Raw genomic sequence first — 57,671 nt, 5'->3', positions numbered from 1 at the left:
GCTGGCGCTGTTGCCCCTGGGCGTGGCGCAGGCGGCCGAGGCGCAGCAGCAGAGCACGCTGTTCAACTTTGCCCTGGCCGCCAAGCCGCTGCCCCAGGCCTTGAGCGACTTCACCCGGGTGACCGGCATCAGCGTGGTCTACACCGACGAAGCGCCGTACGCCATCAAGGCCCCGGCCATCACCGGGCAGATGAGTGCGGCCCAGGCCATGCAACGCCTGCTGGGTAATTCCGGCTTCACCTTCCGCCAGATCGACGCCCGCACCCTGGCCCTGGAACCGCTGCCCACCGACGGCGCGCTGAACCTCGGCGCCACCACCATCAACGGTGCCGCCCTGGCCTCGGATACCACCAGCTATCAACCGCCGCCTACAAGTTCGGTGATGCGTTCCCACGGCCTGCTGCTGGAAACCCCACAGACTGTCAACGTTGTACCGGCCCAGGTGATGCGCGATCAACAGCCGCGCAACCTCGACGATGCCCTGACCAACATCAGTGGCATCACCCAGGCCAACACCTTGGGCAGCACCCAGGACGCGGTGATGCTGCGGGGTTTTGGTGACAACCGAAACGGTTCGATCATGCAGGACGGCATGCCGCTGGTGCAGGGCCGCGCGCTGAATTCCACCGCCGAGCGCGTCGAAGTGCTCAAGGGCCCGTCGTCGTTGCTGTATGGCATCCAGGATCCGGGCGGCGTGGTCAATATCGTCAGCAAGAAACCCGAGCTGATCCAATCCACCTCGCTGACCGTGCGCGGCTCGACCTTTGGCGACGGCAAGAACGGCAGCGGCGGCAACCTCGACACCACAGGGCCCATCGGTGACAGCGGGTTGGCGTACCGCTTGATCGTCGATCACGAAGACGAAGATTACTGGCGCAACTACGGCACTCACCGCGAGAGCCTGATCGCACCGTCGCTGGCCTGGTACGGCGACAACACCAAGCTGTTGTTTGCCTATGAGCACCGGGAGTTTCTCTCGCCGTTCGACCGGGGCACCGCCATCGACCCCAAGACCAACCACCCGCTCAACATCCCGTCGACTCGCCGCCTGGACGAGCCCTTCAACAACATGGAAGGCCGCTCCGACCTGTACCGCTTCGAGGCCGACCACGATTTGAATGACGACTGGAAAGCCCACTTCGGCTACAGCTGGAACCGCGAGACCTACGACGCCAGCCAGGTGCGTGTGGTCAAGGTCAACGCCAATGGCACCCTGACCCGCAGCATGGACGGCACCCAGGGCGCACTGACCACCGACCGCTTCGCCACCGCCAGCCTTGAAGGCAAGGTCAACGTCGCGGGCATGCAGCACGACCTGACCTTCGGCCTGGATGACGAGTACCGCAAGATCTACCGGGCCGACCTGATCCGCCAGGCGCCCCGTGGCACGTTCAACTACAACGATCCGGTCTATGGCAATGAAGTGGCGGGCACCACCGTCAGCGCGCCGGACAGCAACCAGATGGACCTGCTGCGCAGCGACTCGCTGTTCCTGCAGGATGCGATCCACCTCACTGACCAGTGGATCCTGGTGGGTGGCGCGCGTTATCAGATGTACGACCAATACGCCGGCAAGGGTGTCCCGTTCACCGCCAACACCGACGGCAATGGCCAGAAGTGGGTGCCACGCGCGGGCCTGGTGTACCGCTACACTGACGAGCTGTCGTTCTATGGCAGCTACACCGAGTCGTTCAAGCCCAACTCCACCATCGCACCGCTGGCGAACAAAAGTGTGCTGGATGGCAGCCTTGAGCCGGAGCAGTCGAAGTCCTGGGAGTTGGGGACCAAGCTCGATATACCGGGGCGCATCACCGCCAGCGCCGCCCTGTTCAACATCGAAAAACGCAACGTGCTGGTGCAGGTCGGCGATGGCCTGACCTCGGTCTACAGCGTCGCCGGCAAAGTGCGCTCCCGAGGCCTGGAACTGGATGCCAGCGGCCAACTGACGGATAAGTGGAGCGTGATCGGCAGCTATGCCTACACCGATGCCGAAGTCACCGAAGACCCCGAATACAAAGGTAATCGCCTGCAAAACGTGGCGAAGAACACTGGCTCGCTGTCGGCGGTGTATGACTTCGGCAGCATTCTCGGTGGCGACCAACTTCGGGTCGGCGCCGGGGCACGTTATGTCGGCGAGCGAGCAGGGGACGCGGCCAACAGCTTCGAACTGCCGGGCTACACCGTGGCCGATGCGTTCGCCACCTATGACACTAAAATCGAGGGGCAGAAGGTCAAGTTCCAGCTCAACGTGAAGAACCTGTTTGACCGCACCTATTACACCTCGGCCGTGAACACCCAGTTCGTGTCCATCGGCGATGCGCGGCAGGTGTCGGTGTCCAGCACCCTGACGTTCTAAATTCGGCTACACCGTATGGCGCGGTAGCCGGCTGCCTCGCCATACGGTTGTCGAGCTGCTAGCGTGGCCGCCATTAATGACTTTGCGGGAACACGATAGCGATGCAGTTGGGACGATGGATACACACCGGCGGGCTGCTGCTGGGCTTGAGCTTGTTGCTGGGCGGTTGCGCCACGGCGCCGAAAACTTCCACCAGCGCCAGCCTCGACCAGTTGCTGGCCGACCCGGCACTGCACGGTGCCAGCGTGTCGCTGATGGTGCGCGATGCCCGCAGTGGCAACACGCTCTATCAGCACAACCCGCGTACGCGGCTGAGCCCGGCTTCGAGCCTCAAGCTGTTGACCACTGCGGCGGCGATGGATGTGCTGGGGCCGCAGTATCGGTTTTCCACGCAACTGTTGAGCGACGGCATCCGCCAGGGCGCGGTGCTTGACGGCAACCTCTACCTGCGCGGCCTGGGCGACCCGACGATCCAGTGGGCGGATTACCAGGCGCTGGCGGCCAACCTGGCGCAGCAGGGCATCCGGCAGGTGCGGGGCGACCTGGTGTTCGACGACACGTTCTTCGACGCCGAGCGCCTGGGCACCGACTGGTCCCAGGACGATGAAAGCACCTACTACGGCGCGCAGATTTCGGCGCTGACGGTGTCGCCCAATGACGACTTTGATGCGGGCTCGCTGCTGGTCACGGCCAGGGCGCCGGTCGTGGCAGGGCGCCCGGTGACGGTGGAGATCAGCCCGGCTACCGATTACGTGCAGCTCAGCAACCGTGCGGTCAGCGGCGCAGGCAACAGCTATGGAATCAATCGCCAGCACGGCACCAACCTGTTGCGCCTCAGTGGCGCGTTGGCGCCGGGCAGGCAGAGCCCGCAACTGGTCAGTGTGTGGGAGCCGACGCAACTGGTGGCCAACCTGTTTGAACAGGCCTTGGCGCAGCAGGGGATTGTCGTGCAGGGGCGTCGGATGATCGGGGGTGTGACGCCGACCACGGCGACGGTGCTCGCGCTGCATGAGTCGGCGCCGTTGCAGGAACTGATCACGCCGTTGCTCAAGCTTTCCAATAACAACATGTCTGAAGCCTTGCTCAAGAGCATGGGGCGCAAGACCGTGAATGCCGGTACGGCGCCTGCCGGTGTGGCGGCGGTGGCCGGGTTCCTGAAGCGTCAGGGGATTGATACGGCGACGTTGAACCAGGTGGACGGTTCAGGGTTGTCCCGGCGTAACCTGGTGTCGTCGCAGAACCTCACGGATGTGCTGCTGGCCGCCAGCAAACAGCCCTGGTTCAACGCCTGGTACAACGCGTTGCCGGTTGCCGGTAATCCGCAGCGACTGGTGGGCGGCAGCCTGCGTTACCGCCTGCGGGGCACCGCTGCGGAAAACAACCTGCACGGCAAGACCGGCTCCATGAGTGGCGTGTCGTCGTTGACTGGGTATGTCACCGATGCCAATGGGCGCAAGCTGGTGTTTTCGATGGTGACCAACAATTACGTGGTCGCAGGCGCGCGGGTTAAGGCGCTGGAAAACCGCCTGGCCACGGCACTGGCCAACAGCACGGACTATTGAGCACCGAAGATCAAAGGTGGGAGCGGGCTTGCTCGCGAATGCGGTGTGACAGTCAACACATGTACTGATTGATCCAGCGCTTTCGCGAGCAAGCCCGCTCCCACATTGGACCTGTGCCGTCAGGCAGATTGCATTTCAAGGCAGGAACGCCTGCCGGTATTCACCAGGGGTTGCGCCCATCGCCTGGCGGAACCGGTTGGTAAAGTGGCTCGCGCTGGAAAATCCGCACGCCAGGGCAATCTCGCCCAGCGGCAACGACCCACCCCGCAACAACTCCCGGGCGCGGGCCAGGCGCCGCGCCAGCAGATATTGATGGGGCGGCAGTCCAAAACTCTCGCGAAACATCCGCGCAAAGTGGTACTCCGACAACGCACACAAGCCTGCCAACTGCCCCAGGCTGATCGGCTCCGCCAGTTGCTGGTCGATGTGCTCCACCAGTTGCCGGCGCTGGTGGGCGGCCAGCCCGCCTTTCAAACGCAAACCCTCGCGCATCCCCACCTGGCTGAGCAAGGTATGGCTGAGCATTTCATGGGCCAGGCTGCTGGTCAGCAGGCGTTCGCCGGGCTCTTTCCAGTTCAGGCCGATCAACTGGTGAAAACGCCGGGCCTGCCGCGCATCGTCGAGGAAGGTGCTCTCGCGCAGTTGCAACTCGCGGGGTTCGCGGTCCAGCAAGGTGACGCAGCCCAGGGCGAATTGCTCGGGGCTGAAATACACGTGGGCCAGGCGGATTTCGCCGTTGATCACCCAGGCCGACTGATGCTCGGCCGGCAGGATGCACAACTTGTCCGGGCCTCCCTTGGTGCCGGGCTGGTCGCGGCGAAAGGTGCCGGTGCCGCCGCCGATGTAGCAGGACAAGGTGTGGTGGTCGGGGGCTTCGTAATCCTGGGCGTCGTGATGGTTGCTCCACAAGGCTGCAGACAAGCCGTCACCGAGCTCGGCGCACAGCTCGAGGCGAGCGTTGGGCGAGCGGTTGAGGGATTGAAAGACTTGCAGGGTTTCCAGTGGCGGCATATTCGTACTCTCTGACGGCTTGCATCCTACTCCCCGCGGCGGCGGCTGTGATCCCGGCAGCCGACAAAAGCGCAAGAATGTGCAAGAGACCTGGTGCCGCCAGGGGCGAAACTGTGGCTCAACCCTCGGAGCCCGCCATGAACCTTTTCCTGTATTTACTCACCGTATTGATCTGGGGCACCACCTGGATTGCCCTCAAGTGGCAACTGGGCGTGGTGGCGATTCCGGTGTCCATCGTCTATCGCTTTGGCCTCGCGGCGCTGGTGCTGTTCGTGATGCTGCTGCTCAGCCGCAAGCTGCAGGTGATGAACCGGCGCGGGCATCTGATCTGCCTGGCCCAGGGCCTGTGCCTGTTTTGCGTCAACTTCATGTGCTTCCTGACCGCCAGCCAGTGGATTCCCAGCGGCCTGGTGGCGGTGGTGTTCTCGACGGCCACCTTGTGGAACGCGCTGAACGCCCGGGTGTTCTTCGGGCAGAAGGTCGCACGCAATGTGTTGATGGGCGGCGGCCTTGGCTTGCTGGGCCTGGGGCTGTTGTTCTGGCCGGAACTGGTGGGGCACACCGCCAGCCCGCAAACCTTGCTCGGCCTGGGTTTGGCATTGCTCGGCACCATGTGTTTCTCGGCGGGCAATATGCTGTCGAGCCTGCAGCAGAAGGCCGGCCTCAAGCCACTGACCACCAATGCCTGGGGCATGGCCTATGGTGCGTCGATGCTGGCGATGTACTGCGCGGTGCAGGGCATTCCGTTCGACATGGAATGGAACAGCCGCTACATCGGTTCGCTGCTGTACCTGGTGATCCCGGGTTCGGTGATTGGCTTTACCGCCTACCTGACCCTGGTTGGGCGCATGGGGCCGGAGCGGGCGGCGTATTGCACCGTGCTGTTCCCGGTGGTGGCGTTGAACGTCTCGGCGTTTGCCGAGGGCTATCAGTGGACGGCGCCGGCGTTGGCGGGGTTGGTGCTGGTGATGCTGGGGAATGTGTTGGTGTTTCGCAAGCCCAAGGCTGGCGCGCCGATCAATCCAATCTACAAGGCGAAGCAGGTTTAGTGTGGGGGCTCGACAGCTCCCACATTTGATCTCCTTTACCTGAGAATCACCGTTCATTACTTCAGGCCCAGGCGCTTGGCCATCCGCCCCAGGTTGGCCCGGTCCAGGCCCAGCTCACGGGCGGCACTGGCCCAGTTGTGCTGGTGGCGTTCCAGGCAGGCGCTGATGACCTGGCGCTGGTAGTTCTCGGTGGCCAGGCGCAGGTCGCCGGTGACGTCCGGCACGGGGTCGGGCTGCGCTTCGAGCGGTGGCGCGGTGGCGTTCGGCAAGTCCAGATCCGCCGCGCTGAGGCTGAGAATCTTCGGGCGCTCCCGGCAGTTACCCAGGGCTTTCAAGGCGCTGCGGCCGATCAAGTGTTCCAGTTCGCGCACATTCCCCGGCCAGGTATAAGCCAGCAGTGCCGCTTGGGCATCGCTGGTCAGGCGCAGGCTGCCCAGTCCCATGCGTGAGCGGTTCTGTTCAAGGAAAAAGCCCGCCAGCAACAGCACATCGCGACCGCGCTCACGCAGGGCTGGCACTTGCAGGGGATACACGCTTAAACGGTGATAGAAGTCGGCACGATAGCGGCCGCTGCGTACTTCTTCGGCCAGGTCCCGGTTGGTAGCGGCGATCAGGCGCACATCCACCTGGTGCTCCTTGTCAGACCCCAGGCGCTGCAACTGGCCACTTTGCAGCACCCGCAGCAGCTTGGCCTGCACGGTGAGGGACAACTCGCCCACTTCATCAAGAAACAGCGTGCCGCCATTCGCCAGCTCGAACTTGCCCCGGCGTTCGTTGAGCGCGCCGGTAAACGCCCCGCGCACGTGGCCGAACAGTTCGCTTTCCACCAGGGTTTCCGGCAGGGCGGCGCAGTTGAGGCTGATCAGCGGTTTCTCGGCGCGGTTTGATGCAGCATGGATCGCCTGGGCCACCAGCTCCTTGCCCACGCCGGTCTCGCCGGTGATCAATACCGTCAGGTCACTGCCACCCACCAGGTTGATTTCTTCCACCAGGCGTTTGTGGCTCTTGCTCTGGCCGATCATTTCCTTGTGCTGCTGGCCGCTGGCCTGGCGGTAGATTTCGGCGCGCTGGTGTTCGTCTTCGGCACGCAGGGCCAGGCGTTCAATGCGTTCAGCGACATTGACGGTGGCGGCGGCGAGGCTGGCGAAGGCTTGCAGGGCGTCCAGTTCCACTCGTTCGAAACGCTCGGTGTCGAGGGCGTCGAGGGTCAGCAGGCCCCAGGGCTGGTCGTCGACAAACAGCGGGCAGCCCATGCAGTCGTGGACTTCCAGGTGCCCGTGCAGGCCATCCACCAGGCCGTCATAGGGGTCGGGCAGTTCGCTGTCGCTGTCAAAGCGGGTAGGGCCGGGGCTGCTGAGCAGCACGGCGAAACGCGGATGTTCGCTGACCTTGAAGCGCCGGCCGAGGGTGTCGGTACTCAAGCCATCCACCGCCAGCGGCACCAGCCATTCGCCGTCGAGGCGCAGCAGGGCGGCCGCGTCGCAGGGCAGCAGGGCGCGCATGGCCTGGAGCAGGCGCCGGTAACGCTCGCCTTCGGGCAACTCGCGGGACAGGTCGGCGACCAGGGGCAGCAGGGTGGTGAGCAGCGGCTTCGCAGTCATAATGACTCCTTGTAGTCATAGTGACTATATAGTGTGGGGAGTCATACTGACTACATTATTGTTAAGTATATGATTTATAGGGTTTTATTCGTTGGCATGAATACTGAGTAGTAAAGGGTATTCAGTAAGAAGACTCAGGAGTCTGCCATGCTTAGTGCCCAAGACCGTGCCATCGTCAAATCCACCGTGCCCCTGCTGGAAAGTGGCGGCGAAGCCCTGATCACCCATTTCTACCGGATGATGCTGTCCGAATACCCAGAAGTACGCCCGCTCTTCAACCAGGCCCACCAGGCCAGCGGCGACCAGCCCCGGGCCTTGGCCAACGGCGTGCTGATGTACGCCCGGCATATCGACCAACTCGACCAGTTGGGCGATCTGGTGGCAAAGATCATCAACAAGCACGTGGCCCTGCAGATCCTGCCGGAGCATTACCCGATTGTCGGTACCTGCCTGCTGCGGGCAATTTCCGAAGTGCTGGGCAGCGAAATCGCCACCCCTGAAGTGATGAGTGCCTGGGGCGCCGCCTATGGCCAATTGGCCGACATCCTGATCGGTGCCGAGGCGGCTATCTATAAAGAGAAGGAACAAGCACCGGGCGGCTGGCGTGGCGCGCGGCCGTTCACCTTGGTCAAGCGTGTGGAGGAGAGCGCGGAAATTATCTCGTTTTACTTCGCGCCTGTGGATAACGGCCCGATCCTGGCCGCCGAGCCTGGGCAGTACATCGGCATGAAGCTGGTACTGGAGGGCGAGGAAGTGCGCCGCAACTATTCCCTGTCGGCGCGTGGCGATTCGGGTCAGTACCGCATCAGCGTCAAGCGCGAAGCCGGTGGGCGGGTGTCGAACTACCTGCATGACCAGTTCCATGTGGGTGCGACCATCGATCTGTTCCCGCCTTCGGGGGAGTTCACCCTGGCGGCCAGCGACAAGCCATTGGTGCTGATCAGCGGCGGCGTGGGCATCACGCCAACATTGCCGATGCTCGAAGCGGCGCTGGCCACCGAGCGTCCGGTTCACTTTATCCACTGCGCGCGTAATGGCGGCGTGCATGCGTTCCGCGAATGGGTGGACGGCCTGGCGGCGCAGCATCCGCAGCTCAAGCGCTTCTATTGCTACGCCGAGGATGATGGCGTGAGCCCGGCGGCGGACAAGGTCGGGATGCTGAGCCAGGAGCAACTGGCGGCGTGGCTGCCGCAGGAGCGCGATGTGGATGCGTACTTCCTGGGGCCTAAAGGCTTCATGGCGGCGATCAAGCGTCACTTGAAGGCCCTGGGTGTGCCGGAAGCGCAGAGCCGGTATGAGTTCTTTGGGCCGGCGTCGGCTCTGGAATAACTTACTCGGTCAAAAATGTGGGAGCGGCGGTGCGACGATTCGACTTGCTCGCGAAGGCGGTGTATCAGGCACACATTCAGTGACTGAGACTCCGCCTTCGCGAGCAAGCCCGCTCCCACATTTTGATCTCCATTTTCCCTGATTAATCTCCTGTTAATGCCTCCTGTTTAAACCTCCACACGCCAACTGCTCAACTTTGACCGTCCGCGTGTAAACTTGCGGCCATTGGCACAACCATCATTGGCTAAAGGGAAACGGGGATGATCGACGAATTGCGTTTGGGCAGGGAGCGACGCTTTCTGGTACTGCTGGGCATCATCTGCCTGGCGCTGATCGGCGGGGCGCTGTACATGCAGGTGGTGCTGGGCGAGGCCCCTTGCCCGCTGTGCATCCTGCAACGTTATGCCTTGCTGCTGATCGCGATCTTCGCCTTCATCGGTGCCGCCATGCGCACCACCCGCAGTGTCACGGTGTTTGAAGCACTGGTGACCCTCAGCGCCCTGGGGGGCGTCGCCGCTGCCGGCTATCACGTGTACATCCAGTTCTTTCCGAAGGTCAGCTGCGGCATCGACGTGCTGCAACCGATTGTCGATGGCTTGCCGCTGGCCTCGGTGTTTCCCCTGGGGTTCCAGGTCGACGGCTTCTGTGAGACGCCGTACCCGCCCGTGCTCGGCCTGTCTCTGGCCCAGTGGGCGCTGGTGGCCTTTGTGCTGACGGTGATCCTGGTGCCACTGGGCATTTACCGTAATCGCCAGGGCAAAGCCTAAGCGGTTACAACTCAACGCCCCGGCCTTCCTCTAAAGAAGGCTGGGGCGTTTTTGTTTGTAGGCATTTGTGAAGAGGCCGTGACGCGGGGCAAGTTTGGGTGTGCGCAGCGTGCGACATGTTGTCACACGGAAGCTGTCGCAGGACGTTTCTGACGCTCGTAAACGCGCCATAAATTTGCATGAAGCGGCGTTTTATGGCTGTCAGTTCGTCGTCTGGCCGACGCCGCGAGTGGCGTGCGGTCGGCGACATTGCCCGATGTCCGAATGCCTTGTTTTTAGGGGACTTGGATCCGTTTTCGATGCCCTTACAGGCTGTAAGGGATGTGGCAGATTGCCCAATAACACGGCATTTTTTGTGGTTTTTGTCGAGAATCAAACGCGATACGATCGCGGACCTTTGCAATAATGGTGAAGGATTATTGCTGGAAACGATAAAAATTATTTCTGGATAAGACATGGTTTATACATCGCTAGCTAACTACAATCGCCCGCACTGAATGTCCGGTGCTGCTCACCCCTGAGCAAACTAGGGCGGTCGAGAAGCGGATGTAACGTTTCATGCGACCCCAGGTGCCGGCAGCCTTTCAACTATCCGCACCAAATGGAATTGGTCTGTAACAAGGCCTTTGACCAACGAATTCGAATAAGAACTCACCGCTAGCCCGGGACGTGTCGATTCGCGCAAGGTGCGACGGGCAGACCCTTATTCAATCGAAGAGAAATGCCAACCCTTGGCAGGGTGAAGTGTTGGCGATCAAAACCCAACTGCATTGCGCAAGCTGCTTTAGAGGTCGTGAGATGAGTAAAAACAGGTACCCCCGATTACTAGGCTTTTTGCCGCTGCTTGGCATGATGTTAATGCTGGGAGGCTGCAAGTGGACCTTGCTCGACCCTAAAGGTCAGGTCGGTCTGGATCAACGCAACCTGATCATCACCGCCACCCTGCTGATGCTGTTGGTCGTGGTGCCCGTGATCATCATGACGTTCGCGTTCGCCTGGAAATACCGCGCGTCGAACACCAGCGCCACCTACGCGCCGAAGTGGTCGCACTCCACCAAGATTGAAATCGCGGTGTGGCTGGTGCCGATCCTCATCATCATCGCCCTGGGTTACATCACCTATAAGTCGACCCATGAGCTGGACCCGTACCGTCCGCTGGACTCCGACGTCAAGCCGATCAACATCGAAGTGGTCGCGCTGGACTGGAAGTGGCTGTTCATCTACCCGGACCTGGGTATCGCCACTGTGAACCAGATCCGGTTCCCGGAGAACACCCCGCTTAATTTCCGGATCACCTCCGACGCCGTGATGAACTCGTTCTTCATCCCTGCACTGGGTGGCCAGATCTACGCGATGGCAGGCATGCAGACCCGTCTGCACCTGATCGCGAACGAGAAAGCTGAAATGGAAGGCATCTCCGCCAACTACAGCGGTGCTGGCTTCACCGGCATGAAATTCAAAGCGATCTCGACGAGCCAGGAAGATTTCAACGCCTGGGTAGCCGAAGTCAAGGCCGCACCTAAACAGCTTGATCAAGCTGAATACGACGCCCTTGCCAAACCAAGCCAGAACAACCCAGTCGCCCTGTACTCCACGTACGAGCCGGACCTGTTTCAGAAAATCGTCGACAAGTACGAAGGTATGAAGCCAGGCAAGCCGATCGAGCACGAGAAGAAAGAAGTGGCCGCGGTTGAAGGTTCTGACACGGGCTCGCATTCAACTGCTGGGGCAGAGGAGTAAACGATGTTTGGTAAATTAAGTTGGGATGCGGTCCCGTTCCACGAGCCGATCGTGATGGTGACCATCGCCATGATCGCGCTGGGTGGTCTGGCACTGTTTGCAGGTATCACTTACTTCAAGAAGTGGACCTACCTGTGGACCGAGTGGCTGACTTCGGTCGACCACAAGAAAATCGGCGTCATGTACGTCATCGTTGCCATGGTCATGCTGCTGCGTGGTTTTGCCGACGCCATCATGATGCGTACCCAGTTGGCCATGGCCACCGAGGGTTCGCCTGGCTACCTGCCTCCTGAACACTATGACCAGATCTTCACCGCCCACGGTGTGATCATGATCATCTTCATGGCGATGCCTTTCTTCACCGGCCTGATGAACCTTGCCTTGCCGCTGCAGATCGGTGCGCGTGACGTTGCGTTCCCGTTCCTGAACTCCCTGAGCTTCTGGCTGCTGGTATCCGGCGTAGTGCTGATCAACCTGTCCCTGGGCGTCGGCGAATTCGCCAAGACCGGTTGGGTTGCGTATCCGCCATTGTCGGGCCTGGCCTACAGTCCGGGCGTGGGTGTGGATTACTACATCTGGGCGCTACAGTTATCAGGACTCGGGACGACACTGACGGGGGTCAACTTCCTGGCCACCGTCTTGAAAATGCGCGCCCCTGGCATGAAGCTGATGGACATGCCGATCTTCACCTGGACCTGCACCTGGGCCAACGTACTGATCGTTGCATCGTTCCCGATCCTGGCTGCAACCATGGCGTTGCTGTCGCTTGACCGTTACCTGGATTTCCACATTTTCACCAATGAACTTGGTGGCAATCCAATGATGTACGTGAACCTGTTCTGGGCATGGGGTCACCCTGAGGTGTACATCCTGATCCTGCCAGCGTTCGGTATCTTCTCCGAAGTGATCTCGACCTTCTCGGGCAAGCGCCTGTTCGGTCACCACTCGATGATCTACGCCTCGGGCGCGATCTCGGTACTGGGCTTCATGGTTTGGCTGCACCACTTCTTCACCATGGGTTCGGGGGCCAGCGTCAACGCGTTCTTCGGACTGGCGACGATGCTGATTTCCATCCCGACGGGGGTGAAGCTATTTAACTGGCTATTCACCATCTATCACGGTCGTCTGCGTATCACCAGCCAGGTTCTGTGGACCCTGGGCTTCATGGTGACCTTCGCGATCGGCGGCATGACCGGCGTACTGCTGGCCATCCCGGGTGCTGACTTCGTACTGCACAACAGCCTGTTCGTAATTGCTCACTTCCATAACGTGATCATCGGCGGCGCAGTATTCGGCTACATCGCAGGTTTCAGCTTCTACTTCCCGAAAGCGTTCGGCTTCAAGCTGCACGAAGGCTGGGGCAAGGCTGCATTCTGGTTCTGGATCTCGGGCTTCTTCGTCGCGTTCATGCCGCTCTACGCTCTGGGCTTCATGGGCATGACCCGTCGTCTGAACGCCACGACCAACCCTGAGTGGGTACCGTACCTGTACGTTGCCATGGTGGGTGCACTGATGATCGCTGTGGGTATCGCCTGCCAGCTGATCCAGCTGTATGTCAGCGTGCGTGATCGCAAGCAGAACATGTGCGAATCCGGCGACCCATGGAATGCACACACCCTGGAATGGTCGACTTCGTCGCCACCGCCGTTCTACAACTTTGCCGTACTGCCGAAGGCTGACAGCATCGATCCGTTCACCGAAGCCAAGGAAGACGGTACTGCGTACCAGAAGCCTGCGCGTTACGAACCGATCCACATGCCTAACAACACCGCTACCGGCGTTGTGATGGGCGCGCTGTTGACCGTGTTCGGTTTCGCGATGATCTGGCACATCTGGTGGCTGGCCATCGTGAGCCTGGTGGGCACCATCGGCTACTTCATCGTTCACGCTGCCCGTGATGACCAAGGCTACATGGTGCCGGTCGACGTGATCGAACGCATCGAAGCCGAGCAACACGCTCGCCTGGTTGCCGAGAAGAAGATCCCGGCCAACCGTGTTGAAACCTCGTTGGAACAGGCTTAAACCATGTCGAACTTAGTGACCAATGCTGGACACGCCCATGTCGATGACCATGGGCACGATGACCATCACCACGACTCGGGGCCAATGACCGTATTCGGTTTCTGGCTCTACCTGATGACCGACTGCATCTTGTTTGCGTCGATCTTCGCGGTGTACGCGGTACTGGTAAACAACGTAGCGGGTGGCCCGTCGGGCCACGACATCTTCGAACTGCCTTACGTGCTCGGCGAAACCGCCTTGCTGTTGTTCAGCTCGATCACCTACGGCTTCGCCATGCTGGCCTTCTACAAGGGCAGCAAGAAAGGCGTCCTGAGCTGGTTGGCACTGACCTTCCTGTTCGGCCTGGGCTTCATCGGCATGGAGGTCAACGAGTTCCACCTGCTGATCTCCGAAGGTTACGGCCCGCACCGTAGCGGCTTCCTGTCGGCGTTCTTCACGCTGGTAGGCACCCACGGTCTGCACGTGACTGCCGGTCTGATCTGGATGGCGACCATGATGTATCAGGTCAACAAACATGGCCTGACCAACACCAACAAGACTCGCCTGAGCTGCCTGAGCCTGTTCTGGCACTTCCTGGACGTGGTCTGGATCTGCGTCTTCACCGTTGTCTACCTGATGGGGACTCTGTAATGGCTAATGCACATTCCCATGACAGCCATGATGACAGCCACGGCAGCGTCAAGTCGTACGCCATTGGCTTCATCCTGTCGGTCATCCTGACGCTGATCCCGTTCGGCCTGGTGATGTACCCAACCTTGCCGAAGTCGATCACCTTGATGATCGTCCTGGCGTTCGCGGTGATCCAGGTCCTGGTTCACCTGGTGTACTTCCTGCACCTGGACCGCTCGAAGGCTCAGCGCGATAACGTGATTGCGTTCGTGTTCGCAGGTTTGGTGATCCTCCTGCTGGTTGGCCTGTCGGTATGGATCATGTTCAGCATCCATACGTTCATGATGGCGAAGTGAGGTAAGACCCGATGTCGCTTAAGCACTTTATCCAAATCACCAAACCGGGGATCATTTTCGGTAACGTGCTTTCTGTGGCAGGCGGTTTCTTCCTGGCCTCCAAGGGGCATGTCGATCTGGCCATTTTCCTGGCTGCGATGATCGGCACGTCCCTGGTGGTAGCTTCCGGTTGTGTATTCAACAACTGCATCGACCGCGATATCGACATCAAGATGGAACGCACCAAGAATCGTGTGCTGGTCCAGGGCCTTATCTCCCTGAAACTGGCACTGATCTTCGCGACCATCCTGGGTATCGCCGGCGTGGTGTTGCTGTACAAGGTGGCCAACCCGCTGGCGGCGCTGTTTGCCGTGATCGGCTTCGTCATCTACGTCGGCTTCTACAGCCTGTACCTCAAGCGCAAGTCGGTTCACGGCACGCTGGTGGGCAGTCTGTCGGGGGCGATGCCGCCGGTGATTGGTTATGTGGCTGTGACCAATAGCTTCGACATGGCCGCGTTGGTGCTACTGGTGATGTTCAGCCTGTGGCAGATGCCGCACTCCTATGCCATCGCGATCTTCCGCTTCAACGACTACCTGGCTGCCTCGATTCCGGTTCTTCCGGTCAAGCGTGGCATCAAGGTCGCCAAGAAACACATCCTGCTCTACATCCTGGCCTTCCTCGTGGCGACCTTGATGTTGACCTTCAGTGGCTACGCCGGCATGAGCTACCTCGCCGTTGCCGCCGCCATGGGCATGTACTGGTTGTACATGGCCTGGACCGGCTACAAGGCGGTGGATGACACCGTCTGGGCACGCAAGCTGTTCGTCTTCTCGATCTTCACCATCACCGCCTTGAGCGTGATGATGTCCCTGGATTTCCAGGTGCCGAAAGAGTTGCTGCTGACGTACGCTCACTGAGTGATCGAGCAGTAAAAAACCCCGCCTTCGAAAGAAGCGCGGGGTTTTTTATTGAGGGGCCTTTAAACTATGCCAAATCTTACAAATGCAGGAAGCAGCGTGATGAGTAAAAAAGCCGTTATCGTATTCAGTGGTGGGCAGGATTCGACCACCTGCCTGATCCAGGCACTGGCGCTGTATGACGAGGTGCACTGCATTACCTTCGATTATGGCCAGCGCCATGTGGCGGAAATCGAAGTCGCACAGAAACTCGCCAAACAGCTGGGCGCCACCGTTCACAAAGTGATGGACGTGTCGCTGTTGAACGAGCTGGCCATCAGCAGCCTGACCCGCGACAACATTCCGGTACCCACGGTGAACAGCTCGGGCGAGAGTTTGCCGAGCACATTCGTGCCTGGCAGGAACATTCTGTTTTTGACCCTCGCGGCGATCTACGCCTACCAGGTCAAGGCGGAAACGGTGATCACCGGGGTGTGTGAAACCGACTTCTCCGGCTATCCCGATTGCCGGGACGAGTTCGTCAAGGCGCTGAACAAAGCGCTGCAACTGGGCATGGAATACGACGTACGCCTGGAAACGCCGTTGATGTGGCTGAACAAGGCCGAGACCTGGGCCCTGGCGGACGATCACCAGCAGCTGGACCTGATCCGCAACCAGACCCTGACCTGCTACAACGGCATTATCGGCACGGGTTGTGGCAACTGCGACGCGTGCAACCTTCGCGCACGTGGCCTGAACGACTACCTCGAAAACAAGGCAGCCGTCATGCAGAGCCTGAAAAGCAAACTGGCGTGATGTCGATCGTTCCCACGCTCCGCGTGGGAACGCATCCCATGACGCTCCGCGTCACAAAGGCGGACGCGGAGCGTCCAACGCGGCATTCCCACGCAGAGCGTGGGAACGATCATCAGCTGGCGTGTGGTTGGGCCTGGGTATCGCCCGTGATGTAGCGCTTGAACAGCGAGCGGGCGCCATAGGCCGGCAGGATGTTGAAGAAGGCAAAGCAAACCTTGATCGCGATCTGCACGTAGATCATGTTCAGGATGTCGCTGGTCTGCATGGCGCCGTAGAACGCGATGAAGCAGAACAGGAAACTGTCGATGATCACCGCGAAGAACGTACTCAGGAAAATCCGCAGGAACAGGTACCTGGAATTGGTCAGCTCCTTGATCTTGCACAGCAGGTACGAGTTGATGTTCTCCGACACCAGGAACGAAACCGAAGAGGCGATGAGCACCGACGACACCTGGATGATCACGTCGTTGTAAGGCCCGTCGAGCTTCCAGCCTGGCAAGCCGGGGAGGAAGGTCGAGCCGTAGAGCAGGATGATGATCATCGCGTTACTGGCAAACGCAAACAGGATGGCCCGTCTCGCCAGCCGCAGGCCGAATTGTTCGTTGAGCAAGTCCACGATCAGAAACGTCAGCGGGTAAAGGAACGTGCCGGGCGTGACGATAATGCCCAGAGACTCCAGGTAGATAGGTTTGGTCGCGGCGATGCTGGTGAAGATATAGAACGTAAAGAGCAGCAGGTTCAGGATGATGTAAATCATCCATGAGTTCTCGTTGCGGTCGTTGAGGTCGTACGCGGTCAGCGCTCCTCCCTGTGAGTAGAACTTCTTGTACATGTTCTTGACTTCCATTTTATTTAAATTGTCCATGATTTCGCTGTTCAGCACTTCGCTCAGCTTTATCCGAATGATCTTGCCCGTGGCGATCACCATGATCACCGCCAGGCTCTTGTCATTCTCGAACCCCAGCAACTTGTATTTGCTGTTTTCGACTTCGTGCTCATACGTTGTCATTGAAGCGCTCCTCGATGATATCTCCCACCACACAGATACGATCCGAGCTGACACACGCTTGATCCGTGATAAATAGTTTTTTGCTGAGCCTGTCGTACACCAACTTTTCCTTGTCGTCGCTCGACGTCCCTTTCTGCACGATCAACAAATCGCCCGGCTCGTTGACGCCGGCAATCGCATGTTCCAGCAGCACGGCTATCAAGTTGTAGGAAGTGCCGAAGTAGTAGGTCAGCGGGTACAGCGTGGCGAGTTCGCCAATGCGCTTGTCCATGCTCGCCATGACCTGGCTTTGCTTGATGATCGGCACGGCAGCAGGGTTCATGTTGCCCTGGGGGGAAATACTGCTGTCGATGATCTCTTTTTCTTCGAAGTCGAGGGTCTCGATTTCTTCATAGGAAACGCCGAAGAAATCCGAGATCTTGCGGATGGTGGACTGCTGTACGTTGACGACCTTGCCTTCCAGAATGTTGTAGATCGTGGTTCTGGTCAGGCCGGCCGCATTGCACAACGACAGCTGCGTCTCTCCGCGGCTCTTGATCAGGTATTTGATATTGCTCTTCAAATACTCGGTGCGTTCTTTTCTGTGAATCAAATGCCCACCACTTCCTTATGTTCTACACAGAGCGTCCATGTTGCGCTGGGGTGCGTGCTTCGCCGCGGCGCGAAGTGTTGCATGCGCCTGCCACAAGAATAAAGACCGTGATCAGTTTTTTGGCGATTGGCCAGCATTCAGCCAGGAAAAACCGCGTCTTGTCCCCCTATGCTCAGCCAAAAAGAATCATTTAATTTGGAAAATGTTCATTTTTCTGCTTAATTGCCCTGCGCCCAACGGAAAGGCGCACGGGATTTTCAGGGAAGGAACACAGGACAATGGCAGTCGACACGCAACCACTTACCCACCAGGCCGACCTGCTGCAACGAGGGCTGGCGGATCTACGGGCAGAAGACGCGGAGCTGGCAGGGTTGCTGGATGCGGAAGTCACGCGCCAACACCAGACGCTGTCGCTGGCCGCTTCGTCCTGCGCAGTGAGGCCGAATATCCTGGCGGCGTCCGCCTCGCTGCTGGTCAACGTGACCGCCGAGGGCACGCCCGGCTGGCGTCATCACGCCGGCTGCGAGAATGCCGACCGGGTCGAAGCCCTGGCTGTGCGCCGAGCGCGTGAGCTGTTCGGTGCGCAATACGCCGGCGTGCAATCACACTCGGGGTCGACTGCCAACTATCAGGTACTGGCGGCCTTGCTGGAGCCGGGAGACACCGTGCTCGGCATGGCCCCCGATCACGGCGGGCATCTGAGCCACGCCAGCCCCGTCGCGTTCACTGGCGCGAACTACAAGGCGCTCAGGTACGGCACTACCTCCAAGGGTGTTATCGACTACGACCAGGTGCGCACACTGGCGCTGGCCCATCGCCCGCGCGTGATCATCTGCGGGGCGACGGCCTACTCGCACACCATTGATTTCGCGCGCTTGCGTGGGATTGCCGACGAAGCCGGGTCGATCCTGCTGGCGGACATTTCGACCATCGCCGGCCTGGTCGCCACCGGGCGCCATCCGAGCCCGATCGACGCAGCCCACGTCACTACGCTGTGCACCCATAAACAACTGGGCGGCCCGCGTGGCGGCCTGATCCTTTCCGGTCGCGACGCCGAAACCAAGGTGCCGGGCCTTAAGACCAGCTTCAGCCGGCTCCTCGATCAAGCCGTGTTCCCACGAATGCAGGGCGCACCGGCCTTCAACATGATCGCGGCAAAGGCGGCGGCGTTCGGCTACGCCATGTCCGCGGATTTCGACGCCTGGATGGCGCGTATTCGCACCACGGCCGACGAACTGGCCAACGCGTTCCAGGCCTGTGACTACGAGGTGGTGGGCGGGCGCAGTGAAAACCACTCGGTGCTGATTCGCTTGCGTGGCGGCATCACCGGCGCCATCGCCCAGGCGGCGCTGGAGCAGTGCGGCATCATCGTGGACAAGCATCGCGCACCGGGAGAGACGCGACCATCATTCGTCGCTGGCGGGTTGTGTATCGGCACCGGCTCCCTGGCGCAACGCCAGCTCGACGCCGATGGATGTCGGCAGGTCGTCGAACTGGTGTGCCGGGTACTCGATGCGGTCACGCCCCTCAACGAGCACAAGTTCACCCTGGATCCGAATGCACAGGAATCACTGCGCTTGCAGGCTCAAGCCTTGTGCGCGAAGTATCCCCTCGCGGATTACCTGCACAACTGAGCAAACATCCAAATGGATGTTTCATGTTATTGCAGGATAAATTGCTGTACGGTGTTTAAGCGGCTGTTATAGACGGTCGCGTTGTTGCTCATTCTCATCATTAACAAGCTGCACGACAGCTTGGCGTTCTCCTGGCAGTTATAAAAAGGGCTCTTAAAGTCCGTTCAACCTCCGTGAACGAAGTACTCAGCCTTTTGCAGTGAAGTCGAACTAGGCCCGTGCGCCGATAGTTGTTCGACTCATGAGGAGATATCCCGTGATAACCCGAAGAAAACTCCTGTATTCAGGCGCAGCCTTGACCGGTGCTGGCCTGTTTGCCCCGCTGTGGGCAGGTGCCGCGCTGGCGCAGGAAGTCAGCAGCGCCGCCAGCGACGACATTGAATCCTTCCGCCAACTGTCGATGTTCCTCCTCGAACGCTCGAACCTGGATGCCGCCTTGTCCTTGCGCATCCTGGCTCAGTGCACCCGGAACGACCCTGCATTCCCCGAGAAGATCAAAGCCTTGTGGAGCAAGGTTGGCCAGCATCACTTGCGCAACGTCGGCCAGTTGTCCGGCAGCCCGTTCTACGCCGACCCGGTGATCAAGGACACGACGCAGAAAATCGTCTCCGCCTGGTACCTGGGCTACACCGGCACGCCGGTGTCCCTGCGCGCCACCGACGGCACGCGCCTGGTCACCTTCACCGGCGCCCTGGCCTATGCGCCGACCGCGGACGCCACGGTGATCCCGACGTACTCCCGGGGAAAAACCAATTACTGGGTCAATCCTCCGGCCACGCTGGCCAACGACTAAGACAAGGCACTTTTATGAATCAGGATTTTGACGCCGATGTCATTGTGGTTGGCTCCGGCGCATTAGGCAGTAACGCAGCATTTGAATTGGCCAGGCACGGCAAGTCAGTGATTATTCTGGAAGCCGGTGAACATATTCCCCGCTGGAAGATAGTCGAGAACTTCCGTAATTCGTCGAACAAGGGCAATTACAACTCACCCTATCCGAATGAACCGTGGGCCCATCATTCTTATGATGAGCAATACATCGAGAACACCGGTTCTTTCGAGTTCCGCCCCGGCATGTTGAAACTGGTGGGCGGTACCACCTGGCACTGGGCGGCAGCGTGCTGGCGTTACTTGCCCAACGATATGAAACTCAAGACGCTCTACGGCGTAGGTCGCGACTGGCCGCTGGAATACAGCGAGCTGGAACCCTATTACGTGCGTGCGGAAATTGCCCTGGGCGTATGCGGCAGTGACACCCAGGACCAGAGCGGGCAGGGCGGCGGCGCGTTCCCGCCGCGCTCCAGCCCGTACCCGATGGCGCCGGAAGGTGATACCTACCTGTTCCAGCGCCTGCGCGAACGCATGGCACCGGCGGGGTATCACTTTATCCATGAGCCCAATGGCCGTGCCACTGAACCCTACGACGGGCGCCCGGCGTGCAGCGGCAACAACAACTGCATGCCGGTCTGCCCCATCGGCGCGATGTACAGCGGCGACGTGCACGCCCGCCATGCGGAACAGGCCGGCGCCAAGCTGATCACCGACGCCACCGCCTACAAGCTGGAAAAAGGCGCGGACGACAAGATCGTCGCCATCCATTACCGCAGCTCCACCGGCGCCGATGTGCGGCTCACTGCCAAGTACTTCATCGTTGCCGCCCACGGCCTGGAAACCCCCAAGCTGCTGCTGATTTCCGAGGTGGCCAACTCCTCCGACCAGGTCGGTCGCAACCTGATGGACCACACCGGCCAGGGCCTGCAATTTATCGCCGACGAGCCGTTGTGGCCGGGACGCGGCGCGGTGCAGCAGGGCGGGATTTTCAACCGCCGCGACGGCGAGTTCCGCAAGGAACGGGCCTCGGTCAAACACTCGATCTCCAACAACGTGCCGAACATTGCCGTGGCCAAGCGGCTGATCGCCCAGGGGGTGTACGGCAAGGAGCTGGACGAACGCATCCGCCACGATGCGGCGCGTTGGGTCGACGTCTCTACCGTGTATGAAACCCTGCCATTGCAGACCAACACCGTGCGCCCGAGCCGCACCCGCAAGGACGCCCTGGGCATTCCGATGCTGGTGGTCAACTACGAGGTGGGCGACTACGTGAAGGCGGCCAAGGCCGGCGTCACTGAAGACTATGCGCACTTCGTGCAACTGATGGGCGGCACGGTGGTGGAAGACAACACCGGCTACCAGAACCGCGACCACCTGATGGGCACCGTGATCATGGGCGCCAACCCCAAGGATTCGGTGGTCAACCACGAGTGCCGCACCCACGACCACGCCAACCTGTTTCTCGCCACCACCGGGGTGATACCGGCCTCCGGCACCATCAACCCGACCCTGGCCGGCGTGGCGCTGAGTATCCGTATGGCCGACATCATTGCGCGGGAGGTCTAGGTCATGGGATTGCTTAAATTTCCATTGCTGGCCTTGCTGCTCACCGCGTTGCCGGTGTTTGCCGCTGAAGACACTGCCGCGCTGATCCAGAAAGGTGCGTATGTCGCCCGTGCCGGCGACTGCGAAGCCTGCCACCGTACCGCCGAGAATGGCGGCGCGCCGCTGGCCGGCGGGTATGTGATCGACTCGCCCATGGGCAAGATTATCTCCAGCAACATCACCCCGTCCAAGGCCTACGGCATCGGCGACTACACCGAGCAACAACTGGCGGACGCCTTGCGCAAAGGCATCAACGCCAAGGGCCAGCACCTGTACCCGGCGATGCCCTACACCTCTTACCAGGGCATGAGCGATGACGACATCCACGCCTTGTATGTGTACCTGCAACAGGGCGTCAAAGCCGTGGACCAGCCGGTGCCGGAAACGCACCTGGCGTTCCCGTTCAACATCCGCCAACTGATGTTCGGCTGGAACCTGGTGTTCCTCGACAGCCAGGGTTTCGTGCCCAAGCCCGGCGCCACCGAACAGACCAGCCGTGGCCAGTACCTGGTGGACAACCTCGCCCACTGCGGCGCCTGCCACACCCCACGTAACGCCTTGATGGCCGAGGACAACAGCCAGTACCTGGCCGGTGCGAAACTGGGTGGCTGGGTCGCGCCCAACATCACCTCCGACAAGGTCAGCGGGCTGGGGGACTGGAGCGAGGACGACCTGGTCAACTTCCTGAAAAACGGTCACCTCGCCGACAAGGCCCAAGCCGCGGGCGGCATGGCCGAAGCCGTGGAAAACAGCTTCCGCTACCTCAGCGACAGCGACCTGCATGCCATGGCCGCCTACCTGCACAGCGTGCCGCCGATCCGCGATCCCGGGCAAACCGAGCGGGTGGTGCGTGACGTCAAGCCGGTGGACATGAGCACCCTGGAAACCGGCCAGGGCGATCAAGCCTCACTGGCCGACGCCACCGGACTGGATGGCGCACGCCTCTACAACTCGGCCTGCTCCAGCTGCCACGGTCGCGATGGCCAGGGCTCGGCTGACAAGTTCTACCCGTCCCTGAGCCTCAACACCGCGCTCAACGGCAACCAGGCCAACAACCTGGTGATGGCGATCATCGCGGGCATCGACCGCAAAGGTGCCGACGGCGCCGTGAGCATGCCGGCCCTGGGCGGTGACCTGAACGACGCGCAAATCGCCGCCATCGCCAACTACAGCCTGCACACCTTCGGCAACCCGGCGCTGAGCGTCAGTTCCGAAGAAGTCACCAGCCTGCGTCGCGGTGGGGATGCGCCGTTGTTGATCACGGCCATGCCGTACCTGCTGTGGGGCGGTGGCCTGGTGGTGCTGGTGCTGATCATCGTGCTGTTGCTGTGGCGCCGTCACCACCAACACCTGCGGGCAGTGGAGGCCAAGCGGATCGCGTTGAACCGGCGTTTTCATTCCAACTAGCCGGAAACGCAAAAGCCCCGCCTTCGGTATGAAGTGCGGGGCTTATTGTTGGTTGGGTAAATCACCGGCTGTTTTCCTCGTCATACCCAATTGCAGGAACGGGGGCGAATCCCGCACCTGAAGCTGCGAGCCGACAAGGAGAGGTCTTCATGGTCAACGTGAGTCGTCGTTCCCTGATCGCACTGGGCGCGGCCTTGCCGTTGCTGGGTCGCCTGGACTGGGCTGAGGCAAGCCCCGCCGTGGCGGCGCCCGAGGTGCTGCTCAACTACAACGAAAGCCCCTACGGGCCCTCGCCGGCTGCGCGGCAGGCCATGCAGCGCGGCATCGCCACCTCGGGGCGCTACCCGTACCCGGACATGTACGCGCTGGTTGAACAATTTGCCCAGCAGCAGGGCATTCTGGAGGAACAGGTGGCGGTGTTCGCCGGCTCCATGGCTGCGTTGCGCTACGCGGTGCTGGCGTTTACCAGCGAAACCCGCAGCCTGGTGATGGCCACGCCTTCCTACGAAGTACCGCGCCAGGCTGCCGAATCGCGAAAGGCCAGGGTGCACGAAGTCGATCTCACCGCCGATCACGCCCATGACCTTCCCGCCATGCTCACCGTGGACCGCCAGCCCGGCCTGATCTACCTCTGCAACCCGAACAATCCCACCGGCACCCTCACACCCGCCAAGGCCATCGAACAGGCACTGGCGCGCAAACCCCAGGGCAGCATTTTGCTGGTGGACGAGGCCTACATCGACTTCAGTGACGCACCCAGTTGTGTGGCGTGGGTCAAGGACCATGATGACTTGCTGGTGCTGCGCACGTTCTCGAAAATCTATGGCCTGGCCGGCGCACGCCTGGGGCTTGCGATCGGTCATCCGCAGCTGCTGGAACAACTGGCGGTGTTTGGCGGGGACAACGTGCCGGCGGCCGCCAGCCTGCTGGCCGCCCGCGCCAGCCTTGCGGATACGCAACTGGTGCCGGCGCGCAAGGCGCTCAATACCCGGTTGCGGGATGAGACGGTGGCCTGGCTAAAAAGCCGCGGATTCACCTGCACGGCGTCTCACAGCAACTGCTTCATGATTGATGTGCGCCGTCCGGCGGAACAGGTCATCGAGCGGCTGGGCGAGCAGGGCGTGAAGATTGGGCGCGTGTGGCAAAACTGGCCGCAGTGGGTGCGGGTCACCGTGGGCAACGCTGATGAGATGAAGCGGTTTCGCGAGGTGTTTGCGGCTCAAGTCGTAGGCTGAATTCGCTGCGACGCAGGTCAAATGTGGGAGCGGGCTTGCTCGCGAAAGCGGAGTGTCAGTCAATGCATACGTGACTGACCCACCGTCTTCGCGAGCAAGCCCGCTCCCACATTTAGATCGAGTTACTGCTGGGCGATGCTGTAGCCCTCAAACGCCGTCTGCTGCTGCAGCGCGGTGATGATGCTTTTACGCGTCAGTGGCTGCTCGGCGCCCGAGTTATCCACAAAGGTTTCAACTTCCAGTTCCGCCTCGTCACCTTCACCGACAAAGGTAAAGCCGAGGAATTCAAACGCCTCACGGTCGACGTTCGGCTTGGAGCGCGGCGAACGCAGCGGCAGGGTGACGCTGATGCCGTCCTTGCTGATGGCGAACACTTCCACTTCCTTCTTCGGGCGGGAAGCCTTGCCTTTGCCGGCGCTCGGGTTGCTGATGGCCTGGTGGGTCTGGTTCAGCACCTTGAGGGCCAGGCCGTAGACCAGCTCCTGGAACTCCGGGTCGTCCTTGAAGCTGGACAGGATGCGGCTGATGGAGAACTTGCTGTTCAGGTCTTCGAGGGCGGCGTTGTCGGCGGCTTCGGCGTCCTTGAGCTGCTTGAGCTCGCCCATCAGGTCGTAGGCCTTGTCGTCGTCGAAAGCGTCGTGGGCCTGGCGGATGGCCACGCGCAGCTCGCGGATCTGGTCGCTTTCCTTGGAGGTGTGGAACGCGTCCAGCACCATTTCACTGATGGTCTTGGCCGCCGGCACGTGCTGTGAAAGATTGATGGCGTTTTCGTATTCAGCTTTGGATTGCAAGGCGACTACGGATTCTTCGGTGCGGGAATCAGACATTGAAATTTCACTACTTCAGTAAACGGGGAGACGGGAAAAGCGTCGCGCATTTTCAGCGGGGAGGGGGATCAGGTCAAGGCAGCACAATGCCCTCATCCCGGTTGAATGATGCCAACGCCCGCTGCAGCTTGATCGCCCGCCCGCAAAACAGCCCAACGGTAAAACCCGAAGCCCCGCCCGCCAGGGCCAGCATTGGCGCGGTGCTCGACAGCAACGGGTGCACGGCGTGCTGGTAACCGAGGTAATACTTCACGGCGAAGAACAGTTGGGAGATCAGCAGGATTTTCCAGGTGCCGGGCAGCACCAGCGTGTGGCCATCGAGGCTTGCACCCTTGGCGGTGAACATCGCCATCGCCACCAGGCAACCCACGGCGGCACCGCCCAGCCAGCAACCGATCGACAGCGTTGAATGCTCAATGGACAACAGCGACCAGATCACCAGCACCACCGGCAGGATAACCAGTGACCGGTGGTTTTCGCGGCTGCCGCGGGTGGCTTTGATCCCGTACCAGCAGATCCACAGATAAACGGCGTACACCCAAAGGGGCGTGCCCTGAAGAATGTCGAGCATGGTCAGCGTCCGTGCCTGATGAAGTTGGGCGTCGATATTCGCCGGGCCGCGCGTGGCTTGTCCATCGATTTAACCGAGGCGCTTGCCCATTTCGAAGGCGCGTTTTTCGTAGCCCAATTCCTCGTACAGCCGCTGCGCCGGTTCGTTGAAGGCCCAGACGGTCAGGCGCAAATCCCGGGCGCCCTGGCGGATGGCCCAGCGTTCGGCGAGCGCCATCAGTTCACGGCCAATGCCCTGGCCGCGGTGTGCCTCCAGCACGCAGATCGAGCCGATCCTGGCAACACGCAGCGGCTGCAACAACGGGCTGGCGGTCTCGATGATTTGCGCGGTGATAAATCCAACACCAACGCCGTGCTGCTCGGCAAGAAACACCGCCTGAACCCGGCTGGTCAGGCAGGGCCGCCAATGGGACTGGTCGCGCTCCACCTGGTCGGTGGCGTCACGGTAGATATCGGGCCGTTCCTGGTGGTGCAGGCGGTTCAGCGGCTGGCCCAGCACGCACAGGGTGTGCAGGTCATCCAGGTGCGCCTGGCGATAGGTCAATCCTTGAGACATGGCAGTCCTTCGAACGGGGCAAAGGGCGTTTTATGCCCGTTATCGGCGATCACGTAAAGGCGCGGCGTCGGCCCCAAGCCCTTCGACGAAGCCGGCAATGCGCTGGCAAGCCTCCCTGAGGGTGTCATCGGCGACGGTAAACGAAACCCGCACAAACCCTTCGGCGCTGGGGCCAAACGCCTGGGCGTCAAGCACCGATACGCCGGTCTGGCGATACAGTTGCCAGGCGAATTCCCGGCCGCTGAGCCCGGTGCGGCGTACGTCCACCAGCATGAACATGCCCGCCTGGGGGACTCGGCAGTCCAGCTCGCTGATCGCACTCAACGCGTTCACCACCAGGTCACGCCGGCGCCGATACACCGCACGGGCATCGCTGACCAAGGCCTCATCCAGTTCCAGTGCCTTGAGCGCCGCCGCCTGGATAAACCCTGGCAGGCCGTAAATCATGCACAGCAGCAAGTTCTCCAGATGGCTGATCAACGTGGGCGGGCCTGCCACCCAGCCTACCCGCCAGCCAGTCATGGCGTGGCTTTTCGACAGGCTGTTGAGCACCACCGTACGCTCGGCCATGCCGGGTAATGCGCTGATGCTCAGGTGTTGATCGTCATAGATGAGCTGCCCATACACTTCATCGCAAATCACCCACAGGTCGTGGGCGCGTGCCACTTCGGCGACAGCTTCCAGCTCTTCGCGGCAGTAGACGTTGCCGGTGGGGTTGCACGGTGTAGCGAGGGCGATGCCCCGGGTCTTGTCGGTAATCGCGGCTTGCAGCGCGGTGCGGGTCAGGCGAAAGCCGTTGGCGGCCGGTTGTTCGACGGTTTTAATGCGTGCCCCCGAGGCTTGGACACAGGCCTCGTAGGTCAGGTACATCGGCTCCGGCACCAGCACTTCATCGCCGTGGCTGAACAGGCACAAGCAGGCCGCGAACAGGCCATTCTGCGCGCCGGCGACCAGGGCGATATTGTCGGCGTGCACCGCAATCCCTTGCAGCAGGCTCTGCCGGGCCGCGATGGCTTCCCGCAGTTTCGGGCGGCCGAGCACAGGGGTGTAGTGGGTGTCGCCGGCGCGCAGGGCGTCCACGGCGGTTTCACAGATCGCGCTGTGTGTGGCGAAATCCGGGTCGCCGACACTGAGCACAATCACGTCTTCGCCCCGCAGTTGGGCTTCGGCGGCGGCGTAGTGAATATCCCAGGCACTGACGGATTCGCCGCCAATGCGCCCCACAAAGGGTGAATAACGCATCCTTGCTCTCCTCGCCGACATCGATGCCCGCGTCAATTAGTCAATTTCAGTTCCACTGTAGAACATGCCGCCTGATCCACATCAAGGGCCGCGCGCAAAAAATCCGCTACAACGAAGCTGGGGCTGGCCATGCCCCGGTTATCTGCCTGATGACCCAATAAAAACGATTGCAGACCTGCGCCGAGGGGACCGCCCCAGGCCGGGTTATTAAAGGAATAGTGCGATGATTTTTCCCCTGTCACGTCTGGGCCTTGTGGGGGTGGTGCTGTGCCTTTCCCTTCCCCTGCACGCCAACGAAGCCGACCCCACGCTGATCGAACAGGGCAAATACGTTGCCCAACTGGGCGACTGCATCGCCTGCCACACCGCCAGGCAAGGCGCGCAAATGGCCGGCGGGCTTGAACTGAGCACGCCAATGGGCACGATCTACTCGAGCAACATCACCCCGGACCGTGACACCGGCATCGGCCAGTACACCTTCGAGCAGTTCGACCGGGTGATGCGTGAAGGCGTGACGCCGGCCGGGCAGAACCTGTACCCGGCGATGCCTTACCCGTCCTACGCGAAGATGAGTGAAGGCGACATGCGCGCCTTGTTCGCCTACCTGATGCAGGGCGTGGAGGCGGTGAACAAACCCAACCTGGACGCCGAGATGGGCTTCCCGTTCAACCAGCGCTGGGGCCTGGCGTTGTGGAATTTGGCGTTTCTCGACAAGCAACCATTCGTGCCGGACCCGGCGAAGGATGACGTGCTTAACCGTGGCGCCTACCTCGTCCAGGGCCTGGGCCACTGCGGCTCGTGCCACACCCCGCGCGGCATCGCCTTCCAGGAAAAAGCCCTGAGCGACGCGGGCCGCAGTGGCCGGCATTACCTGGCCGGTGAGACTGTCGAGCACTGGCGCGCCTTGAGCCTGCGCAACCTGTGGACGGTGGACGACACCGTGCAATTGCTCAAGACCGGGCAGAACCGCTTTGCCACGGTCGCGGGCAACATGGCGGATGTGATTCATCACAGTACCCAACACTTCACCGATGCCGATTTGACCGCCATCGCGACGTATCTCAAATCCCTGCCGCCGGGCAAGGACGACCTGCCGATGCCCGCCGTGGCCCACGAACCCGCCGCACCGCCCAAGGACTTGTTCACCAGCCGTGGTGGCCTGGGTTACATGCAGTTTTGCAGTGACTGCCACCGCAGCGATGGCGGCGGGGTGAAAGGGCTGTTCCCGCCGTTGGCCGGCAACCCGAGCGTTGCCTCGAACAACCCGACGTCACTGCTGCACATCACCCTCACCGGTTGGGAAACCGCCGAGACCGCAGCCCATCCACGGGTCTACACCATGCCTGGGTTTGCGCGGTTGGCGGATCAGGAAATCGCTGAAATCCTCAGCTTCGTGCGCAGCAGTTGGGGCAACGAAGGCACGCCTGTCACGGCTGCCCAAGTGAAGAAAATGCGCGGCCAGCTCAACCCGGTCACCACCGATTCGTCAGCGTTTGAAACCCCACGCCTGGCCGAATTGTTGGCGGCGCCGAATGCCGATCAGGTGGTACGCGGCATGCGCCTGCACCTGCAGACCAAGGAACTGCTGCCCAATAACGTGGGCAACTCGCTGAACTGCACCAGCTGCCATCTCAACGCCGGCACTGTGGCGGATGGTTCGCCGTTTGTGGGCGTCTCGGCATTTTTCCCGAGCTATGCGCCGCGTGCGGGCAAGGTGGTGAGCCTGGAAGAGCGGATCAACGGCTGCTTCCGTCGCTCGATGAATGGCAAGCCGTTGCCAGCGGAATCGGCGGATATGCAGGCGATGGTGGCGTACTTCGACTGGATGAAAAACAACACCAGGCCCGAAGACAAAGTCGCCGGGCGCGGGGTGGGCAAGGTCGACCCGGCGATCAAGCCGGATATGCAGAATGGCAGGCAGGTGTACGCCCGGCAATGCGCGGTGTGCCATGGCGACAATGGCCAAGGGTTGACGCGGGCGGATGGCGAGTTGGTGTACCCGCCGTTGTGGGGCGAGCAGTCGTTCAATATCGGGGCGGGGATGGCGCGGCTGTACACGGCGGCGGCGTTCGTCAAACGCAACATGCCGATCGGTTTTCACGAGAAATTCCCGTTGGGGCAGGGCGGGTTGTCGGATCAGGAGGCGGTGGATGTGGCAGCGTACTTCTCCCAACAACCTCGTCCGGATTTCCCGGACAAGGTGAAGGACTGGCCGAAGGGGGGTAAGCCCGTGGATGCGCGGTACTAACCCCACCACCTATTCGAAGTGGGCACAGTCAATGTGGGAGCGGGCTTGCTCGCGAAGACGGTGAGTCAGTCACCCATGTATTGACTGACACTGCGCTTTCGCGAGCAAGCCCGCTCCCACAGTTTTAACCGAGTGCAGTCAGTTAGAAGGTGGTACGCAGACCGACCTGCACACTTCGACCCGGCGCCGGGGCGATGTCCCGCAGGATCGAACTGGCGTAGCGCACGGTCTGGTTCGTCAGGTTCTCGCCGTTGACGAACGCCAGCCACTGGCTGCCGCCGACATTGAAGCGGTAGCCGGCGCTGGCGCCCAAGGTGGTGTAGCCGTCGGTGCCGCTTTCGTTATCCGGCACCCGGCCCTGGCCCGCCGCGTGTTCAACGTCAATCCGCGCCTGCCAGCGATCCAGTTCCCACAAGAGGCCGCTGTTCAAACGCAACGGCGCAATGCGGGGCAACGCTTCACCCGTGTCCAGGTTGGTTGCACGGGTGTAGTCGCCCGACAGTTCCAGCGCGAACTTGCCGTACGCACCTTCCCCCAGCTTGATGTGATCCTGGGCTTCAAAGCCTGCGAAACGCGCACGCACACCGGAATATTTGTACTCAGGGATGCCGCCGGCGTCTTCCTCGCCTTCGTCATTCAAGGTGCGACCGCTGCCCAGCAGGCCGATGTAATTGGAGAAGTGGCTGTAGAACACGCCGAAGCTGCCCTTGTGGGTGCCGTTGTCGAAGCGCAGCGCCAGGTCGCTGGACACGGCTTTTTCTTTCGACAGGTTGGCGTCGCCCAGTTCATAGGTGCCGGTGGCGACGTGAGCGCCGTTGGCATACAGCTCGTAGAAGGTCGGGGCACGTTCGGTGTAGCCGAGGGTGGCGGCCAGGGACCAGATCGGCGTGAGGGTGTACACCGCGCCGGACGACAGGCTGCCGGCGGTGAAGTCGGCGGATTTGTCGGCATTGGCGAAGCGTGCGTTGCCTTTGCCGTCCGGGTCGACGTTGGTGTGTTCCAGGCGCCCGCCGAGGCTCAGCTTGAGGCGCTCGGTGGCCTGCATTTCTTCGAGGATAAACAGCGCGCCGGCGTTGGTATCGGTCTGCGGCACGAAGGCTTCTTCACCCAGGGCCGAGAATTCATTGCGACTGACTTGGGCACCCACCACGCCGTTGAACGGCCCGATCGGCAAGTGTCGCGCTTCCACCCGGGCTTCATAGCCCTTGTTCTTGAAGGTGGTGCCGGTCTCGCCGCCTTCGATTTCCATGTGCTTGTAGTCGGTATAGCCGGCGTCGAGTTTGACCGAGGTGAACGGGCCTTGCAGGTTGCGGATTTCGGACGCAAAGGCGTAGTGATCCTGCTTCATGCGGATGCGCACGTCCTGCTCGGCCGGGGAGCCGTAGTTGCTGTCGTAGTTGCTGTAGGACAGCCCGGCGTAACCGTCGTCCCAAGTGTAGGAACCGCCGACTGCACCACCGTCCTGGCGTCCGTCGCTGTTGCCGAGGCGACCGTTCTTGCCTTCACCGTCGTCGCTTGGCGGTGCATGGCGGCTGCGGGCAAAGCCGGGGATTTTCAGGTCGTTGAATTCCCGCGCGCTGGCGTCCAGGTGCAAGGCGAAGGTGCCGTTGCCGGCTTCCAGTTTGCCAGCGCTGCTGCGGGTGGTGTCGGCGCCGCCGTAGCGCAATTCACCGGCCCCGTGAATGCCTTCGATGGCTTCGGTGGGGATGCGGTTGTCGAAGGTATTGACCACGCCGCCGATGGCGCTGCCGCCATAGAGCAGGGCGGCCGGGCCGCGCACGATTTCGATGCGGTCGACGTTGACCGGGTCCAGCGGCACGGCGTGGTCATAGGACAACGACGAGGCATCCAGCGCGCCCACGCCGTTGCGCAGGAGGCGAATGCGGTCACCATCCTGGCCACGAATGATCGGCCGGCTGGCCCCCGGGCCGAAGTACGACGACGACACACCGGGCTGCTTGTTCAGGGTTTCACCCAGGCTGCCTTTTTGTTGCAGGGTCAGGTCATCGCCTTCCAGCACGGTGGTGGGCGAGGCGAGGGTTTCGCTGCCCAGCGGGTTGCCGGTGATGACTTGAGGTTGCAGTTCCAGGGCGTTGGCCTGGGAGGTGATCAACAGGGCGGCTGCCAGCGGGGTGAGGCGCCAGAGAGAAGAGAGGGACATCGGTCGTTCCTTGGCAAACGGCAAAAAGAGAAGGCTGAAAACGGTAAGGGATTCGATACCCTTTGATAGTTATCGTTACAATATAACATCACTTTTTTCCCTGCCAAGGGGAACTTTCCCAAACCCCGCTCGATCACTCCCACGCTGATCGTTCCCACGCTCTGCGTGGAAATGCATGCCGTGACGCTCTGCGTCACCATTGCGCAGGGTTAAAACTTGCGTCGACCGAGGGACGCAGAGCGTCCAATTCGGCATTCCCACGCAGAGCGTGGGAACGATCGAACAGTGGCCTATAGTGAAGGCAACGCTTCCACCCGCACGGCCCGTCCGCTAAGGTGCGCGGCTTCGTTTTCTTCTTTTCTGCACAAAAGGCCCGGCATGACCGCGACAAACAAAGACCCACTGCACGGCGTCACCCTGGAACAGGTCCTCACCGCGCTGGTGGCGCATTACCAATGGGAAGGCCTGGCCGAGCGCATCAACATCCGCTGTTTTTCCAGTGACCCGAGCATCAAGTCGAGCCTGTCGTTCCTGCGCAAGACCCCGTGGGCGCGTGAGAAGGTCGAAGGTTTGTACGTGAAGTTGATGCGCACCAAGCGACCGGTCGAGGACTGAGGTGAAACGTCACCTTATCGGCCTCGCAGCCCTCGGCGGTTGGGCCGGCCTGGCGCTGCAGCAGTACATCATTTTCTACTTCCGCTGGGTCGATGGCGCCAGCCTGTTGCCGGGCCTGGTGAATTTCTTCAGCTTCTTCACCGTGCTCACCAACACCCTGGTGGCGGTGGTGTTGACCCATGCGTGGGTGCAACGGCCAACCGCGGCGAGCCGGTTCTTCCTCGGGCCCGTAGTCAGCAGCGGGATTGCCGTGAGCATTGTCGTGGTCAGCCTCGCCTACAGACTGTTGTTGCGCCACATGTGGCAGCCTGCGGGGGTGCAGTTTGTGGCGGACGAGCTGCTGCACGACGTGATGCCGTTGGTGTTTGTCGCGTATTGGTGGTGGTGCGTGCCCAAGGGCAGTCTGCGCCTCAAACACATCGGGCTGTGGGTGATTTACCCGGTGGTGTACTTCGCCTATGCGTTGTTGCGCGGGTATGTGTGGGGGCTGTATCAGTATCCGTTCATTAACGTGGACACCCTGGGTTATCCACAGGTGTTCATCAATGCCGGGGGGATTCTGGTGGGGTTTGTGCTGATTGCTCTGGGGGTGGTGGGGCTGGATAAAATCTGTAGGAGCGAGCTTGCTCGCGAAGAACGTTAACGATAACGCAGTGTGTCTGGTTTAACGCGGCGCTCTCAGGTTCTTCGCGAGCAAGCTCGCTCCTACAGGGATCACTGTTGCCAGTAACCCACGGCCTTGAGGAATGCCTCATTGACGTTGTGCGTATCCAGCAGCACCCGCCGTACCTGGCGCGAGAGCTTGCTCTCGGTGGCGACAAAGCTGTACAGCGAACCGCCCGGCAGCGTCAGGTTCTGCACCGTCTCGAGCAGGTCATCCTGGCCGCGCACCACCCAGATCACTTCCACTTCGGCAGCGCTGGCCAGCGGCTGCTGTTCCGCCGCATTGGCGATCTCTATCACCGCCAATACCTTGCGCCCCGCCGGCAATTCGTCCAGGCGCCGGGCAATCGCCGGAATCGCGGTTTCATCGCCGATCAACAGGTAGCTGTCGAAGATATCCGGCACGATCATCGAGCCACGCGGCCCGCCGATGTGCAGGTGCTGACCGACCTTGGCCTGCTCGGCCCAGGTGGAGGCAGGGCCATCGCCATGCAGCACGAAGTCGATGTCCAGCTCGCCGATGTCCAGGTCGTACCGGCGTGGGGTGTAGTCGCGCATGGCGGGTTGCGGGCCGTCGCCGCGCAGGTTGAAGTCGGGGCTGTCCAGCGCCGCTTGTTCGGCGGCGTTCTGTGGGAACAGCAGCTTGATGTGATCGTCACTGCCCAGGCTGATAAAGCCCGCCAGTTCCGGCCCGCCCAGGGTGATGCGGCGCATGCGCGGGGTGATGTCGACCACCCGCAGGACTTCGAGGCGGCGGCGTTTGATTTCGTGGGTCACGCGGTGGATGGCTTGGGTATTCATTGAGCTTTCCCGTCGGCAATGGCTTGGGCGGTGCTGTTGAGCAGCGCCGCGACACGAACGATTTCTTCCGGGCTCCAGCGCCCGTGGTGCGAATGCAAGGCGTGGCGCAGGTTATGCACCGCCTCGTGGATTTCCGGCGGACGGTCCTGGCCCCGCAGCGAACGTTTGCTCACATCCATGCGCATGCGAATGCCTTCGAGGGCAACCGCCTGTTCGCTTAAGAAGAGACGACCGGCGTCGGTGATTGTGTAGCGTTTTTTTCCGTCTTCGGCGTCGCCGGTAATCAATTCGCTTTCTTCGAGAAAGGTCAGCGTGGGGTAGATCACGCCGGGGCTGGGGCTGTAGGCGCCGTCGAACAGGGTCTCGATCCGGCGAATCAGGTCGTAGCCATGGCACGGCTGTTCGGCGATCAGCGCCGGCAGCAGCAGTTTCAGGTCGCCGGGGGCGAAGACCCGTGGGCCACGGCCGCCGCGCTCGCGGCCTGGACGTTTGTCGAAGCCGTCGCGGCTGTCACCGGGGTCGCGGTGTGAATGATGGTCTCTCATTTCGGGTGCTCTCGTTTGGTTTAGATACAACGTAAGATATATCTTATTACCGCCGCAACCTCGGCAGACGAACGGTCATCTCGCGTCTTGTGAGACGGGACTCGAAACGGGCCGATCAGCGCACTGACCCTTTCGACATATTCGCCAACTTGTTAGTTGGCGTGCCCCAGTAATTACTGTTGTTTTTTATAATATGTAATCCTATTCTTACGGACTTGTTCTGCACTAAATCATTCTCGTTAAGTTGATGTAGTCCGTTTCTTACGGTTGATTCAAAAGTTTTGGCAAAGTGCCATAATTTTCCTATGTGTCTTGGTGTGACAAGGCTACGTGAATAAGCGAATCGACCGGCTTTCATATTCAAAATCGAAATGGATAATTGCCCGGCCTCGAACGAACTCCTGAATTGCAATACAAGTAATTGGAAAGCATCCAATTTCCATTGCTTCGGGAAATTGTTCTGGCGCTGGGTTAATTAAGTCCTGTGCGCAACTAAGCCAGGATTTCGTTTTGATTTTTAATACATGTGAGCTCTGCAAATGAAGACTAAAGTAAAAGCTGCGCTGTTGACTGTCGGCCTGTTGGCGGGTTCGATCTCTGTTGCTAATGCGGCGGACGGGACGATTACATTTACCGGTTCGGTCCATTCGGGTGCTTGCTCTATCAAGCCTGAGTCTGTGGATCAGTCAGTTGCACTTGGCGCTATTGCAAAGCATCAGTTGCAATCCGGCGGCAAGTCCACCGCCCGCCCCGTGGCGATCGAGCTTGAAGGGTGCGACCTGTCTGGCCTCACCGATAACACCGTGACCACTACCTTCACCGGTGCACCGTCCAGCGTTGTGCCTGGCGGCATCGGCACGGTCGGCAGCGCGGGCGGCATCGGCATCATGATGACCCACGGCGGCAAAGCGATTGAGCTGGGCGTGCCAACCACTCCGCAGGCCATTGTTGCCGGTAATAACACCCTGCAGTTCGGCGCCTACGTACAAGGCCAGGCGACAGGCGACATCGTTCCTGGTGATTTCAGCGCGGTCACCAACTTCACCTTGGCTTATCAGTAAGTGTTTCCCCCGCCACCACTGGTGGCGGGGGAAAACTGGCGGGAGATCAAGGTGAAAACATTCATAAGTCTCGCTATTGCCTCTTCATTGACGTTGTTCATCAGCCCTTGTGATGCCGCGCAGACGCGTGTGCAAGGCGATGGGCTCGTCACGCTGGGAGGCGAGATCATCGACTCGGCCTGCGGGCTGGAAGCGGTCACTGCCGATCAGACCATCGACATGCCTCCCGAACCCATCGGCCGCCTGTTGCGAGAGGGCGCGGGGCAAATGCAGCCGTTCCAGCTACGGCTGGTCAACTGCACCGTGACGCGTCCCGACCCGCTGCGCCCCGGCGAAACGCTGCCGGACTGGGAGCATCTTCGCGTGACGTTCGACGGGCCCAGCGATATGGGCGGGCGCACCTTTGCGGCCTTTGGGGCCTCGCAGGGGGTTGCTTTCCATATTGAGGACGCCGCTGGCCAGGTGAGTGTGCCGGGAGTGCCGATGGCGCTGCTGCCGGTGGTTGATGGCGACATGACACTTCATTACAGGCTCCGCCTGGTGGGCAACGGAGTGCCGCTGTTGGCAGGGGCTCACCGCGCGGCAGTGCGGTTCAAGTTGGAATACTTTTGAAGATTGAGTTGCGTGTATGTTGAATACGTCGAAAGTCATGAATACGCTGCGCCCCAGCCTCTTTGGCGGGTTGATATCACTGGCTGGAACTGCAATGGGCGCCGGGGATATTGAGTTTAATACCGACGTTCTTGATCTGATTGATCGCTCCAATATTGACCTGTCTCAGTTTGCACGCAGTGGGTTTATCTTGCCTGGCACCTACTCGATGGTGGTCCAGCTCAATACCCAACCTATATCTGAACAATCGGTGGCGTTCTTTGCCCCCGATGATGATCCCAAAGGCAGTGTGCCCTGTTTATCGCGCGAGCTTGTCGAGCAACTGGGCCTCAAGGCGTCCGGTGCTGACCAGCTGAAGTGGTGGAAGGGCGGGCAGTGCCTGGATGTCACGGGCTTGCCCGGCATGGAGGTCAGTGCCGACCTGGGCACGTCCACCCTGGACATCAACCTTCCCCAGGCCTACCTGGAATACAGCGCCATTAACTGGGACCCGCCGTCACGTTGGGACGAGGGGGTGCCGGGGCTGCTGGTCGACTACAACATGACGGCGCAGTCCAGCTACCGCAAAGGTGACGGTACGCGCAATGACCTCAGCGGTAACGGCACACTCGGGGCCAATGCCGGGGCCTGGCGCCTGCGGGCGGATTGGCAAGGGCGTGTCGAGAAAGACCGCGAGGCGCAGGCCAGCCGGCAAAAACTGGAGTGGAGTCGCTATTACGCATATCGCGCCATTCCTGCGCTGAAGGCACGCCTGGTGTTGGGCGAGGACTACCTGTATTCGGACCTGTTCGACAGCTTCCGCTTTACCGGTGCCGGGCTCAAGTCAGACGAAAGCCAGCTGCCGCCCAACCTGCGGGGCTACGCACCGGAAGTGGTCGGGGTGGCCAAGACCAATGCAAAGGTTGTCATCAGCCAGCAGGGGCGTGTGCTCTATGAAACGCTGGTGGCGGCAGGCCCTTTTCGGATCCAGGACCTTAACGACGCCGTTTCCGGCACGCTGGATGTGCGGGTCGAGGAGCAGGACGGTTCGGTACAGAAATTCCAGCTCGATACGGCAGGCGTTCCCTACCTGACGCGTCCCGGGCAGGTTCGTTACAAGCTGTCTGCCGGGCGACCGTCCAACCTGCAGTACCACTCCCACGGTGACTTTTTCGGCACCGGCGAGTTTTCCTGGGGGATCAGCAATGGTTGGTCACTGCTGGGCGGTGCGATAACGGATAACAACTACCGTGCGCTGTCGGTGGGCGCGGGGCGGGATTTGCTGGCGTTCGGGGCCGTTTCCCTGGACGTCACCCAGTCTCGCGCCAGCCTGTGGAACCAGACACTTTCGGGCAAATCCTACCGCCTTCAATATTCCAAGAACTTTGAAGAGTACGACAGCCAGGTCACCTTCGCCGGTTACCGGTTCTCCGAGAAGAACTACTTGAGCATGAGCCAATACCTGGACGCTCGGCACTACGGGTTGAATGGTGAGCTGGGCGGACGCGGCGTATTCGATGAAGACGGTAACTTCATTGAACACTGGAAACCCATTGGCGGTAACAAGGCGCTGTATACGGTCACGGTGAACAAACAGTTCCGCGATCTGAACACCACGGTGTATGCCAGCTACAACAAACAAACCTATTGGAACCGGCCAGACACCCAGCGCTGGAATTTCTCGGCGTCTCGTTACTTCAACGTGGGCTCTGTCAGGAACATGAGCCTGTCGCTGAATTTATATCGCACCCATGAATACCAATATAAGGACAACGGAGCAGCGCTGACGGTCAGCCTGCCATTGGGACCCACCGGCACCCTGTCGATGGATGCCAACAGGGCCGGCGGCAAAAACAGCTTTACCACACGCTACGCCGATCGCCTGGATGAACGTAACAGCTACCAGGTCAGTGCCAGCGACACCTCGGCCAGCGGCTACCTGAGCCATATTGGTGACCAGGCCGACATCGACCTCAGCGCCACGACGCAACAAGGCAATAACCGCACCCTCAGTGCATCCGTGCGTGGCGGCGGCACGCTCACCCCTTACGGTGGGGCGCTGCATCGAACCACCAGTACCGGCGGAACCCGGCTGCTGGTCGATACCGCCGGTGTGCCCGATGTGCCCGTGCGGGGTTACGGCACGCCGACCCGCAGCAACGCGTTCGGCAAGGCGGTCATCTCCGACATCACCAGCTACCAGCGTACGGCGGCCAGTGTTGACCTGGAGAAATTGCCCAGCGATGTCGAGGCCACTCAATCCGTGACGCAACTGACCCTCACCGAAGGGGCCATTGGCTACCGATCCCTGGAAGTGATTTCCGGCCAGAAGGCCATGGCGGTTCTTCGCCTGCCGGATGGCAGCGCACCGCCCTTCGGCGCCACGGTGAAAAACCGCAAGCAGCAGGACACCGGGGTGGTGAATGACGGCGGGGATGTCTACCTGAGCGGCATTCAGGCCGGCGAGCAGATGATCGTCAGTTGGGGCGGCACCGAGCGCTGCGTCCTGACGCTGCCCGTCGAGTTGCCAACGGATGCGTTCACCGATGCCCTGCAACTGCGCTGCCAGAGGGTAGCCGTCGATCAAGCCTCACCCGAGCCAGCCACCCTGACCGGCCAGCGAAACACTATGGAGAACCCATCCTCATGAAACACCACATACGTTTTACCTACGCACTGCTGCTGGCGGTCTTGAGCCAGAGCGCCAACGCCGCTGTCGGCCTGGACCGTACCCGCGTGATTTTCGACGGTGGCAAAGACGCAACCAGCGTCAACATCACCAACAACAACCCCCAGTTGCCGTACCTGGCCCAGGGCTGGATCGAGGATGAAGAGGGCAACAAGATCACCTCGCCGTTGATCGTGCTGCCACCGGTCCAACGCCTGGAGCCCGGCAAGCAAAGCCAGGTAAAAGTCCAGGCGTTGCCGGCCGCCAAATCGCTGCCCCAGGATCGGGAGACGGTCTACTACTTCAACCTGCGGGAAATTCCGCCGCGCAGCGACAAGCCCAACACCCTGCAAATCGCCCTGCAAACCCGGATCAAATTGTTTTACCGGCCGCAGGCAATTACCCCCACCCAGCAGGACCTGTCCAACCCATGGCAGGAAAAGCTGACCCTTACCCGGCAAGGCGATCACTACCAGGTGAATAACCCCACGCCTTACTACGTGACCCTGGTGGATGCGCGCAGCAGCAAGGACGGCAAGACCATACCGGGCTTCGAGCCGGTGATGGTCCCGCCCAAAGGCACGCAGGCCCTGGGGCCGACTGCCAAGGAGCTCGGCACCACCCCCTATTTGTCCTACGTGAATGATTACGGTGGCCGTCCGCTGCTGGCGTTCACCTGCAGTGGCGAGACATGCAAGGTGAACACGCAACTGTCTGTGGCCAATCAGTAGTGCCTGCTGCCGGAGAACGTCATGAAGTTGCACACAGTGAAGGTCTTGGGCGGTCTGTTGCTGGCCCTGATGGGGCCGGCGCACGCCGCGGATGACGAGGATGTGGAGGGCATGGTCGGGATGCTCAACATTCTCGGGTCCATGCATGAAACCCCCTGCAGCCTGGAGATGGCATCCCTGCACCAGACGATCGACCTGGGCCCGGTGTCGGCCAGCCAGTTGCAACGGCCGGGTGACCAGGCGACCTCCGTGGCCTTTCAACTGCTGTTCGAGGATTGCCGGCGCACCGCCGGCCGCATCGCCAGTGAGCGCACGGGGAACCTGACATGGAGTGCTTATCAACCGGTGCTCTCGGTGGCGTTCATCGCACCAGCCGATGCCGACGATTCACGGCTGGTCAAGGTGCAAGGCATCACCGGGATGGGCCTGCGCCTGACCGATTCCCAGGGGCGCGATGTACAGCTGGGTTCAAGGGGGGAGCCATTGTTCTTGCCCTTGGGCCGCAACACGCAGACCTGGAACGTCCAGCCCACGCGCACCCCGGCACCCCTGACCAGCGGTGCATTCCGGGCCGTGGTGGATTTCAGGCTCAATTATGAGTAAGGGCAGAACAATGACCAGGTTAACCGGCCCGTGGGCCATTTTTATCGGTGCGGGACTGCTGTGGGCGGTCAGCCAGGGCGTGCAGGCCGATACCAACCTGACGATCCGCGCGACCATCATTGCACCTCCACCGTGCGTGATTAACAGCGGCGGCACGCTGAATGTGCCGTTCGGCAATGACCTGCTGACGTCACGGATTGATGGCGTGAATTATCGACGGGACGTGCCGTATACCGTCACCTGCAGTCCTCCCGTTTACAGCAACGCGATGACCCTGGAACTCAAGGGCGCGGCAGCCGGGTTTGATAACAAAGTGCTCTCGACCCCCAAGACCGACCTGGGGGTCAAGCTCTTCGCCAATGGGGCGGACTGGCCGCTGAACACGCCGCTCAGGTTTACCCATCCGACCTTTCCGGCCGTGCAGGCGGTGCCGGTCAAGCGCGCAGGCAGCACGCTGACGGGCGGGGCATTTGCGACCGCCGCCACCCTCGTGATCGAGTACCAATAATGAGGAAACGATCAATGAAATGTTGGCCACAGCGAACGTTGCTCGGCTTGTGTTGCTTCGGCTTTTTCAGTGCTGCGTCGGCCAACCTGACGTTCAACGGAACGCTGAACGAGCCGCCGCCCTGCACGATTGATTCGGGCAGCACGATTGAAGTCGATTTCGGGGATGTCGGCACCAAGCGTGTCGATGGCGTGAAATATCGCAGGGCCGTCGGCTACACCATCCGCTGCGGCGCCTCCACGCTGCCGTGGCTGTTGAAGTTGAGCGTCAAGGGCGCAGAGACAAGCTTTGATAACGCGGCCCTGCAGACCACTGCGCCTGACCTGGGCATTCGGCTGTACCAGAACAACGCGCCGTTTCGCCTCAACACGCCGCTGGACATCAGCCTGGCGGCACCGCCGACCTTGGAAGTGGTGCCGGTCAAACGGCCGGGTTCGGTCCTGAAGGCCCAAGGGTTCACGGCGGTGGCCACGCTGTTGGCTGAATACCAGTAGGAGTCGAGTGTATGCGACACGCAATGATTCATAAGGGGCTGGTCCTGCTGCTGACCTTCGGCCTGGCGGCCACGGCGCAGGCGGTGGACAACCTGAGGTTCAAGGGCAACCTGGTGGAACAGGCCTGCACCATCCGCCCGGGCGATGAAGCCATCACCCTGGAGCTGTGGGACCTGACCAGCAAGCACCTCTATATCAACACACGCTCAGTGGGCAAACGTTTCACCCTGCACCTGGATGACTGCAATACCACCATCAGCGACTCGGTGACCATCCTGTTCAACGGTGCGGAACAACCGCGCGCTGCCCGGTTTGTTTGCGCTGGACGGTGGCAGCGGTGCCTCTGGTATCGGGCTGGGTTTGGAGACACTGAGCGACAAGCCGGTGCCGGTGAACAAGGTCGGCGACGAACAGAAATTGAGCCCCGGCAACAACGTCATCCTGCTCAAGGCCTATGTGCAGGGTGAGCCGGATGCCCTGCGGGACAAGACCATCGGGCACGGCAGCTACCGTGTGACTTCGACGTTTACGCTGGATTATCCGTAACGCTAAACCGTTATGCATGGGATGAAAGAGAACAACATGAAACGACTATTTGGAGCCGTTGTGCTGCTTGCCCTGGCTGGCGTCACGACGACCGTGAAAGCGGCTGATTGCCGGGTCAATGGCGGCAATTGGCAACGGGTGAGCATTGGCGGGACGTTGAACCTGCAGGTTCCGGTGAATGTGCGGCTGGAGGTGAATGAGCCGCGCATTCTCCTGTCCGGGGTGAGGATCGAATGCCGGTTTGAACCGGACAGCTATACCCCGGATGGACGGCAGGACTACTGGGCCACCGGGACGAGGATCGGCCCGGCCTGGTCGCCTGGTCCGAAGTTCGTCAGCCAGACGACCGGCTTGCGTATCAATGGCAGTTATTGGAACACGCCTATCCAGGCGGGTATCAGGATTGCGACCATGCCTAACAATACGTCTCCGATCCCGATCGATGTCATCCCTTATATATTGATCCGCAACAACCCGACCAACCCGATCGACATTCGAATAGGTGACACTCTGGGCGTGTTACGTCTCGACCAGACCAACAACTACGATTCCTTTTCCACGAGCCTGCAGCTTACGTACATCGCCAACAACGACTTCACCATCTCCCCGTCGTCGTGCACGATCAACAATAACCAACCGATCGAAATCAACTTCGGCAACGTGCACCAGAGGGCGATAGGCACCGACCCCGTATCAACCACCGTTCGTACCGATCGCACGCTCACCTACCGGTGCCCGGACCCGGGGATTACCACGCCGATCACCATTACCTACAAAGGCACGCCGTCCTCGTTCAACGCCAATGCGCTGGTGATGAGCAATCCGAACGTGGGCACGGCCCTTGTCCGTCAGGGGACTGCGGTTCGAGTCAATGGCTCGTTCCTGACCCGTATCACCAACAGTTCCGGGAGCGACGTTGTAACGTTCGCCCTGGTCAAGCAGGCGGGGTCCCTGCCTGTCGAGGGGCCGTTGAACGGCAGCGGCGTACTGGTAATGGGGGTGCCATGACACACCCATACGGTCAGACCTGGCGCGTGACGCGGTTACGTTGTTGGCTGTGGCGTTCCAAAGCCTGGTGGGTCAACTCGCGCATCCATTGTTTTTCGCGGTAGCCCAGTTCGTTGAGCAGCAGGTTGTAGCTGTCGTCCGTCATGGGTTGCCCGGTCAGCACCTGCGGGTGCGGTACACCCAGGGCGTCGGCGAGGCCGATCAGCGTGAGCCTCAACGCTTCCTTCTGCTCGGCGGGTAAGCCGTTGGCCTGGGCCAGCCTGGCCTGGGCTTCCTGCAGTTCATCAAGGCGTGCGCATTGTTCGTCGAAATGCCGGGCGTTGGCCTCAAGGGTGTTCGGGTGGTGGTCGTGCAGGTACTGTTCCCAATAGGGCTCCAGCAACATCTGGTTGACCAGGCCATCGCCTTCGCCCAGCTCCAGCACCGTGCTGTAGGCCTGTTCGATCTGCGTGGGTTTTACGTCGCCGGTGTCGCGGTACAGCATGTGTTCCGACAGCCAGGGCAGGTCGAGGCGCTTGGCCAGGGAGGTCTGGTAGCTCAGGTAGACCTCCACGTCGTCCACGTTACCCATCACGCCCTCCCGTCGTTGCGAACGCAGCCATTGGCCGAGGCCGCCTTCGGCTTCGGGTTTGAGCCGATGGGCAATGTCCTCGCTGGCGATGCGGTTCAATTGCTTGAGCCGTGCATTGCCCTTTGCCAGCGTCACCAGTTTGCCCTCGCGCTCGCTGGCCGAGGCGGAGTAACGCTGGGCTTCGCTGACCAGCACTTCGATGCCCAGGTCATTGAAAATCTGTGCACTGCCGTCGGCGCACAGGCCGGGAAAACTGGCCATCTTGAACAGCTTTTCACGCAGCGCCGTATCGTTGTGGGCCGCCTCCAGCAAACGCCAGACGCGCTCGCGCAACGTTTCAAGATTGTCCCAATAGGTGTCCATGTCCTGGGGCCGCTGGAAGAAGTCGGGCGCTTCAAGGGCCTTGATCACCTCGAACAAACCCTGGGAGCCGTGCTCGCGCTCCACCGCTTGCCACAGCTCCTGGCGCCTGCCCAATAACGGCGGCCTGACCCGTTCCAGCCACGGGCCGCTCTCTCCACGGGGTTCATAGCTGCGGTTGGGGTCCAGTCCGGCGGCTTCGCGGTACTGCTCGTACAGCAGGCGCTGGTCGTTGAGCAGGGTGTTGCGGTCCAGGCGGGTATGGGCGACGGTCCGGGCCTCGGCGCTATCGGCCATGAGCGCTGGCACATGATCAATCCGGGTTTGGCTCAGGTCCAGCAGGAAACCCTCCTCCCGTGGGTGGGCAAACAGCCCGGTGGGCCATTGGGTGATGGGGGTGCGGCTCAGGAACAGGCGGCGCAGGTGCGGCATTTTCGAGATGTTCGGTGGCTGCGTCAGCGGGTTGCGGTACAGGTTCAAGTTGCGCAGGTGCTTGAGGTTTTTCAGGCGCGCAACGTCGCCGTTGAGCAGCGTGATCTGGTTTTCCCCCAGGTTGAGGTCGCGCAGGTAGCGCATGTTGGCGATGGGCTCGGGCAGCCGCGTCAGTTCGTTCGCACTGACGTCCAGCTCCCGCAGGGACGGGAATGCCTGCAGAAAGGGCCACTGGCTGTCGTTGAACATGCAGTTGGCCAGCTTCAGTTGGGTGACGTGCTCGAAACCATTGCCCAGCAGCGGCAGGCTGCCGGGCAGGTCCAGGGCGCTGAGGTCCAGGCTCGCGCCGCTCTGCACCTGGCCCAAGTCGTCGCGGTGCTCGGCGAGGCGGTCTTCCCAGCAGCGATAGAGTTTGTGCGCAATGATATTTTTACGCAGTTTTTCCTCCCGGGCCATGCGGCTGTTTTTGGGATGGGGGCCGGGCAGGCGCTTCCATTGTTCCAGCTCCCGGTACAGGTTGTGCCGCTGCAGGACCAGGCGATTGAGGACATCGTTGTTCAGCCCCGGGCCGATCTCATTGAGGAACCGCTGCAGGCGTTCCTCCTCCAGGGTCGGGAACAGACTGGCCAGCACCTCCCGGGCGCGGGCCTGGCCCAAGTGCTCCTGGGCGCGGCGCAACCCGCCGAGGGCCGCGCCGCCGAGCAGGGTGGTGGTCTGCACATCTGCCGTACTGCGCAGCGGTGGCTCGGCCAGCACCCGGCGCCGTTCGGCCAGGGGTTCGAGGGTTTCCATCAGCCAATGCTTGAGCCCGGCGCCCTGGCCGGGCCGGTAGCCCAGTTCACGTTGCTGCGCTTCGGACAGCGCGCGCAACAGGCATTCATACAGGGTATCCGGCCCATGCAGGCGCTGGCCCTGCTGATCGAACAGTTCGTAGCCCATGTCGTTCTGGCGCACCAGCACCCGGCGCCGGCGGGCATCGGCCGGCCCGGCTTCACAACGCAGCGTACCGCTGACCAGGCGATCGCGGATTTGCAGGTGCAGGTCGCCAAAGCCATCGCTGTAGCGCTTGAGGGTATTGAGCACCAGGCGCTCGGTACCTTCGGTGATCGCCCAGGGCGGGAAGAACCCCGCGTAGGCCTGGACACTGTGCTGGGCGAAGCTCAGTTCCCTGGCCTGATTGAGCAGGCGCAGCGGTACGTGGTGGTCCAGGGTTTGCCGTTCGGCCGGGGTTGTGCCGGCCAGCAGGGTGTCGGCCAGCGGCCGGTCCAGCGGGCTGACCTGCTCGCGCAAACGGCGTCCATGGGGATCGGCGCTGACCTGGCGGGCCTGATGGATGTAGTCGGCGATGTCACCGGTCTGGCGCGCCACCGAGTCCGCCAGTTGATCGCGCAAGGTTTGCACGCGCAGTGCTTGCGGCACGTCGCCGCCCAGCAGGTGCCTGATCGACGGCTCATCGAGAAACTCCAGCACCCGCGCCGGCAACTCGCTGGACATCACCTCGGCCAGGCTCAATTGCAGCGTGTCGGCCGGCGATGCCTGCGGGTTGGCGTACTTGTGGGAGTCACCGCTCTTGTCCGAGCGCACGAACACTTCCAATGCCTTGGTTTGGGGCCAGCCCGGCAGCTCGGTGATGGTCTGCTCGAACCAGGCGGACGTCGCATCCAGCGGCAGCGGTGCGCCGGCGCGAATGGTGTGCACGGTCTGTGTGGCAGCGCGCTGGGCTTCATAGCGATTGAGGGTCGCTTCCAGCAGCGGCGGGGTCGGCCGGTTTTGCACGTAAAGGTTGCGCAGCACACCGTCGTCGGCACCGCTGATGCGTTGCATCTGCTGCAGTTGCTGGTTGCTGAAGGGCGCCGTGCGCGACCCCAGGCGGCGCATCAGCGTGGCGCTGTCCCAGGTGCGCTGTTGCTCGGCTTCATGTACGAAGGCGCCGTCGCCGTTGAACCGCACCAGGGGTTGATAGGCGTTGGCGCGCTCCGGGTGAGCGATACGCGTGTCGCCGGTTTCAGGGTCTGCCTGCACTTCGAAGTGAGTACCTTGCAGCGCGAGGATCTGCTTGCCCCGATGGGTGTGCAGGCCGTCGACAATGGGCGGCTGGTCGAGGTTTTTCACAGCATAGGGCGCAATATCCGGGTGCCACAGGCGCGTGCTGCCGTCGGGCCGCACCACCGGGCGCAAGCCTTCGACGAAGGGGCTGAGCTTGAGCCGTGCGACATGGCCCAACTGGCTGGCAGCACCGAACAAGGCAAACTGGATCACGCTGTCGGCCACCGCGACCACTTGCTCCGCCGCCTCGGCACCACGCCCCTGGGCCCAATCGACAATCCCCTCGAACACCTCGTCGGTGATCTGGTACAGGCTGTAGGCGAGCATCGCTTCCCCCAGCAGCGGCACGAAGGGCGTCAGCACCAGCAGCGCCGCATTGAAGATATCCCCGAGGATTTTTTCCAGGTTGTCCCACCAGGCCCAGCGCGCGTGGCGGTCGGCGGTGGCGGTGGGCACGGCGATGTCCAGGGCATCGTTGACGATCTTGTTCAACTTGAGGCGGTACTGGTAATTCCACAGGTCATTTTCGGCGGCGAGCGTTGAGCGATTGACGTGATCGTCACCGATAGCCTGCACGCTGAATTGCAGGTTTGGCTGGGTGATCGGAGTGTCGCGCCAGCTGGGGCGCGGGTCGGTGTGGGCGGTTTGATGCCAGCGCACACGGCTCAAGCGTGTATTGAGCCCGGCAAAGAATTCACCGCGCCTGGCGTGGTCGATGAACTGGCTGAAGAAGGTCTGGTAGCGCTGGCTGTCCCGCAGTTTTTCCGTGAGGTGGCTGAGGAAGGCCGCAGGCGAAGGGTATTGCTTCAGAGGGTGTTCGGGGTCTGCGGGGATGTACACCAGCACCTTGCCGACGGGCCGGGTGGGCTGCGGGACAAACAGCAACAGGATGCCGGTCAATGCCGTGTTCATCAGGCTCAGGGTATGGCATTCAAGCGCCTGCCCGTCCAGCAGTGCGACGCGGCCGGCGATCAGGTCGAGCACGGCGCCGTGGGCATCGGCGTCGATGTCCCGGTTGATCAAGGCCAGGTGCGCCGCCGTACCCAGGGCAGTCTTCTGAGTGGCAATCATCTGCAGGCGCACGTCCCGGGTCACCGCCGGGTCATAGAACCCCAGGGCCTGGCGCAGGCTTTTCTGGTAGCGGGCGCCCAGGTCCAGGGTGCGGCAGATGTGCTTGAACTGTTCAGCGGTCAATACGGCGCCGGTGATGGAGTGGCGCAAGGTCAGTGTATCCCGCTGCCCGCGTGGGTCTTCGGCGGACAGGAAGGCGTAGTCGACGAAGGTGTCCGAGGCGGCAAAGTTGGCCAGCGCGACGTCCAGCAGCGACAGGGTTTTGCTTTGCTCCCCACGATTGAAATCGTGCACCCACCAGGCAACTTTGGCGCTGGCATACAGCCGCAGGCAGGTGGTTCTGACGTCGATCTCGCCATAGGCCTTCAAGGCATTTTTCAGCAGCGGTTCGGCGAAGGCATACACGTCGGTCAATGCCTGGAATCGCTGGTCCATCGCAGCCTGCTGCTGCCAGTGTGCGGCGATCGCGGGCTTGAGCGCTTGATGCTGGTTGGCGCTGGCATGGGGATAGTGGCGGATGCCTTGGCGGGCGACGTCGTTGAGTGCGCGCAGGCGGAGTGGCGAGGTGGTTTTCAGCCAGTGCGGCAGGGCGTTTTCGATAAACGCGTGGTGCAGGGACTGGTCGGGTATGTCGGCCATGGGGGCAACCTGTAGAGCTCAAAAAGAAGGCTTGAGTCTATGCACCGGCACGGCTGCGGATAAGTTTGAATAGTGGGTGGAAACCGCGGCGGATCCCTCAGTAATTCGCAAGTGAAAAGCGCAGGGATAGGCCCATCAGCGCACGCTGCATAAGCTGTTGTTGCCCGGTTGCAGATAGGGCGTAAGAATCGGCGCCATGCCCTTGAGTACCTGTACCGGCAACGCCGAAGTGAACTTGAAACCCTGGGCCGAAGCGCCGGGGACGAAGGCGGTCAGCGTGCCGAAATGATGCTCGCCGATGTAGAACACGAAGGTCGCCGTGCGGTTGATCGCCTTGGAGCTGAGAATCCGCCCGCCGGCGCCGATGGCTTCGATCCGGTTGTCGCCGGTACCGGTCTTGCCGCCCATGGCCAACGGCGTACCGTCCGCCAGTTTGAAGCTGCCGGACACGCGCCGTGCAGTGCCGGCGTCCACCACCTGGGACAGCGCCCCCTTGAGTGCCGTGGCCACCTCGGAAGGCATCACGCGCTTGCCGCGATTGGGGTCGTTGACCAAGCGGGTTTCGTATGGGGTGTCGGCGGCAAAGCGCAGGCTGTCGATACGCAGGGTGGGCTGGCGCACGCCATCGTTGAGGATGATCCCCACCAGTTCCGCCAGGGCCGCCGGGCGGTCGCCGGAGCTGCCGATGGCCGTGGCAAGCGACGGCACCAGATGGTCGAAGGGGTAGCCGACTTTTTGCCAGCGCTGGTGAATATCGAGGAAGGCTTCGATCTCCAGCATGGTGCGGATGCGGCTGTCGCGGGCACTCTTGTGGCGGCTCTTGAACAGCCAGCTGTAAACCTCCTGGCGCTCGTGTTCACTGGCGGCGGTGGCCTGGGTGAAGGTGGCGTCGGGGTTGTTCAGCAGGTAGCCCATCAGCCACAGGTCCAGCGGGTGAACCTTGGCGATATAGCCTTGGTCAGGCAGGTCGTAGGCGCCGGGGCCGTAATTCTGGTAGAGCTTTTCGAGGCGCTCGTCGGTGAGTTTTTCAGGGCTTTTGACGCTGCTCAAGTGCGAGCGGACGAAGCTGTTGAAACTCGCCTGGCTGGCGTTGGGCAGCAGGTAGCGGTGTACGGCGGCCAGGCGAATGGCGGTGGGGTGCATGCCATCGAGGAAAGTATCGAGGCGCGCCTGGGTGTCCTTGTTGCGGTACTTTTTCCAGAACTTGAGCAGGAACGTAGTGCCCTCGCGGTCGGCAAACTGGGCCAGGTATTCCTGGCGGCGCGGGTCGTTGTCGTCCTTGAGCAACTCGGCGCTGTTGTTCGGGCCCTGGTAGGTGGTGTAGCGCACCAGGTCGCGCATCAAGCGAATGAACGGCAGGTTGATGGACTCGCGCAGGGCCTCGATCAAGGTGGGATTGCGGCCGTTGTCCTGGCTGCGGAAGTTGTGGAAGTGGTGCATGCCGCCGCCGGTGAAAAAACCTTCGCCGGTGTTGGCCGAGTATTGGCGATTGAGGGCGGCGTCGAGCATGGCCGGCAGGTTGCGGTCGCTGTTCTGGATCAGGTAATCGAGGGCCCAGCGGGTGATGCGGTCCTGGTCGTCCACCGGAATCTTGCGCAGTTGGGCAGCGGGTATCGCGCCGTATTTGTCGTGCAACTCGCTGACGATTTGCAGGTAGGTGGTCATCACCCGCAGCTTGGCGGTTGAACCCAGTTCCAGCTTGCTGCCTTCGTTGATGTCGAATGGCTGGTCGGTGCTGTCGGTTTGCACGCGCACGCGGGCACCGTCGGGTGTCATCTCGTAGAGGTTGAAACTGTAGCGAACCTGAGCGGTGCTGGCGGGCGTCAGCAGCGTGGGCCCGAGCAGGCCGATCTGCGCGGCGAAAGTGGGGTCGGCGAGTTGCTTGAGGTACGTGCTGGCCTGGCTTTGCAGGTCGGCTTGCAAGGTGCTCGTGGCAGAGAGATCGAGTCGATCGAGGTCGTACAGCGGCTGGTTGAGCAGGGCGGCCAGGCGAGTGCGGGCGACGCTGATGCCCTTGTTGGTTTCGATTGGCTGGATCGTCGGTTGTTGCTGCCAGTCACGGTAGGTGACTTTGCTGGCGAGGGCTGCGCTGGCCAGCGCCGGGTCGATCACGTTGTTTTGTGCGAGCAGGCGGATGTGGCTGTCGGTGAGGTCCGCCAGTTCCTTGTGGCCCTTGGACAGATAGTGAGACGGGCGACGCTGGGCGATCATCAGCGACAGCACCTCGCGCAACGCCAGACCCTTTTGCGGCAGCTGTTTGGGGTCGGTGCCGATGAGCAGCGCGTTTGTCTGGTTGAAGTCGGCGCCGTACCACACGCGCAAGCCTTCGGCCATGCCGTGCACTTCGCCATGGCCGGGTACCGCCGACAGGGGCACGCTGTTGAGGTAGTCGCGCACGATGTCCTGGCGAGCGGCAAGGGTTTGCGGGCCGTCCTGATACGCGCGCATGCTGGCAGAAATCATCTGGCGGATTTTCTCGCCGCCGGACAGGGTCAGGCCGTCGGGCGAGTGGCGGTATTTTTCCAGCTGCGTGGCCAGGGTACTGCCGCCTGCCGTCTGGCCGGGCAGGTGCAAGAGCTTCGCCACCTGGGACCAGGCGGCCTTGGCAAAGCGCGGCCAATCCACGGCCGGGTTGAGTTGCGGGTTTTTCGGGTCCAGCAGGTCGCGGTCTTCGATAAACAGCAGGCTGCTGACCACCACCGGCGGGATCGCCGCAAAGCTTGGGTAGAACTGTTGTGGATACGTGAACTGATACAGCGGCGCGGCGCGGCAATCGGTGATGGTCAGGCCGGCCTGGATCTTTTCCGGGTAGGGCACGAACAGGCCGCGCTGGGCGTAGGCCATCAGGTCGGGGGAGAAGCGCGCTTGAGCCTGGATCAGGTAGTCACGCTTGATCAAGCGCGGCAGGAACTCGCCGAGGGCGCTGTAGCCCAGGCGCTTGTCAAAGGGCCCGGCGCCAGGGTAAACCCGCGCATCGCTGGGGCCCGAATGCATTTGGTAGGTGAGGGTTGAGGCAATGTCGGAGAAGGTCTTGGCCTGCAACCTTGAAGTGCGCATTTCCCGCAGGGCGGCAAAGCCCAGGGCGATCAGCGCAATCAGCAGCACCAGCCAGAACAGCCGCCACCACAACCGTCGGCGGGGAGGAGGGCTTTGTGGCAACGGCTGTTCATCCGGGCTATCGGTGGATACCGCAGCCTTGGTCGAAGCGTTTTGCCATAAAGCGCCCATAGTCGATTGATCCATTTACGTAGATTGATCGGACTTGGTTGAAGCTTAGACGGTGGTGGGCGAGTGAGGGGGATTTGTGAGTGTGATGCTGTTTGTGGCGAGGGGGCTTGTCCCCCGTTGGGCTGCGCAGCAGCCCCAAAACCTGCCATGAAGATCTTCCTGAAGAAATGCGATGTGTTTACTGGGGCTGCTGCGCAGCCCAACGGGGGGCAAGCCCCCTCGCCACAGACAAGCCCTCTCCACACAGGAAAAATCAGAGCCAGGCTGCGTCCCATAGTGGGTAGTCACCAATATGTTCGACCAGGCCCGCTCGCAGAGGATTGGCGATGATGTAGCGGGCAATTTTGCGAAGGTCTTCATCGCTACGCACTGCTCGGTCATGGTAGCCAAGTTGCCAGAATCGTTCTTTGCTGCCGCGTGCGCGATTAATGGTGAGGGTGCTGCGGGATTTGGTACGTCCCACAGCCTGCGACAACGTTGTGCCTTGCAGCTCAAATAGCCAATGAAAGTGATCAGGCATGACGACCCATGCCAGAGAGTCGACCATTCCCAATTCATGGGTCTTCCTGAATTCTGCTACCAGTAGTCTTCCCAAATGGAAGTCTTTGAACAGGGGTTGCCGGTTGTGAACCACGGCGGTAATCAGATAAGGACGGCCAGATTCTGAATGTCGACCACGGCGTAACAGATGAGAGTTGGGTTGATGAAGTATTCCTTTGCTCCTTGAGGGGAAGTAGTCAATTGACGTTAGCAGCTGCTGTGGAGTGCTCTCTTGCAGTTCAGTGTCGGCGTGTTTCTCGAAGGTGGATTTGTGGCGAGCGGGCTTGTCTGTGGCGAGGGGGCTTGTCCCCCGTTGGGCTGCGCAGCAGCCCCAGTAAAGACACCGCATTTTTCCGGATAGAACTTATGGCAGGTTTTGGGGCTGCTACGCAGCCCAACGGGGGACAAGCCCCCTCGCCACAGACAAGCCCCTCGCCACAGACAAGCCCGCTCGTCACAGATAACCCCGCCACATAACCCCAAACCGTCGAGCTAGAGCCTCCCCCACCCGTAAACCCGCCAAAGGTAGGGGCATGACGCTGCACCATTACCGTGCAATACTCGCCGCCGTTTGGTGGCGATGATTCCTACGCTAACCAGGTGATGCTCCTCCGCAAAAGGCGCCTTTACCGAGAGTTCCCGCTGAATCTTGCCGTTTATAGAGTGAAAACCCCTGGGTTTAGCTTTTTATACTGCACCCCCGCTGATCTGGCCCGGCCAGACCGTTTTACCCAAAAGGTGATCCGGCAACGGTACGCCATGGCAGACCCGCCATGACGCCCCGGACTCGGTGGCTCATATCCAATAACAAGACGAGGTTGTATCCCTATGCCAGCTGGCAATCATCTGCCCCACGGCGAGACCGCTCAGGGCGGTCCGCTGAAACGCGAACTCGGCGAACGGCATATTCGCCTGATGGCCCTCGGTGCATGCATCGGCGTCGGCCTGTTCCTAGGCTCGGCCAAGGCCATTGAAATGGCCGGCCCGGCGATCATGCTGTCGTACATCATCGGCGGCCTGGCGATCCTGGTGATCATGCGCGCCCTCGGCGAGATGGCCGTGCACAACCCGGTGGCCGGTTCGTTCAGCCGCTACGCCCAGGATTACCTCGGCCCGCTGGCGGGCTTTCTCACCGGCTGGAACTATTGGTTCCTGTGGCTGGTGACCTGCGTGGCAGAAATCACGGCCGTCGCCGTGTACATGGGCGTGTGGTTCCCCGATACACCCCGCTGGATCTGGGCCCTGGCAGCACTGATCAGCATGGGCACCATCAACCTGATCGCGGTCAAGGCCTTCGGTGAGTTCGAGTTCTGGTTCGCACTGATCAAGATCGTCACCATCATCGCCATGGTGATCGGCGGCGTCGGCATCATCGCGTTCGGCTTTGGCAACGATGGCGTGGCCCTGGGCATTTCCAACCTGTGGACCCACGGCGGCTTTATGCCCAATGGCGTGCAGGGTGTGTTGATGTCCCTGCAGATGGTGATGTTCGCCTACCTGGGCGTGGAGATGATCGGCCTCACCGCCGGTGAAGCGAAGAACCCGCAGAAGACCATCCCGAGTGCCATCGGCTCGGTGTTCTGGCGCATCCTGCTGTTCTACGTCGGTGCGTTGTTCGTGATCCTGTCGATCTACCCGTGGAACGAAATCGGCACCCAGGGCAGCCCGTTCGTGATGACCTTCGAGCGCCTGGGTATCAAGACCGCCGCCGGCATCATCAACTTCGTGGTGATCACCGCGGCGTTGTCGTCGTGCAACGGCGGTATCTTCAGCACCGGGCGGATGCTCTACAGCCTGGCGCAGAACGGCCAGGCCCCGGCCACGTTCGGTACCACCTCGAGCAACGGCGTGCCGCGCAAGGCGCTGCTGCTGTCGATCTTCGTGCTGTTGCTGGGCGTGCTGCTCAACTACATGGTCCCGGAAAAAGTCTTCGTCTGGGTCACTTCCATCGCTACCTTCGGCGCGATCTGGACCTGGCTGATGATCCTCCTGGCCCAGCTCAAGTTCCGCAAGAGCCTGACCCAGGCCGAACGTGACGGCCTTAAATACCGCATGTGGCTGTACCCGGTCAGCTCCTACCTGGCCTTGGCGTTCCTGGTGCTGGTGGTGGGCCTGATGGCGTACTTCCCGGACACCCGTGTGGCGCTCTACGTGGGGCCGGTGTTCCTGGTGCTGCTGACGGTGTTGTTCTACGTGTTCAAGTTGCAGCCGACTCAAGCGGCGGCACGCACCGCGAGCTGAGTTTCCTGCGCTCAACAAAAAGCCCCTTTCGGGGCTTTTTGTTTTTCAGGCGGTGGCGACGCGCGCCGGTTGCGTGAGCCGCTTGTTCAAGTCCAGCCAGGCCCCCAGCAACGCCATCAACCCGGCGCCTACCAGTGCGGTGAAAATCTGCATGGCGAAGGCATCGCCGGTGATCGCATTGATCATGTCTGCCAGTGGCGCCAGCAGCACCCCCAGGCAGAACACTTCCAGGGAGTAGCGCCCCATACGGCAGGTTTGTCGGGCCAACCAGTTCTGCGTCCATTCGCGGCCAGGCAGCAGCTTGGCGGTGACATAGGCCAGGGCCAGGAAGTGCAGCAAACGCACGGGCGACAGGTCGGTCTTGCTGATGGGGTACAGCAGGTCACTGAGCGCCGACGGCATCAGCGCGTCGTGGATTTCCGGCCAGCGCCACGAGAGCGTGAGAACCCCCGCCAACAGCGCATACACCGCCGCAGCGACGAACAATGGCTGACGCAACAGGCGCCGAGTCTCGACAGGGCGGGGTTGCCCGGCATGAATCGCCGCCGCGCCGCCCAGCACAAACAGCAACTGCCAGGTCACCGGATTGAAATACCACACGCCGTCGGCAATCGCCGCCAGGTTCCAGCCCAGGTGCGGGGCCAGCAAGTACACCGCCAGCGAAACAGCCACCACCGCCGAGGTCTTGCGCAACAGCAACGGCAACACCAGCGGCAGGCAACCCAGCAGCACGATGTACAGCGGCAGCGGGTCCATCAGGTTGGGTTTGAAGCGCAACAGCAGTTCATCCACCAGGGCTTGCTGGGGATGGGTGACGAAGTGCGTCAGGCCCATCTCTTCAACGAGGTCGCGGGTTTCCACATGGCTGTTGGCGAAGAACACGATGCCCATCAGCATCGCCAGCAGGAAGATGTGCACCACGTACAGCACCCAGGTGCGCCGCCAGATCTTCACGCAGGCGATCAGATAACCGTCGCGCTGCAGGATCTTGCCGTAGGCCAGCACGGCCGCATAACCGGCCAGGAACACGAAGACTTCCGCCGCGTCGCTGAAACCGAAGTTGCGCAAGGTGATCTGGCCCAGAGGGTTGTGGGGCACGTGATCCCAGAAAATAAAGATCAACGCCAGGCCCCGAAAAAAATCGATGCGCGGGTCGCGTCCGTTCAACATGGCAGCGGGCTCTTGAACAAGGGGTTTAGTAATGACAATTGGACGACGGCTTCAGTCGAGCCGTACGTCGGGCGGGCGCAGGTTGGCGGTATTTGTAAGCAATTGCAAAGCTGAGTTTTTTGCTGAATGTCTCATCGCTTTGTTTAAACGTCGATGATCACCAGCGTGCCTTGGCTGCCGGCGAGTACCGCGTGGGCGATGCCGGCTTCAACCAGGTACATCTGACCGGCGCCGACGTCGATGGCCTCCTCGCCAATAGACAGGCGCAAAAGGCCGTCGATCACCAACAGCCCTTCGTTGTAGTCGTGGGTTTCTTCTTCATAAGCCTGTGCATCCATGCGCAGCACCTTGATCCGCGCCGGGCCGACCTGGCCCACGCGGGTGGATTTCCAGGTGTCCGGCAGTTGGGCGGCAAGGGCGGTGAAGTCGAGTAACGGCATGGTGAAGCTCCTTGTTTCAACGATGCCGTTCGGTGGTCCGGTTCAGCGGGGTTGTTCAGTGCGGGCTCAGGCCGCGGCGATTTCATTCGGCTCAAAACTATCGGCCCGTGCCATCTGCCACATGCGCGAATAAAACTCGCCGTTCACTTCGCCGGTGAGCAATTCGCCAGGTTTCAGGAATACATGCAACTGCGAGAACAGCTTGATCTCGGTGGCCGACATGCGCCGCACCAGGTGCTTGGCCGACAGTTGCGAAGGGTGGTCGAGACCGGCGGCAGCGAGCATTTCTGCCAGGGCCTTCAACGTGTTGCGGTGGAAGTTGAACACGCGCTGGGCCTTGTCCGGCACCACCAGTGCGCGCTGGCGCAACGGGTCCTGGGTGGCCACTCCGGTGGGGCATTTGTTGGTGTGGCAGCTTTGCGACTGGATACAGCCGATGGCGAACATGAAGCCCCGCGCCGAGTTGGCCCAGTCGGCACCGATGGCCAGGACGCTGGCGATGTCGAACGCGCTGACGATCTTGCCGCTGGCGCCGAGCTTGATCTTGTCCCGCAGGTTCAAGCCCACCAGGGTGTTGTGCACGAACAGCAAGCCTTCACGCAGCGGCACGCCGATGTGGTCGGTGAACTCCACCGGCGCGGCGCCGGTGCCGCCTTCCTTGCCGTCCACCACGATAAAGTCCGGGAGGATGCCGGTTTCGAGCATGGCCTTGGCGATGCCCATGAATTCCCACGGGTGGCCCAGGCAGAACTTGAAGCCCACCGGTTTGCCGCCCGACAGTTCACGCAGCTGGGCGATGAAGTGCATCATTTCGATGGGAGTGGAAAACGCGCTGTGGCGCGACGGCGAGATGCAGTCCTCGCCCATCATGATGCCGCGGGTGTCGGCGATTTCCTGGGTCACCTTGTGCTTGGGCAGGATCCCGCCGTGGCCCGGTTTGGCGCCCTGGCTCATCTTGATTTCGATCATCCGCACTTGTGGGTTCTGCGCCTGCACGGCGAAGCGTTCCGGGTCGAAAAGGCCGGCGCTGGTGCGGCAGCCGAAGTAGCCGCTGCCGAGCTCCCAGGTCAGGTCGCCGCCGTTTTCCCGGTGATAGGGGCTGATGCTGCCTTCACCGGTGTCATGGGCGAAGTTGCCGAGCTTGGCCCCCTGGTTGAGCGCGCGAATCGCATTGGCGCTCAGCGAACCGAAGCTCATGGCCGAGATGTTGAACACCGAGGCCGAGTAGGGCTGCTTGCATTGCGGGCCGCCAACGATCACGCGAAACGCGCTGGGGTCGCTCAGCGGCGCGGGGCGCATGGAGTGGCCGATAAACTCAAAGCCCGACTGGTACACGTCGATCAGCGTGCCGAAGGGTTTGTCGGCACTTTCATTCTTGGCGCGGGAATAGACCAGCGAGCGCTGGGCCCGGGAGAAGGGCAGGGCGTCGCTGTCGGATTCCAGCAGGTACTGGCGGATTTCCGGACGGATGCCTTCCACCAGGTAACGGATATTGCCCAGGATCGGGTAGTTGCGGCGCACCGCGTGGGGGCTTTGCAGCAGGTCGAAAATGCCGATCAGGCTAAGGATGCCGGTGACCACGGCGATCGGCCACAGCCATTCGTGTTCGATAAACGGCATGCTGGCGAGGGTGAAAATGACGCAGACGGCAAAGAACGCGTAACGGCTTAACAAGGACAGGCTCATACAGGGTTCCTTAGTTTTTATCCTGTAGGAGCGAGCTTGCTCGCGAAGGTCGTTAACGATAGCGCGGTTGTCTGGATGACCGCGGTGCATTGACGTTTTTCGCGAGCAAGCTCGCTCCTACAGGGCTCGATCAGGCGTTTTGCGCCTGCAGAAAAATCGAGAACAGCTCCGACTGGGATTTGATCCCTAGCTTGCTGTACATGTGTTTTTTATGGACTTTCACGGTTTCAACAGAGATTTCCAGCTTACGAGCGATTTCCTTGCTGGAGCAACCACTGAGCATCAAACGGCCCACATCCAGCTCGCGCGCGGTGAGTTGCGCGCCCCAGCCATCGTTGTGGATAGGCTGCTCCGGAGCGCTCACCTGGTTGAGTTCATGGGGCAGGCGCTGGCGCAGCAA

General features: G+C 61.3%; 46 protein-coding genes and 1 pseudogene (2 of these 47 cut by a window edge). 29 read left to right on the top strand and 18 right to left on the bottom strand.

Annotated elements, in window-relative coordinates:
* Both A462_RS15035 and dacB read left to right on the top strand, forming a co-directional pair.
* Window positions 1-2,356 carry the 3' portion of a TonB-dependent siderophore receptor gene (locus tag A462_RS15035; protein WP_050550311.1) on the top strand. 71 nt of this gene lie to the left of the window's left edge, so only the last 2,356 of its 2,427 coding nucleotides appear in the window; the start codon falls outside the window, past its left edge; the stop codon is at window positions 2,354-2,356.
* Between the two features lie 101 nt (window positions 2,357-2,457).
* Window positions 2,458-3,918, top strand: coding sequence for a D-alanyl-D-alanine carboxypeptidase/D-alanyl-D-alanine endopeptidase (gene dacB / locus A462_RS15040; RefSeq protein WP_008435629.1), 1,461 nt, complete (start codon window positions 2,458-2,460; stop codon window positions 3,916-3,918).
* Window positions 3,919-4,053: 135 nt separating this feature from the next.
* Here the strand turns inward: dacB and A462_RS15045 are convergent, their stop codons facing one another.
* On the bottom strand, window positions 4,054-4,929 hold the full coding sequence (locus A462_RS15045) for a helix-turn-helix domain-containing protein (RefSeq protein WP_008435627.1): 876 nt from the start codon (window positions 4,927-4,929) through the stop codon (window positions 4,054-4,056).
* Between the two features lie 137 nt (window positions 4,930-5,066).
* Here A462_RS15045 and A462_RS15050 point away from each other — a divergent pair, with 137 nt between their 5' ends.
* Window positions 5,067-5,978, top strand: a complete 912-nt coding sequence (locus A462_RS15050) for a DMT family transporter (RefSeq protein ID WP_008435625.1) — start codon at window positions 5,067-5,069, stop codon at window positions 5,976-5,978.
* A 56-nt stretch (window positions 5,979-6,034) separates the two neighbouring features.
* On the opposite strand, the gene norR is transcribed toward A462_RS15050, so the two are convergent.
* A complete protein-coding gene (gene norR, locus A462_RS15055; RefSeq protein ID WP_008435623.1) occupies window positions 6,035-7,579 on the bottom strand; it encodes a nitric oxide reductase transcriptional regulator NorR in 1,545 nt (514 codons plus the stop codon).
* Between the two features lie 147 nt (window positions 7,580-7,726).
* Between norR and hmpA the strand changes: the two genes are divergently transcribed.
* The 8 genes from hmpA to queC all read left to right on the top strand — a co-directional run bounded on the left by hmpA (window position 7,727) and on the right by queC (window position 16,096).
* A complete protein-coding gene (gene hmpA, locus A462_RS15060; protein ID WP_003216365.1) occupies window positions 7,727-8,908 on the top strand; it encodes an NO-inducible flavohemoprotein in 1,182 nt (393 codons plus the stop codon).
* 260 nt (window positions 8,909-9,168) lie between these two features.
* Window positions 9,169-9,675, top strand: a complete 507-nt coding sequence (locus A462_RS15065) for a disulfide bond formation protein B (protein WP_008435621.1) — start codon at window positions 9,169-9,171, stop codon at window positions 9,673-9,675.
* A 798-nt stretch (window positions 9,676-10,473) separates the two neighbouring features.
* Window positions 10,474-11,415: a ubiquinol oxidase subunit II gene (gene cyoA, locus A462_RS15070; protein WP_008435619.1), complete on the top strand. Its 942-nt coding sequence runs from the start codon at window positions 10,474-10,476 to the stop codon at window positions 11,413-11,415.
* A gap of 3 nt (window positions 11,416-11,418) precedes the next feature.
* A complete protein-coding gene (gene cyoB, locus A462_RS15075; protein ID WP_003216371.1) occupies window positions 11,419-13,437 on the top strand; it encodes a cytochrome o ubiquinol oxidase subunit I in 2,019 nt (672 codons plus the stop codon).
* A gap of 3 nt (window positions 13,438-13,440) precedes the next feature.
* Window positions 13,441-14,067 carry a cytochrome o ubiquinol oxidase subunit III gene (locus A462_RS15080; RefSeq protein WP_008435616.1) on the top strand — a complete coding sequence of 209 codons (627 nt, stop codon included), beginning with the start codon at window positions 13,441-13,443 and terminating at the stop codon, window positions 14,065-14,067.
* Window positions 14,067-14,402 (top strand): cytochrome o ubiquinol oxidase subunit IV, encoded by a 336-nt coding sequence (gene cyoD, locus A462_RS15085; RefSeq protein WP_003216374.1) that lies wholly within the window; start codon window positions 14,067-14,069, stop codon window positions 14,400-14,402. Before A462_RS15080 ends, cyoD begins: the two co-directional genes overlap by 1 nt.
* Window positions 14,403-14,413: 11 nt before the next feature.
* Window positions 14,414-15,301 carry a heme o synthase gene (cyoE, locus tag A462_RS15090; RefSeq protein WP_003216376.1) on the top strand — a complete coding sequence of 296 codons (888 nt, stop codon included), beginning with the start codon at window positions 14,414-14,416 and terminating at the stop codon, window positions 15,299-15,301.
* 102 nt (window positions 15,302-15,403) lie between these two features.
* Window positions 15,404-16,096: a 7-cyano-7-deazaguanine synthase QueC gene (gene queC, locus A462_RS15095; RefSeq protein ID WP_003216378.1), complete on the top strand. Its 693-nt coding sequence runs from the start codon at window positions 15,404-15,406 to the stop codon at window positions 16,094-16,096.
* A 112-nt stretch (window positions 16,097-16,208) separates the two neighbouring features.
* On the opposite strand, the gene A462_RS15100 is transcribed toward queC, so the two are convergent.
* On the bottom strand, window positions 16,209-17,105 hold the full coding sequence (locus A462_RS15100; protein WP_003216380.1) for a queuosine precursor transporter: 897 nt from the start codon (window positions 17,103-17,105) through the stop codon (window positions 16,209-16,211).
* Window positions 17,092-17,697 (bottom strand): helix-turn-helix transcriptional regulator, encoded by a 606-nt coding sequence (locus A462_RS15105; RefSeq protein ID WP_003216382.1) that lies wholly within the window; start codon window positions 17,695-17,697, stop codon window positions 17,092-17,094. Before A462_RS15105 ends, A462_RS15100 begins: the two co-directional genes overlap by 14 nt.
* A 278-nt stretch (window positions 17,698-17,975) precedes the next feature.
* On the opposite strand from A462_RS15105, the gene glyA reads away from it, so the two are divergent.
* The 5 genes from glyA (at window position 17,976) to ptaA (ending at window position 24,409) form a co-directional block, all read left to right on the top strand.
* Window positions 17,976-19,331 (top strand): serine hydroxymethyltransferase, encoded by a 1,356-nt coding sequence (gene glyA, locus A462_RS15110; protein WP_008435606.1) that lies wholly within the window; start codon window positions 17,976-17,978, stop codon window positions 19,329-19,331.
* A gap of 256 nt (window positions 19,332-19,587) precedes the next feature.
* The gene (locus A462_RS15115) at window positions 19,588-20,124 is read left to right on the top strand and encodes a sugar dehydrogenase complex small subunit (RefSeq protein WP_023659207.1); all 537 of its coding nucleotides are present in this window, start codon (window positions 19,588-19,590) and stop codon (window positions 20,122-20,124) included.
* A gap of 14 nt (window positions 20,125-20,138) precedes the next feature.
* On the top strand, window positions 20,139-21,728 hold the full coding sequence (locus A462_RS15120; protein WP_008435597.1) for a GMC family oxidoreductase: 1,590 nt from the start codon (window positions 20,139-20,141) through the stop codon (window positions 21,726-21,728).
* A 3-nt stretch (window positions 21,729-21,731) separates the two neighbouring features.
* Window positions 21,732-23,174, top strand: a complete 1,443-nt coding sequence (locus A462_RS15125; RefSeq protein ID WP_008435581.1) for a c-type cytochrome — start codon at window positions 21,732-21,734, stop codon at window positions 23,172-23,174.
* A gap of 149 nt (window positions 23,175-23,323) precedes the next feature.
* Window positions 23,324-24,409 (top strand): pyoverdine biosynthesis transaminase PtaA, encoded by a 1,086-nt coding sequence (gene ptaA, locus A462_RS15130; protein WP_008435580.1) that lies wholly within the window; start codon window positions 23,324-23,326, stop codon window positions 24,407-24,409.
* Window positions 24,410-24,531: 122 nt separating this feature from the next.
* Here ptaA and A462_RS15135 read toward each other — a convergent pair whose 3' ends face one another.
* From A462_RS15135 to A462_RS15150, 4 genes are all read right to left on the bottom strand, one after another.
* Complete coding sequence (locus A462_RS15135; RefSeq protein ID WP_003216395.1) at window positions 24,532-25,236, bottom strand: hypothetical protein; 705 nt, start codon at window positions 25,234-25,236, stop codon at window positions 24,532-24,534.
* Between the two features lie 73 nt (window positions 25,237-25,309).
* Complete coding sequence (locus A462_RS15140) at window positions 25,310-25,807, bottom strand: hypothetical protein (protein WP_008435579.1); 498 nt, start codon at window positions 25,805-25,807, stop codon at window positions 25,310-25,312.
* A 69-nt stretch (window positions 25,808-25,876) separates the two neighbouring features.
* Window positions 25,877-26,362, bottom strand: coding sequence for a GNAT family N-acetyltransferase (locus A462_RS15145; RefSeq protein ID WP_008435578.1), 486 nt, complete (start codon window positions 26,360-26,362; stop codon window positions 25,877-25,879).
* A 39-nt stretch (window positions 26,363-26,401) separates the two neighbouring features.
* Complete coding sequence (locus A462_RS15150; protein ID WP_008435577.1) at window positions 26,402-27,604, bottom strand: pyridoxal phosphate-dependent aminotransferase; 1,203 nt, start codon at window positions 27,602-27,604, stop codon at window positions 26,402-26,404.
* Between the two features lie 223 nt (window positions 27,605-27,827).
* Here A462_RS15150 and A462_RS15155 point away from each other — a divergent pair, with 223 nt between their 5' ends.
* Window positions 27,828-29,852, top strand: coding sequence for a c-type cytochrome (locus A462_RS15155; RefSeq protein WP_008435576.1), 2,025 nt, complete (start codon window positions 27,828-27,830; stop codon window positions 29,850-29,852).
* 142 nt (window positions 29,853-29,994) lie between these two features.
* Here the strand turns inward: A462_RS15155 and A462_RS15160 are convergent, their stop codons facing one another.
* On the bottom strand, window positions 29,995-32,013 hold the full coding sequence (locus tag A462_RS15160; protein ID WP_003216404.1) for a TonB-dependent receptor: 2,019 nt from the start codon (window positions 32,011-32,013) through the stop codon (window positions 29,995-29,997).
* A gap of 378 nt (window positions 32,014-32,391) precedes the next feature.
* On the opposite strand from A462_RS15160, the gene A462_RS15165 reads away from it, so the two are divergent.
* A complete protein-coding gene (locus A462_RS15165) occupies window positions 32,392-32,628 on the top strand; it encodes a VF530 family DNA-binding protein (RefSeq protein WP_003216406.1) in 237 nt (78 codons plus the stop codon).
* 1 nt (window position 32,629) lies between these two features.
* Window positions 32,630-33,271 carry a Pr6Pr family membrane protein gene (locus A462_RS15170; RefSeq protein WP_008435574.1) on the top strand — a complete coding sequence of 214 codons (642 nt, stop codon included), beginning with the start codon at window positions 32,630-32,632 and terminating at the stop codon, window positions 33,269-33,271.
* 71 nt (window positions 33,272-33,342) lie between these two features.
* On the opposite strand, the gene A462_RS15175 is transcribed toward A462_RS15170, so the two are convergent.
* Together A462_RS15175 and A462_RS15180 are read right to left on the bottom strand one after the other, a co-directional pair.
* Window positions 33,343-34,092 carry a siderophore-interacting protein gene (locus A462_RS15175; protein WP_008435572.1) on the bottom strand — a complete coding sequence of 250 codons (750 nt, stop codon included), beginning with the start codon at window positions 34,090-34,092 and terminating at the stop codon, window positions 33,343-33,345.
* Complete coding sequence (locus tag A462_RS15180) at window positions 34,089-34,637, bottom strand: PadR family transcriptional regulator (RefSeq protein WP_003216412.1); 549 nt, start codon at window positions 34,635-34,637, stop codon at window positions 34,089-34,091. Before A462_RS15180 ends, A462_RS15175 begins: the two co-directional genes overlap by 4 nt.
* A gap of 539 nt (window positions 34,638-35,176) precedes the next feature.
* On the opposite strand from A462_RS15180, the gene A462_RS0132510 reads away from it, so the two are divergent.
* The 9 genes and pseudogenes from A462_RS0132510 to A462_RS15215 all read left to right on the top strand — a co-directional run bounded on the left by A462_RS0132510 (window position 35,177) and on the right by A462_RS15215 (window position 42,847).
* Window positions 35,177-35,698: a fimbrial protein gene (locus A462_RS0132510; RefSeq protein WP_023659208.1), complete on the top strand. Its 522-nt coding sequence runs from the start codon at window positions 35,177-35,179 to the stop codon at window positions 35,696-35,698.
* Window positions 35,699-35,749: 51 nt separating this feature from the next.
* Window positions 35,750-36,310, top strand: coding sequence for a fimbrial protein (locus A462_RS15185; RefSeq protein ID WP_023659209.1), 561 nt, complete (start codon window positions 35,750-35,752; stop codon window positions 36,308-36,310).
* Between the two features lie 16 nt (window positions 36,311-36,326).
* A complete protein-coding gene (locus A462_RS15190) occupies window positions 36,327-38,939 on the top strand; it encodes an outer membrane usher protein (protein ID WP_157222843.1) in 2,613 nt (870 codons plus the stop codon).
* Window positions 38,936-39,688: a fimbria/pilus periplasmic chaperone gene (locus tag A462_RS15195; RefSeq protein ID WP_008435565.1), complete on the top strand. Its 753-nt coding sequence runs from the start codon at window positions 38,936-38,938 to the stop codon at window positions 39,686-39,688. The genes A462_RS15190 and A462_RS15195 overlap by 4 nt, the downstream gene beginning before the upstream one ends.
* 21 nt (window positions 39,689-39,709) lie before the next feature.
* Window positions 39,710-40,291, top strand: coding sequence for a fimbrial protein (locus A462_RS15200; protein WP_003216422.1), 582 nt, complete (start codon window positions 39,710-39,712; stop codon window positions 40,289-40,291).
* A 10-nt stretch (window positions 40,292-40,301) separates the two neighbouring features.
* Window positions 40,302-40,799, top strand: coding sequence for a fimbrial protein (locus tag A462_RS15205; protein ID WP_003216424.1), 498 nt, complete (start codon window positions 40,302-40,304; stop codon window positions 40,797-40,799).
* 14 nt (window positions 40,800-40,813) lie between these two features.
* Window positions 40,814-41,293, top strand: a complete 480-nt coding sequence (locus A462_RS15210; RefSeq protein ID WP_003216426.1) for a fimbrial protein — start codon at window positions 40,814-40,816, stop codon at window positions 41,291-41,293.
* Between the two features lie 11 nt (window positions 41,294-41,304).
* Window positions 41,305-41,839 (top strand): annotated as a pseudogene (locus tag A462_RS0132505) (fimbrial protein).
* 36 nt (window positions 41,840-41,875) lie between these two features.
* The gene (locus tag A462_RS15215; protein WP_008435561.1) at window positions 41,876-42,847 is read left to right on the top strand and encodes a fimbrial protein; all 972 of its coding nucleotides are present in this window, start codon (window positions 41,876-41,878) and stop codon (window positions 42,845-42,847) included.
* A gap of 13 nt (window positions 42,848-42,860) precedes the next feature.
* Here the strand turns inward: A462_RS15215 and A462_RS15220 are convergent, their stop codons facing one another.
* The 3 genes from A462_RS15220 to A462_RS0132500 form a co-directional block, all read right to left on the bottom strand.
* Complete coding sequence (locus tag A462_RS15220) at window positions 42,861-47,966, bottom strand: NEL-type E3 ubiquitin ligase domain-containing protein (RefSeq protein ID WP_008435560.1); 5,106 nt, start codon at window positions 47,964-47,966, stop codon at window positions 42,861-42,863.
* A 135-nt stretch (window positions 47,967-48,101) separates the two neighbouring features.
* Window positions 48,102-51,194, bottom strand: a complete 3,093-nt coding sequence (locus tag A462_RS15225) for a transglycosylase domain-containing protein (RefSeq protein ID WP_008435558.1) — start codon at window positions 51,192-51,194, stop codon at window positions 48,102-48,104.
* 253 nt (window positions 51,195-51,447) lie between these two features.
* Window positions 51,448-51,906: an REP-associated tyrosine transposase gene (locus A462_RS0132500; RefSeq protein ID WP_032899435.1), complete on the bottom strand. Its 459-nt coding sequence runs from the start codon at window positions 51,904-51,906 to the stop codon at window positions 51,448-51,450.
* A 656-nt stretch (window positions 51,907-52,562) separates the two neighbouring features.
* Here A462_RS0132500 and A462_RS15230 point away from each other — a divergent pair.
* Window positions 52,563-53,975, top strand: a complete 1,413-nt coding sequence (locus tag A462_RS15230; protein ID WP_003216436.1) for an amino acid permease — start codon at window positions 52,563-52,565, stop codon at window positions 53,973-53,975.
* 45 nt (window positions 53,976-54,020) lie between these two features.
* Here A462_RS15230 and A462_RS15235 read toward each other — a convergent pair whose 3' ends face one another.
* The 4 genes from A462_RS15235 to A462_RS15250 all read right to left on the bottom strand — a co-directional run.
* Window positions 54,021-55,145: an OpgC family protein gene (locus A462_RS15235; RefSeq protein ID WP_008435548.1), complete on the bottom strand. Its 1,125-nt coding sequence runs from the start codon at window positions 55,143-55,145 to the stop codon at window positions 54,021-54,023.
* Between the two features lie 143 nt (window positions 55,146-55,288).
* Window positions 55,289-55,585, bottom strand: a complete 297-nt coding sequence (locus A462_RS15240) for a cupin domain-containing protein (protein WP_003216439.1) — start codon at window positions 55,583-55,585, stop codon at window positions 55,289-55,291.
* Window positions 55,586-55,651: 66 nt separating this feature from the next.
* Window positions 55,652-57,271 (bottom strand): FMN-binding glutamate synthase family protein, encoded by a 1,620-nt coding sequence (locus A462_RS15245; protein ID WP_003216444.1) that lies wholly within the window; start codon window positions 57,269-57,271, stop codon window positions 55,652-55,654.
* Between the two features lie 130 nt (window positions 57,272-57,401).
* Window positions 57,402-57,671: the 3' end of a helix-turn-helix transcriptional regulator gene (locus A462_RS15250; protein WP_003216446.1), read on the bottom strand. 495 nt of this gene lie beyond the right edge of the window; 270 of the gene's 765 nt are visible here — the last part of the coding sequence; its start codon lies off the right edge, out of view; the stop codon is at window positions 57,402-57,404.

This window comes from Pseudomonas sp. Ag1 (genome assembly GCF_000278565.1).
Taxonomy (GTDB): domain Bacteria; phylum Pseudomonadota; class Gammaproteobacteria; order Pseudomonadales; family Pseudomonadaceae; genus Aquipseudomonas.
This window is presented reverse-complemented; position numbering and strand designations above follow the sequence as displayed.

Excerpts from the sequence above, each read along its gene's own strand:
- dacB (WP_008435629.1), top strand. The coding sequence starts at position 2,458 with ATGCAGTTGGGACGATGGATACACACCGGCGGGCTGCTGCTGGGCTTG.
- A462_RS15045 (WP_008435627.1), bottom strand. The coding sequence starts at position 4,929 with ATGCCGCCACTGGAAACCCTGCAAGTCTTTCAATCCCTCAACCGCTCG.
- A462_RS15050 (WP_008435625.1), top strand. The coding sequence starts at position 5,067 with ATGAACCTTTTCCTGTATTTACTCACCGTATTGATCTGGGGCACCACC.
- norR (WP_008435623.1), bottom strand. The coding sequence starts at position 7,579 with ATGACTGCGAAGCCGCTGCTCACCACCCTGCTGCCCCTGGTCGCCGAC.
- hmpA (WP_003216365.1), top strand. The coding sequence starts at position 7,727 with ATGCTTAGTGCCCAAGACCGTGCCATCGTCAAATCCACCGTGCCCCTG.
- A462_RS15065 (WP_008435621.1), top strand. The coding sequence starts at position 9,169 with ATGATCGACGAATTGCGTTTGGGCAGGGAGCGACGCTTTCTGGTACTG.
- cyoA (WP_008435619.1), top strand. The coding sequence starts at position 10,474 with ATGAGTAAAAACAGGTACCCCCGATTACTAGGCTTTTTGCCGCTGCTT.
- cyoB (WP_003216371.1), top strand. The coding sequence starts at position 11,419 with ATGTTTGGTAAATTAAGTTGGGATGCGGTCCCGTTCCACGAGCCGATC.
- A462_RS15080 (WP_008435616.1), top strand. The coding sequence starts at position 13,441 with ATGTCGAACTTAGTGACCAATGCTGGACACGCCCATGTCGATGACCAT.
- cyoD (WP_003216374.1), top strand. The coding sequence starts at position 14,067 with ATGGCTAATGCACATTCCCATGACAGCCATGATGACAGCCACGGCAGC.
- cyoE (WP_003216376.1), top strand. The coding sequence starts at position 14,414 with ATGTCGCTTAAGCACTTTATCCAAATCACCAAACCGGGGATCATTTTC.
- queC (WP_003216378.1), top strand. The coding sequence starts at position 15,404 with ATGAGTAAAAAAGCCGTTATCGTATTCAGTGGTGGGCAGGATTCGACC.
- A462_RS15100 (WP_003216380.1), bottom strand. The coding sequence starts at position 17,105 with ATGACAACGTATGAGCACGAAGTCGAAAACAGCAAATACAAGTTGCTG.
- glyA (WP_008435606.1), top strand. The coding sequence starts at position 17,976 with ATGGCAGTCGACACGCAACCACTTACCCACCAGGCCGACCTGCTGCAA.
- A462_RS15120 (WP_008435597.1), top strand. The coding sequence starts at position 20,139 with ATGAATCAGGATTTTGACGCCGATGTCATTGTGGTTGGCTCCGGCGCA.
- A462_RS15125 (WP_008435581.1), top strand. The coding sequence starts at position 21,732 with ATGGGATTGCTTAAATTTCCATTGCTGGCCTTGCTGCTCACCGCGTTG.
- ptaA (WP_008435580.1), top strand. The coding sequence starts at position 23,324 with ATGGTCAACGTGAGTCGTCGTTCCCTGATCGCACTGGGCGCGGCCTTG.
- A462_RS15135 (WP_003216395.1), bottom strand. The coding sequence starts at position 25,236 with ATGTCTGATTCCCGCACCGAAGAATCCGTAGTCGCCTTGCAATCCAAA.
- A462_RS15140 (WP_008435579.1), bottom strand. The coding sequence starts at position 25,807 with ATGCTCGACATTCTTCAGGGCACGCCCCTTTGGGTGTACGCCGTTTAT.
- A462_RS15145 (WP_008435578.1), bottom strand. The coding sequence starts at position 26,362 with ATGTCTCAAGGATTGACCTATCGCCAGGCGCACCTGGATGACCTGCAC.
- A462_RS15150 (WP_008435577.1), bottom strand. The coding sequence starts at position 27,604 with ATGCGTTATTCACCCTTTGTGGGGCGCATTGGCGGCGAATCCGTCAGT.
- A462_RS15155 (WP_008435576.1), top strand. The coding sequence starts at position 27,828 with ATGATTTTTCCCCTGTCACGTCTGGGCCTTGTGGGGGTGGTGCTGTGC.
- A462_RS15160 (WP_003216404.1), bottom strand. The coding sequence starts at position 32,013 with ATGTCCCTCTCTTCTCTCTGGCGCCTCACCCCGCTGGCAGCCGCCCTG.
- A462_RS15165 (WP_003216406.1), top strand. The coding sequence starts at position 32,392 with ATGACCGCGACAAACAAAGACCCACTGCACGGCGTCACCCTGGAACAG.
- A462_RS15175 (WP_008435572.1), bottom strand. The coding sequence starts at position 34,092 with ATGAATACCCAAGCCATCCACCGCGTGACCCACGAAATCAAACGCCGC.
- A462_RS15180 (WP_003216412.1), bottom strand. The coding sequence starts at position 34,637 with ATGAGAGACCATCATTCACACCGCGACCCCGGTGACAGCCGCGACGGC.
- A462_RS0132510 (WP_023659208.1), top strand. The coding sequence starts at position 35,177 with ATGAAGACTAAAGTAAAAGCTGCGCTGTTGACTGTCGGCCTGTTGGCG.
- A462_RS15190 (WP_157222843.1), top strand. The coding sequence starts at position 36,327 with ATGTTGAATACGTCGAAAGTCATGAATACGCTGCGCCCCAGCCTCTTT.
- A462_RS15195 (WP_008435565.1), top strand. The coding sequence starts at position 38,936 with ATGAAACACCACATACGTTTTACCTACGCACTGCTGCTGGCGGTCTTG.
- A462_RS15200 (WP_003216422.1), top strand. The coding sequence starts at position 39,710 with ATGAAGTTGCACACAGTGAAGGTCTTGGGCGGTCTGTTGCTGGCCCTG.
- A462_RS15205 (WP_003216424.1), top strand. The coding sequence starts at position 40,302 with ATGACCAGGTTAACCGGCCCGTGGGCCATTTTTATCGGTGCGGGACTG.
- A462_RS15210 (WP_003216426.1), top strand. The coding sequence starts at position 40,814 with ATGAAATGTTGGCCACAGCGAACGTTGCTCGGCTTGTGTTGCTTCGGC.
- A462_RS15215 (WP_008435561.1), top strand. The coding sequence starts at position 41,876 with ATGAAACGACTATTTGGAGCCGTTGTGCTGCTTGCCCTGGCTGGCGTC.
- A462_RS15220 (WP_008435560.1), bottom strand. The coding sequence starts at position 47,966 with ATGGCCGACATACCCGACCAGTCCCTGCACCACGCGTTTATCGAAAAC.
- A462_RS15225 (WP_008435558.1), bottom strand. The coding sequence starts at position 51,194 with ATGGGCGCTTTATGGCAAAACGCTTCGACCAAGGCTGCGGTATCCACC.
- A462_RS15230 (WP_003216436.1), top strand. The coding sequence starts at position 52,563 with ATGCCAGCTGGCAATCATCTGCCCCACGGCGAGACCGCTCAGGGCGGT.
- A462_RS15235 (WP_008435548.1), bottom strand. The coding sequence starts at position 55,145 with ATGTTGAACGGACGCGACCCGCGCATCGATTTTTTTCGGGGCCTGGCG.
- A462_RS15240 (WP_003216439.1), bottom strand. The coding sequence starts at position 55,585 with ATGCCGTTACTCGACTTCACCGCCCTTGCCGCCCAACTGCCGGACACC.
- A462_RS15245 (WP_003216444.1), bottom strand. The coding sequence starts at position 57,271 with ATGAGCCTGTCCTTGTTAAGCCGTTACGCGTTCTTTGCCGTCTGCGTC.